A 44,391-nucleotide genomic window follows, 5' to 3' on the forward strand; every position below is an offset into this window, starting at 1 on the left:
TTCTGGTCGCCAAATTTTTCCCGATAGAAGCGCCGCCAGCATTGAATCGTCGCCAGCCAGGCGCGTCCGCGCTCGCCTCGCTCGCCCGTCGCCTGGGCGAACAGCGCCAGCAGCGCTTCATCGTCCTGCTGCCGGGCCTCAGCTTCTCGGGCCGAGGCTTCGGCCATCTGCCGGGCGATGGCTTGGCCGGCGCGGTATTCGGGGGAGCTCTCCAGCGCCGCCAGCTCGGCGGCGAGGCTGGCCTGGCGCTGAGCTTCCTTTTCGCGTGCCTGGATCAGCTTCATGACGGCGGCTGAGGGTTGGTATTCGCGGCGCATGCCGTTTTTGCCTCCCTTGGTGCTCGCCTCCCGGAAGGCCCAACCTTCGCGCTCAACCAGATCGCGGAACCCGCGCTCCGAGCCGGGATATCCCGGCAGCTTGAGCGCAGCCAGCTCGGCGCAGGAATAGTGGGTTTTGATAGCGCTCATGCCCGGCCCATCCCAAATTGGCGAGGGTTCCGGCCCGCTTTAAACTGGCGTTGCCAAACGACCATTACGGAAGAACCCTCAATGAAAAATTTTGACCTGTTCCGCGTTTTTACAGAGCGTGCGCTGGATTGCTCCCTAGAGTCGCTGGAGCCGCAATTCATAACGGGGTGGCAAGGCGTTGAAGCGCTGTGGCCATTGAGTGAACGATTTCGCGAAAGCCTGACGCGCATTCGTTCTCTACCGTACGACGCCTCTTTTGAACCCGAAGCGGATGCCGCTATCGAGCTTCTAATCGACGATCCAGACAGTAGCTGGGAGCACATTTCAGCGGGTGCTTGGCGTGTATTGCTGGAGCGCCAACAACAGGCCATCCTGGTGGCTCTAGCCAATGAAGCCGCTGGCAACTCCTTCATACCGATTCCTCCCGGTCTTTCTGAATCGCAGCGCACAGTGGCCGTAGTGTTGTTTCTGCTTCACGGAATGAAGCTCCCGTGGCCACCAGAAGATCGATCCGACTTTTCAATTCCAACAGGTGGGATTCCTTCATCGCTGCGGCCACACTGAAAGCTCGCGCATGAGTCACCTCAAGAAGCGACATCATGTCTAAACCTCTGCCAGCGCTTTGCCATTGCGCACAGCGCTGGCGCGGTGATGCTGGATGGCGCGAAAGCCTTGCGGCTTACGCTCGCCACTCATCGCCCCACCCCCACAGACCGGAGGGCTTCCCTTTCTCGCTGGCCCGCCAACTTTTTCACCATCACCGCCCGACCTACTTCAAAGGCGGCAATGTCGTCGCCGTAGATCACCTTGCCGCCAGCCGCTTCGGCATACAGCTCGAGTAGCGCCCATTTCCCAGTGACGGCATCGAATGCCATGGCCTGCAGCAGACTGGGGGTGTGGTCGGGCCGGCTCATGGCGGTCTGGGCGTTCAGCACGGACAGCGGCAAACGCTTGCCGGTCAACGCGGTGATCCGCGAGGCCAGATCGGGCCGATCGACCCCTGAGGCGTCGATGGCGCGGCTCATGGCGACCGCGACCCGGTCACCCAGAGCGAAACGCCCCGGCGCGATGGGGATGGGTTGCGGCAGGTGGACGGCGCCGCCGCCGAACAGGTCTTGCTGTGCTGCGTTCATGACTGCTCCTCTTATGTCGTGATGACCCCGGCGTATTGCCGTCAGCCGTTCCGCTAACGTTTGCCTTGTGGCCCGCTAACGCGCTCTGTATCGTTCTCCCTCAAGCGGCGTGCTGTTTCTGAGCGCGGTTCGGATCGGGTTTCAACCCCATCGCCACGGCGATGGAAAAGCTCCGGCCATAACGAGCCTTGATCTGCCCGTTCAGCACCAAAGAAACCTCGCGCGGCCTGAACCCGCGCTCCCTGGCCCAATCCGCCATGGTGATGCCCTGGAGCGCGAGCCAACTACGAAACTGGTCCGGTGTGATAGTGCCGCCCTGCGCTTCGATGAAGGCGCAGAACGGGTTTGCCTGAGCCCCTGCGGCTTGATTTGTATTCGACATGGCGCGTTTCCGTGGTTGTGTTGTGTCAGTGTTTGTTCTGCTGTTTGACATAGCGTATTGAAGCTCGGAGCTTCCGTCAACAAGATTTTTTTGCTTCCGAGCTGCTCCAAGATAGGCTGATAGGTGAAAATAAATGAAATACCCTAAAATCATAAACTTGGATAACTCGGAAGTGGCTAAATGACTTCCGAGATAAATTCCGAGATAGGTGCGGGGAGCTCGGAAGAGTGGTTTTCCGCTGCCGACCTCGCGAGGATGGTTTTGCCAGGCTGGCCTAAATCTGACCGCGGATGGCGTGACGTGCTGGAAAGACAGCACTGGCCGTTCAGGGAAGTGCCCAGCAAGGGCGGTAAGCGGGGGATGAAGCGCGAATACCAGCCGCCTCCAGAAGTTCTTGCGCTCATCAGGCAAAAGCTGCAAGGCGAGCCCCAGGCCGCACACGCCTATCCGACCAAGCCAGGCGGCCTGAACGGCGATAAGCATCTGCAGCGGCAGCCTGCAGTCTATTCACCGGATGACTACGTTGCGCTGCCGCTCTATGACGTGCGTGCTGCGGCCGGAGGTGGCGTAGTCCCAGACACGGAAAACGTCGTCGATTTCCTGCATTTCAAGAAAGCATGGTTGCGCACCGAGCTGCGCAGCTCACCCGATGATCTTTACTTGATCTATGTGGACGGCGAGAGCATGGAGCCCACACTGTGTAAAGGCGACGTGATCTTGGTGAATCATCGGGATAAGTTCCAGGGGCGCGATGGCGGCATCTACGTGCTGCGGCTGGACGGTGCGCTACTGGTCAAGCGCTTACAGCGCAAGATGGGCGGAATCATCAAGGTAACCAGCGATAACCCCGTCTACGAGCCGTTTGAGGTTGGGGCGCAGGACTTGGATAGAGCAGACTTTTCTATCATCGGCCGGGTGGTATGGGCCGGTCGCCGAATGTAGGGCATAAAAAAACCGCTCGAAAGCGGTCTTGTTTGTGCCAAATATTGCGCTAAATCCGTTCGTTTCCGCTCAGAGCGCGCGAATTTATGCCAAAACGAATTTTCGCGCGAAATTCTCTCAACGCTTTGATTTGTCCGGCGAAGTCCAAATTTGTCCAGGCTAGTCCAGAGTGCCAAATCGAGAACTAACCCACAACCGTCGCCGAGGGTTTCCGGGGGTCGTGTAGCCTCGTTGCATGTCTCATTCGTGGTTCTGTTCCAGCTGCCCGGGCCTGCTCGGCGGCGCGGCGCGGTCGTGCGCACCCCAGTTGCCGGCCACGCAGCCCCGTGCCCGTCGGATCGGGTGAACCGGTAATTCAAGGCGGATCGTCCGAATCAGCCGTGGGTGCCGGACTTCGACTCCATCTCGGCTGAAACCATCAGCGACCTGTACAAGGCCGAGTCGAGGCTGAGGCAAACTACGACCGTCGGCTCGCAGGCAACACCACGGAAGCCACTTGACTCAAACCCAACGGCCTCTCCAGAGGCTCGGGGCGGTTCAAGGAGCCTTTCCATAAGGCTTTGATTTCATGGAGCTGGTGACAGGATTCGAACCCGCGACCGGCTGATTACAAATCAGCTGCTCTACCGACTGAGCTACACCAGCATGGGAAGGGGGGCAATGCCCTGCAGGTGTCTCCGGGAGGGGACCTGCTATGGAAATTATAACGTCCGGTCGTGCGCCGGGAAACCGCGTGGTCATTTTCTCCCGGGCGCGGCTGTCTTGTCCGGATATTCGCACAGGTCGGCAATGGGGCACTGCGAACATTTGGGCTTGCGGGCGATGCAGGTGTAGCGGCCGTGCAGGATGAGGAGGTGGTGGGCGTCCTGCCGGAATTCGCGAGGGGTGTGTTTTTCCAGCGCTTTTTCCACCGCAAGCACGGTCTTGCCCGGCGCCAGCCCGGTGCGGTTGGCGACGCGGAAGATATGGGTGTCGACCGCGATGGCGGGCTGGCCGAAGGCGGTGTTGAGTATCACGTTGGCGGTCTTGCGGCCCACGCCGGGCAGGGCTTCCAGCGCGTCGCGGTCGCGCGGCACTTCGCCGCGGTGGCGCTCGATCAGCAGTTCGCAGAGGCGGATGATGTTCTTGGCCTTGCTGTTGAACAGCCCGATGGTCTTGATGTATTCGCGCAGGCCTTCTTCCCGTAAGGCGAGGATGGCCTCCGGCGTATTGGCGACGGGGAAGAGCTTCGCGGTGGCCTTGTTGACGCTCTTGTCGGTGGCCTGGGCCGAGAGGACGACGGCGATCAGGAGTTCGAAGGGGGTGCCGTAGCGCAGTTCGGTGGTCGGCTCGGGGATGGCGGCGGCGAGGCGTTCGAAGATCCGCCGCCGCTTGTTCGCGTTCATGCTTTCCGGACGGCGGGCGTGAACGCCACGGGTTGGCCTGCCGCGGCCTGGGCCCGAACTTTTGCGCGGGCGTCGATCACGTTCTTCAAGGCGATGATGAGTCCAAGTCCGATGAAGGCGCCGGGCGGCAGAATGGCCAGCAGGAAGCCGTCGTAGTTCTCGATGATCCGCACGCTCCAATTCCGGGCGGTTTCGCCGAACATCAGTTCGGCCCGGTTCAGCAGGGCCCCGGTGCCGACGATTTCGCGGAAGGCGCCGAGCGCGACCAGTGCCGCGGTGAATCCCAATCCCATGAACAAGCCGTCCAGGACGGCGCGGTCGACCGCGTTCTTGGCGGCGAAGGCTTCGGCGCGGCCGATGATGGCGCAGTTGGTGACGATCAGCGGGATGAATATGCCGAGGATCTTGTACAGGTCGTGGAAGAACGCGTTCATCAGCAACTCGATGACGGTGACGTTGGCGGCGATGACCAGCACGAAGACCGGCAGGCGCACGTCCGGGGTTATGCGATTGCGGATCAGTGAAACCACCCCGTTGGAGAACACCAGCGCGACGGTGGTGGCCAGCCCCAGCCCGAGACTGTTGACCACGGTGCTGCTGACGGCGAGCAGCGGGCACAGGCCGAGCAGGGCGACCAGCGCCTGATTGTTGTGCCAGAGGCCATCCAGGGCGATCTTGCGGTAGGGGCCGAGTTTCATGGGATCTCCTTCGGGGGTAGCGGGGCGAACACGAGGTCGCGGTTGTCGCGGAAGAATTGCAGCGTCTTGCGCACGGCTTGGACGACGGCGCGGGGCGTGATGGTGGCGCCGGTGAACTGGTCGAAGTCGCCGCCGTCCTTCTTCACGCCCCAGCGTGGTTCGGGCGGGTTCTGCAGCGACAGGCCGGCGAACCGTTGGATCCAGTCCGACTTGTGCTCTTCGATGGGATCGCCGAGGCCGGGGGTTTCCTTGTGGCTCAGCACCCGCACACCGGCCAGGCTGCCGTCGTAGTGGACTGCAACCAGCAGGCGGATGGCACCGTTGTAGCCGTCCGGAGCGATGGGCGAGAGCACAGCGGTGACGGGTTTGCCGGCTTTGCGGGCGCGGTAGACCGGCACCGGCTGGCGTGTGCCGAGCAGGGGGGCGGTGAGTTCGATGGTGTCGGTCAGCGGATCATTGTCGAAGGAGTCCGGTGGTACCAGGACTTCGATGGAATGGAGCAGGGTGGCACGCTCGTTGGCCTCGATCAGTGGTTCGGTGTGGTGAAAGACCGTGGACACCAGGCCGGTGCCGGCGATCGAAAACACGCCGAGGAGGAAAGCGGCGGCGATGACGGGATTGCTCGTTAGGGACATGACGGAACCGGATCAATCGTTGGGGCAGAGCCGTTGCCGCCGAGGTACCCCCTCACCCCGGCCCTCACCCAGGGGGAGAGGGAGAAAATGTACTGCGAGATTCTTATGGGCCTGGTTCATCCGGGATGCCCGTAAACCCGGGGGCGGGTGTAATGGTCAATGGTGGGGGCGGCGAGGTTGAGCAGCAGCACTCCGAAGGCCACCCCGTCCGGATAACCGCCCCAGGCACGGATCACGAAGACCAGGCTGCCGATCAGTGCACCGTAGATCAGCCGGCCTTTCGGGGTCGTGGAGGCGGTCACGGGGTCTGTCGCGATGAAGAAGGCGCCGAGCATGGTGGCACCACCGAGCAGATGGAACAGGGGGGTTGGATAGGTCTGGGGCTCGAGCAGGAAGAAGACCAGGCTCCAAGTGCCCAGCGCGGCCAGAAAGCCCGTGGGGATCTGCCAGGCGATCAGCCCGCGGCGCAGCAACCAGAGCCCGCCGGCGAGGTAGCCCAGGTTCACCCACTGCCAGCCTTTGCCGGCCAGCGCGCCGAACAGCGGACCCGACTGGATCTCGTCCATCATTCGGCCCAGGCCGAGCTGGGTCTTGAGTGTATCCAGGGGCGTCGCCATCGTCACGGCGTCGAAGCTCGATCCGTCCGGCCCCGTGTGATGGACGATGGCATTCCAGGCATCGCTCAGACCCCAATAGGTACCGGTTATATCCGCAGGGGGCAGCCAAGCCGTCATGGCCTTGGGGAAGGAGATGAGCAGCACGGCATAGCCGACCATGGCCGGATTGAACGGGTTGTAACCCAAGCCGCCGTAAAGCTGCTTGCCGATCACGATGGCGAACAGGGTGCCGAAAACGGTGACCCACCAAGGGGCGATGGGCGGTAACGATACCGCCAGGAGGGCTCCAGTGAGCGTCGCGCTCCAGTCGGACAGCCCGGCGCGGCTGTGCCGGGCACGCAGGCGCAGCATGGCGTATTCGGCGGTCAGGGCAGTGGTGACCGCCAGCGCGAGGTTGACCAGCACGCCCGGCCCGAACTGCCAGAGCTGGGCGGCGGTGCCGGGGATCATCGCCAAAAGCACCCATTGCATGATGCGGTGGGTACTGGCGGTGGGGGCGAGATGGGGCGCGGGAGCGGTAGGGAAGCGCATGGTTCAGTTCCGGGGCGGTTCCTGATGCGGGGCCGATTCATGGGATGTCCCGTCCGTCACGGGCGTGGCATCGGGCAGGCGCTTGCGGGCCTTGGCGCGGGCGATGGCATCCTGGATTTCGGATGCATCCGGTTTGGCCAGGGCCGCTTTCTTGCGCTGGGCGGCCTCTGCGCGTTCCTGCTTCTCGCGTTCCTTGCGGATCTGTCGTGCCTCGAAGCGCTCCCGGGCACGATCGGCCTTGACGCGGTCGCGCTGCTTGGCGACGAGTTCGCTCTTGGCTGCGCGGAAATACTGCACCAGTGGAATGTGGCTGGGACAGACGTAGTCGCAGCAGCCACACTCGATGCAATCGGTCACGTGGTATTCTTCGACCCGCCGCAGATTGTCCGCGCGGCTGTACCAGTAGAGCTGCTGAGGGAGCAGGTTGACCGGGCAGACCTCGGCGCAGGCGCCGCAGCGGATGCAGGGCAGTGCCTGTTTGGGGCCGGTGGTCTCGCCGCGGCCGGTCACCAGCACGCAGTTGGCGGCCTTGACCAGGGGCAGCGCATCGGAAGAAAGCGAGATTCCCATCATCGGCCCCCCCAGGATCAAGCGTTCGGCCGCGCCGGAATAGCCGCCGCTGTAGCGGACCAGGTCGGCGATGGGGGTGCCGATGCGGGTCAGCCAGTTGCCAGGATTCCTGATGCCTTCGCCGGTAACGGTGACGATGCGCTCGATCAGCGGTTCGCCCCGGACCACCGCCCGATATACCGCTGCCGCCGTGCCCACGTTCTGGCATACGACGCCGGCATCGGCCGGGATGCCGCGGGTCGGCACTTCGCGTCCGGTGAGGATGCGGATGAGTTGTTTCTCGCCGCCGCTGGGATAGAGGGCCGGCACGGTGATGACGTCGATGTCCTGATATTCGCCGGTTTCCTGGATTTCCCGCAGCGCCCGGATCGCCTCCGGCATGTCGTCCTCGATGCCGAGCAGGCAGCGTTCGACCCCCAATACCCGCATCAGGATGCGCGCGCCTTCCAGCACCTCGCGCGGGAAATGCCGGAGCAGGCTGTCGTCGCAGGTGATATAGGGTTCACATTCGGCGCCGTTGAGGATCAGGGTGTCGATCGCGCGGTGGCCGGGGTCGGTTTTCACTGCCGTCGGGAACGCCGCACCGCCCAGACCCACGATGCCGGCTTCGAAGATGATCCGGCGCAGCTCGTCCGGGGCGAGTCGCTGGTAATCGGGATGCGCCTCGGTTTCGAATGCCAGATCCTCGCCATCGGTATCGATCACGATGGCCAGGTCGGCGAGGCCGGAAGGGTGCGGGAGCGGGCGCGGCTCGATGGCGCTGACGACGCCTGAGCTGGAGGCATGGATCGGCGGATTCATCGGTCCGTCGCCGCGGGCGATGACCTGCCCCTTGTGGACGTGGTCGCCGATTCTCACCACGCTTTGCGCGTTCTGCCCGCCGCGCTGCTGCAGGGGGAAGATCAGCCGCGGCGGAACCGGGGCCGTCGCCAGTGGAGCGAAGCTCGAATCCTCTTTGTGGGCGTCCAGGTGCAGACCGCCGTGGAATCGGTGCAGCGTGAACATCAGCGGGTTCCGTCGGGTTTGGGCCAGCGCCAGGTGCCGAGATTCTCCCGGACCGGCTCCATCGCTATGCAATCGACCGGGCAGGGCGCTATGCACAATTCGCAGCCGGTGCATTCGGAGGCGATGACCGTGTGCATCAGCTTGGCCGCGCCGAGGATGGCATCCACCGGGCAGGCCTGGATGCAAAGGGTGCAGCCGATGCACTTGGTTTCGTCGATGACGGCGACGCTTTCCGGCTTCTCGGCGCCGTGTTCGTCGTTCAGCGGCTTGGGTTCGACCCCGAGCAGATCGGCCAGCGCCTGGACGCCATCCTCGCCGCCGGGCGGGCACTGGTTGATGTCCGCCTCGCCCCGTGCGATGGCCTCGGCATAAGGGCGGCAGCCGGGGAAGCCGCATTGGCCGCACTGGGTCTGCGGCAGCAGGGCGTCGATCTTGTCGGCCAGCGGATCACCCTCCACCTTGAAGCGCTGCGAGGAATAGCCCAGCAGGGCGCCGAACAGGGTGAACAATACGCAGACCGCGAGAAACGCCAGCATCCTTGTCCGCTCCCTTCAGCCTCTGACCAGGCCGGAGAAGCCCATGAAGGCGACGGAAATCAGGCCCGCGGTGACCAGTGCGATGGCACTGCCGCGGAACGGCGCCGGCACGTCCGCGGCATCGATCCGCTCGCGCAGGCCGGCGAACAGCACCAGCACCAGGGTGAAGCCGGCGGCGGCGCCGAAGCCGTAGAGGAAGGATTCGATGAAATCATGGCCCGCCTGGACATTGAGCAAGGCCACGCCGAGCACTGCACAGTTGGTGGTGATCAGCGGCAGAAAAATCCCCAGCACCTGGTATAGCAGCGGGCTGGTCTTTTTTACGACCATTTCGGTGAACTGGACCACCACCGCGATCACCACGATGAAGGCCAGGGTGCGCAGGTATTGCAGCCCCATCGGCTCCAGTAGGAAACGGTCGACCAGGTAACTGCTGACCGAAGACAGGGTCAGCACGAAGGTCGTCGCCAGTCCCATACCGATCGCCGTCTCCGATTTGCGGGACACGCCCATGAAGGGGCAAAGTCCCAGGAACTTCACCAGGACGAAGTTGTTCACCAGGGTCGTGCTGACGAGGATCAACAGATAGTCTTTCATCGGGAGGGATGAGGATACGACGGCAAGGGAACGCGAAATTATAAAGCCGACTGTAATACTCGGGAAATGGCCGTCAGCGCTTCTTCACGTGACGGATCATCCGCCGGCGCTTCCTGATTTGGCGCTCGGTCAGTTCGTTGCGGCGGCCCTGGAACGGGTTCTCGGCGCTCTTGAACACCAGCTTCAGCGGCACGCCTTGCAGCTTGAAGGCGTTGCGGAACTCGTTGCCGAGATAACGCCTGTAGGCGGCCGGCAAGTCCTCGGTCTGGTTGCCGTGGATCACGACGACCGGCGGGTTGTGGCCGCCCTGGTGAGCGTACTTGAGTTTGATGCGGCGTCCCCGGACCAGCGGAGGTGGGTGGGCGGTCAAACAGTCCTGCAGCACTTGGGTCAAGCGCGAGGCCGACAAGTCCAGCATGGCAGACTGGTAGATCGGCTTGACCGCATCCATCAGGACACCCACGCCGGTGCCGTGCAGGGCCGAGATGAAATATTTCTTGGCGAATTCGAGAAACGGCAGCTTGACGTCGATCTGCCGCTTGACCTTTTCGCGCTGCTCCGGGTCCAGCCCATCCCATTTGTTGAAGCCGATCAGGAGCCCTCGGCCGATTTCCAGCACCATGCCGAGCAGGTTGGCGTCCTGGTCGGTGAGGCCCTCGCTGGCATCCACCAGGTAGATCACCACATGGGCTTTCTCGATGGCCTGGAAGCTCTTGATGACGCTGAATTTCTCCACCCCCTCGTTGACCCGGGCCCGGCGCCGGATGCCGGCGGTGTCGATCAGGGTGTAGCGCTCGCCGCGCCGCTCGAACGGGATGTAGATGCTGTCTCGGGTGGTGCCGGGCTGGTCGTAGACGACCACGCGCTCCTCGCCGAGGATGCGGTTGACCAGGGTGGATTTGCCGACGTTGGGTCGGCCCACCACGGCGATGCGGATGCCGCCTTCGGCTTCCGTCTCCCCGGTTTCCCCGGATTCCGGCAGCAGCGCTTCGACCCGCTCCAGCAGCGCATGCACACCGGTGCCGTGCGCGGCTGAAATGAGCAGCGGCTCGCCCAGTCCGAAGGCGTGGAACTCCGCACCGGCGATCAGCGCCTGGGTGCCGTCGATCTTGTTGGCGACCAGCAGCACCGGCTTGTTGATACGGCGGAGGCGATCGGCAATGAGTTCATCGCCGGCGGTCATGCCGGCATGGACGTCGACCAGGAACAGGATGACGTCGGCCTCGTCGAGAACGTGGTCCACCTGTTTCATGGCCTGGTCGTCGATGCCCTCGGCCGCCTCGATGATGCCGCCGGTGTCGACCACGAAATAATCGCGCTCGCCGCGCTGCACCCGGCCGTACTGGCGATCGCGAGTCAGGCCGGGGAAGTCGGCCACCAGGGCGTCACGGGTCCGGGTCAGATAATTGAAGAGGGTGGATTTGCCGACATTGGTGCGGCCGATCAGGGCAACGACGGGCAGCATGCTCAATCCACCGTAATCGCGGCCAGGGTGCCGTCGGTGGCGTAGACATAGACGATGTCGCCGTACACCACCGGAGGATACTCGATGGGGGCATCGGTGACCTGGACGCGTCCGACGATGCGTCCGTCCTCCTTGTTCAGCACGTGCAGATAGCCTTCGAAATCGCCGACCACCAGGTAGTCCTTCACCAGCGCCGGGGCGGTCAGCCGGCGTTGGTGCAGTTCGGTCTGCTTCCATTGGTCTTCGCCGTTGCGGATGGCGAGCTGCCAGAGATCGGCGTTGGCGTCGGTGACATACAGTTCCCTACGGTCGGCCGTCATGCCGGCGGGCGAGGAAATGCTCTCGCGCTTCCATTGCACTTCCCCGGTATTGAGTCCCAGCGAGGCAGTGCCGCCCTGGTAGCCGGATACGAACACCACGTCGTTTCGCACCACGGGCGTAGCGCTGAGATCGACCAGTCGTTCGATTTCGGAGCGGCCGTGTGGCAGGGACACGTTGGCCTCCCAGTCCAGCCGGCCCTCCTTGAGCTGGATGGCGCTCACCTTGCCGCCCCCGAAACCATCGATCACCAGGTCGCCGGCGATGATCGGAGCCCCCCGGCTGCGTATGGCCAGCGGCGGAGCATGGCGCTCGAAATACCAGAGGGTGGCGCCGGATTTCCGGTCCAGCCCGGTCAGATGGCCGTTCGTGCCGCGGACCACCACCACGTCGTCCGCGACGGCAGGGACGGAAAGGATTTCGCTGGCGAGGGTCGATTTCCAGACCAGGGCGCCGTCGGCCGCGTTCAGCACGATGACCGCTCCTTCCGCGGTGGCCAGGAACAATTCACCGTCGTCGAAGACGGGGCCAGCGGACAGATCCATTTCATGGTCGACCGACCACAGTTTCTCGCCCGTCAGGCGGTTGAACGCCTGGACCGTGCCATGCCGTTCCGCGGCGAACACGCGGCTGTCGTCCACGGCGGGGCCGAGATTGATGCCTTGGTCGTCGTAGCCATCACCGATCTCCGCCATCCAGAGCTTGTCCGCCTTCACCTGCGGCGTGATTTCGGCCAGCGGCGCAGGCGGCTCGGCATTGTCCTTGCCTGTGAAGTAGTCCTGGATGCCCTGGTAGGCATTCTGGATGGCATCCAGGCCGGCGCAGCCGGCAAGGGCGGCCAGCGAGGCGATGAGCAGGGCGCGGCGGATCATCGGGTGGCGGGGGTACCGAGATCGGTCAGCTTGAGTTCCAGCTGGGGTGAAGGCTGGCCGTCCCGACGCGCCTTCAGATAGGCGGCGCGGGCTTCTTCGGGGCGATTCATGGCGAGGTAAACGTCGCCTTTCAACTCCTCACGGAGTGCAGCGGATTCCGGGGTGCTGCCCGTCAGGCTTTCCGCCAGTCTCAGCGCCTCCTCGGTTTCGCCGAGGCCGAGCTGGATTTCGGCCAGCCGCAGTCGCGCGATCTGCAGGATTTTCTCGTCCTTGGTGGTCGCGATCAACTGTTGCAGCTGAGTCTTGGCGCCGGCCAGATCGTCCGCCTCCACTTTGAGCCGTACCAGGAACAGCTTGCCGTAAGTGGCATAAGCGGAGCCCGGGAACTGCTGGCCGATCCGTTCGCCCAGTTGGACGGCGGCCTCGGTCTGCTTGTTCGCCACGGCATCAAGGAGCTGCTGGTACAGGGTTCCGCCAAGCAGAGCCTTTTCCTCCTGGGAACGTTTCCACGCGCCCCAGCCGACGATCACGGCGATGCCCAGCGCCACGCCCCAGACGATGGAATTGGCGTTGGCTTTCCACCAGCGCTTGAGCGCTTCGAGGCGCTCTTCTTCGGTCAGATAAACTTCCATGGCAACCTCTCGTTCAGATTGGGACACAGGATTGGATGAGCCGGACCAGGTCGGCCTGGGCGACCGTCTGCTGGGCATCGTCCGAGCGTAAGGGTTTCAGACTGATGCTGTCGTCGCGCATTTCGTCCTCGCCCAGGACGAGGGCGAAGGCCGCCGCGCTCTTGTCGGCGCGTTTGAACTGGTTCTTGAAGCTGCCGCCGCCGCAGTTGACCACCAGCCGCAGGCTGGGAAACGCATCCCTGAGCATTTCTGCCAGCACGGCGCCGCGCCGTTCCGCGGCCGTGCCCACCGTGATGAAATAGATGTGCGGGGCGTTTTCGGCGAAGGTCTCGCCGGTCAGCTCGATCAGGCGCTCCATCCCCAGGGCGAAGCCGATGGCACTGGAGTCACGGCCGCCGAGCTGGGCCACCAGGCCGTCGTAGCGGCCGCCGGCGCAGACGGTGCCCTGGGTGCCCAGTTCGTCGGTCACCCATTCGAACACGGTGTTGCAGTAATAATCCAGGCCGCGCACCAGGCGGGGGTTGATCACATAAGGGATTTCGGCGGCATCGAGCAGCTCGGTCAGGCCCTCGAAGTGGGCCCGCGAGGCGCCGCCCAGATGGTCAGCGAGCACCGGCGCGCCGGCCAGCAGATCCTTCATCGCCGGATTCTTGCTGTCGAGGATGCGCAGCGGGTTGGTCTCCAGGCGCCGAGCGCTGTCTGCGTCCAGCGCGTCGTAATTCTCGCGCAGATAATCCACCAGGATCTGGCGGTAGGCCAGCCGTTCGTCGGGCGTGCCCAGGGAGTTCAGCTCCAGCCGCAGTTTGTGGGCCACCCCTAAGCGCTGCCAGAGCCGGCGGCTCAGGAAGATCAGCTCCGCATCGATATCCGGGCCGGGCATGCCGAAGACCTCGACACCGACTTGGTGGAACTGCCGGTAACGCCCTTTCTGGGGGCGCTCGTGGCGGAACATGGGGCCGGCATACCACAGCCGATGAGTCTGATTGTGGAGCAGGCCATGTTCGAGGCAGGCGCGCAGACACCCTGCGGTGCCTTCGGGGCGCAGGGTCAGCGAGTCGCCGTTGCGGTCCTCGAAAACGTACATCTCCTTTTCGACGATGTCGGTGACTTCGCCGATGGAGCGCTTGAACAGCTCGGTCTTTTCGACGATGGGCAGACGGATCTCGCGGTAGCCGTAATTGGCCATGACGCTGCGGATCTGGTGTTCGACCTGTTGCCAGCGTGGTGTCATATCCGGCAGGATGTCGTGCATGCCGCGGATGGCTTGGATTTTTTCGCTCATGGAGTCGATCGGTCTAACGGTGGGCAAGCGCGGTCACGGTTGTGCGAACAGGCGCCGCGCCTGCACGGCTTCGCCCGAATCCGGGAAATCCAACCCGATCCGGTCGGCCAGCCGCCGGGCCTCGGCGGCATCGCCCAGGGCCAGTTCGGTCTGGACGCCGAGCCACAGGGTTTCCGGCGTATCTCCGGCGACGGCCTGGTAGCGCTGCAGGAAGGCGCGGGTGGACAGGTATTGTCGCGTTTCCAGGCTGACATGGGCCATTTCCAGTAGCGCTGGGGGGTAGCCGGGGTTCTTCTCCAGCGCCCGGCGCAGATACGGCTCGGCTTCCGCGGTCCGGCCCGCACGGCGCAGGCAGGTCCCGGCATTGGAGAGAGGAATCCAGGGCTGGGGGTACAGCGGCGTCGAATAGGCGACCTCGAATCGCGCCAGGGCATCCTCCGTGTGGCCGGTATGGCAGAGAAAACGGCCGTAGTTGTTGTAGGCGCTGTAATTCTCCGGGTTCAGCGTCAGGGCTTCGCGGAAGTGCAGGTCGGCCTCCCCGGTCCGGCCCAGCTTCTCGTACAGGATGGCCAGCGCATCGTGCGCGTCGCTGTTGGCGGGATCCAGCTCCACCGCATGCTTCAAGTCTTCCAGAGCCACCTCCAGTGCTCCCTGCGCCATGTAGCGGACGCCCTTCTGCACGTAGACGTCCGCGGTGCTGAGCTCGCCGTAGGGGTCGTTGGTCGCGTAGGGCCGCTGCTCCGGCGTGGCGCAGGCGGCAATGGCTCCCAGCAATGCAGTCAAGGCCGGCCATCCTCTCATCGTCAATGCGCAAGATGCAGACGGAACTGGCGCCGGCTGCGGTCGTTGACCTTGCCCACCAGTTGGCCGCAGGCGGCGTCGATGTCCCGACCCCGGGTCTTGCGGGTGGTGGTGATGAGCCCCGCATCCTGCAGCGTCTGGGCGAAGCGGGCGATGGTCTCCGGGTGCGAGCAGCGATAGGCCGAGTTCGGGAAGGGGTTGAACGGGATCAGGTTGACCTTGGACGGCACGTGGCTCAGTAGCCGGACCAGGGCGCGGGCATGTTCGGGACGGTCGTTCACGCCGTCCAGCATCACGTACTCGAAAGTGACTTTACGCCGGTTTTCCGTGCCGACATAACGTTTGCAGGCGGCCAGCAGCTCCCTGATCGGGTACTTGCGGTTGATCGGGACCAGTTCATTGCGCAGCGTGTCGTCGGGAGCGTGCAGCGACACCGCCAGGCTGATGTCGCTGACCTCGGCCAGCCGGTCCAGTGCCGGCACGATGCCGGAAGTGCTGAGCGTGACCCGCCTTTTCGACAGGCCGTAGGCGAAGTCGTCCATCATCAGCCGGGTCGCTGCGACCACGTTGCCGAAGTTGAGCAGCGGCTCACCCATGCCCATCAGCACCACGTTGCTGATGCGCTGTTCTTCGTCGAGCCGGTGCTGCGCCACCCAGAGTTGACCGATGATCTCGGCCGTGGTGAGGTTGCGGTTGAAGCCCTGGCGGGCGGTGGAGCAGAACGAGCATTCGAGCGAGCAGCCGACCTGCGAGGACACGCACAGGGTATTGCGACCCTCCTCGGGGATCAGCACGGTCTCGACCCGGTTGACGGCGTCCACCTGCAGCACCCATTTGCGGGTGCCATCGGCCGAGCGCTGCTCGAGGACGAGTTCGGGCGGGCGAATCTCGCTCACGGCTTCCAGCCGGCTGCGCAGCGCCTTGCTCAGATTGGTCATCAGGCCGAAGTCGGTGACGCCGCGCTGATGGATCCATTGCAGCAGTTGCGATGCGCGGAACGGCTTTTCGCCGAGGCGGACGAAGAAGGCTTCCATGCCTTCCCGGTCCAGATCGAGCAGATTGACGCGGGTTTCCGTGTCAGCGGGTACGGGGGCAGAGTTCATCGCTCTCGAAAAAATAGGCGATCTCCTGGGCCGCCGTTTCCGGGCCGTCGGAGCCGTGCACCGCATTCTCGTCGATGCTGACGGCGAAGTCGGCGCGGATGGTTCCGGGAGCGGCGTCCCTGGGGTTGGTGGCGCCCATCAGCTCGCGGTTCTTGGCGATGGCGTTCTCGCCTTCCAGCACCTGGATCATGACCGGGCCGCTGATCATGAACGACACCAGGTCGTTGAAGAACGGGCGTTCTCGGTGTACGGCGTAGAACCCTTCGGCCTGCTCACGGGAGAGCTGGGCCATCTTCGCGGCCACGATCCTGAGGCCGGCTTTTTCGAAGCGGGAATATATCTCGCCGATGACGTTCTTGGCGACCGCGTCCGGCTTGATGATGGAAAGGGTGCGTTCTACCGCCATGGAGTCTCCTTGCATTCTAGAGTGGACTGAAACAGCGCGGGGGCGGATCCCCTCCATCCGTGGCGATACCGCCAGGATGGAAAAATTTTTGGATTCTAACGGATTTCCGTAAGGTTTTGGAGTGTCGCGCCGGGGCCGGAGCGACTTCACACCGCAAAGCTTTCGCCGCAGCCGCAGCTCGCGGTGGCCTTGGGGTTGTGGAAGCGGAAGGTTTCGTTCAGTCCTTCCCGTGTGTAGTCGATCTCGACGCCATCGAGGTAGGTCAGGTCGGCGGTTTTGACCACGACCGTGACGCCGTGCTGTTCGAATACCGCGTCGTCAGCGGAGATTTCGTCGGCGTAATCCACGACGTAAGAATAACCCGAGCATCCGGCCTGTCGGACGCCCAATCGCAGTCCCAGCCCGTGTCCGCGGCGCCGGAGTTGCCTGGCTATCTGTGCGGCGGCATTTTCGGTCACTGTAACAGTCATGATGATGTCCTCAAAATTGTAAGTGAAATGTCAATAGGGCGGCCCTGTTTCGAGGATTCGACCGAGCGCGGTCAACAGTCGTTCCACCTCCGCTTCGGTGTTGTCCTTGCCGAGACTGATCCGTACCGCGCCGGTCGCCAGGGCCGGATCGACCCCCATGGCGAGCAGCACCGGGCTGGGTTCGCGTGCGCCGCCGGCGCAGGCTGAACCGCTGGAAACCGCGATGCCGTGCCGGTCCAGCAGCATGACGAGGGTCTCGCCGTCATAGCCCGCCACGGCGAACTGAAGGGTATTGGGCAGCCGTTCCGCGGTACGGGCGAAGACCGTTGCGCCGGGGAGTTTTTCGATGCCCTGCTCCAGGCGATCCCGTAGCCGGCGAAGCCACCGGCTGCGCTCTTGCAGTTCCGATGCGGCAAGCTCTGCGGCCTTGCCGAAACCGACGATGGCGGCCACGTTCTCGGTGCCGCCCCGCAGCCCCTTTTCCTGTCCGCCGCCATGGATGAGCGGCGTCAAGGGGACCGAAGCGTCGGCAATCAGGGCGCCGGCTCCTTTGGGGCCGCCGATCTTGTGTCCCGACAGGGACATCAGGTGGACGCCGGTCCGGGCAAAGTTCAGCGGGATCTTTCCTGCTGCCTGGACCGCATCGCAATGGAGCCAGGCGCCCGTGGCCAAAGCGGCGACGCGGCCGACATCCTGGATCACGCCGGTTTCGTTGTTGGCCAGCATCACCGAGACGATGTCGGGCGGGTTTTTCGCGATCGCGTCGAGGGCGGCATCTTCGATCAGCCCCCGCGCGTCCACCGTCAGGGTTCGACAGTCCCACCCATGCCTCGCGAGGAGCCGCGCGGATTCGACGACAGAGGGGTGTTCGGTGGCGCCGATGCGGATGTGACCGGGTTTCAGGCTCCAGGCCAGTCCTTTGAGGGCGAGGTTGTTGGCTTCGCTGCCGCCGCTGGTGAACACGACCTGGCTGGCTGTCGCGCCGACCAGCGCGGCAACCTGGGCGCGGGCGGTTTCCACGGCGTCGCGGGCGATACGACCGGGGCGGTGCAGGCTGGAGGGATTGCCGTGGCAGGATTTCAGATAAGGCAGCATCGCCTCCAGCACCCGCCCGTCCAGCGGGGTGGTGGCGTTGTGATCGAAATAGATCATCCGGTCTTGGCCGGCTCCTGTCCCATGAGGAGTTCGACGCGCCGCTGGCTCTGGCGGTCCTGCCGTTCGGCAACCTGCCGCACCGGCTGACGGGTCAGCACTTCGCCCAGACTGATGGAGGCGAGGTATTCACGAATCTGTTCGCTCAGACCCATCCACAGGTCGTGAGTGAGGCAGGGCTGGTTGTTCTGGCAGTTGGCCTTGCCGCCACAGCGTGTGGAGTCGATCGGTTCGTCGACGGCGGCGATGATTTCGGCGATATTGATCTCGCTCGCACAACGGCTGAGCTGGTAGCCGCCGCCGGGACCGCGGACGCCTTCCACCATGCCGGCCCGGCGCAAGCGGGCGAACAGTTGTTCGAGATAGGATAAGGATATATTCTGCCGCTTGGCGATATCGGTCAGCGTGACCGGATTCGTTTCGCTGTGATACGCGAGATCCAGCATGGCGGTGACCGCATAGCGGCCCTTCGTCGTCAGTCGCACGACATTTTTCCTCCCCAGTTGACGAAATTTCAGGATTCAGCCGATTAAGCGACGTTGGCCAGATATGCCCGAGCGATTTAGTAAATTATTCTGTGGTTTTTCCGCGCTCAATTCAACCGATCCGGGTGTCGGCTCGAAAGTTTTTTTCCCGGGGACGGTTCTGCGGTTCCGGCGCCCATCGATCGGGCGCCGGGGCTTTTCGGCATGGACAGCCTCGGTCGTTAATTGGACAATCAGCGGCGGGGTTACAGAGTGAGGGGCGCAGGGTAAACGCAGATGGCCGATCATCACCACGCATCCGAGCTGGAGCACGGCACCGCCGGCAGGAAGGCGGCCGCCGTCGTGTTCATCGTCGGGATCACCGCCCTGATCGTTGCTCTGGATCGGTTGGGTGTGTTCGGTCCGGGCCACGAGGGCGGTGAGGAGCGCACGGAACAGACCGCGGAGCGGGCAGGCCGCCCTCCTGTGACGGAGCCTTCGGTGCGGCAGGACGAACAGGCGCCGCTGGCTGGCGAGGGGAGTGAAGCGCCGCTGCCCGTTTTCGTGACCGGCAACTATTCCGGCAGCGAAATCCGTACCGCCGGTTACAGCGAAGGCATGAGTTTTTCACTGGAGATGTCCCTGGACCAGCGCGGCCAGGCGGTCTACGGGAACTATTCCAACAGCGCCGGTGACGCGGGAAATCTCAAGGGCTCGGTGGAGGGGCAGGTCTTTTCCGGACGCACGGAGTCGCTGATGCTGCCCGGCAATTTCTGCGATTTCGAAGCCGAAGCCCGGCAAGGTGGCGTGATCATCCAGGGCGAGTTCCATTGCTCCACGGGGGATCGCTCCAGGTTCACTCTCAAGCGCCGTTAACTGGCGCCCGACTGCCGGCGCGGTGGGAACAGGCGCGGGTTGCGTGCCACGAAGCGCCGGACCAGCCGGTCGGCGATGAGCGAGTCGCCGTTCTTGACGTAGTGGTAGCCCATCCAGGCGGCCAGGAAGGCGCCTGCGGCATCGACGATGAGGTCGGTCATGGTGTCGTGCGCCGATTTCTGCATGTTGAATCCGAAGCCCTGATCCATCAGGAATTCGAAGATCTCCCACAGGGCACCCACTGACATCGAGTAACAGAACGCCGTGATGGCGACATAGAACGGCGCCATTTTCACCCTATGGGTGCTGTGGAAGGCATAGATCAGCAGGAACCCCAGGAGTCCCATGATCAGCGCCGAAACACTGTGCAGCAGCAGATCCCACCACCAGAACCGTTCGTAGAACATCGCCACTTCACCCAACCCGAACGAGGCGTACAGGAACAGGCAGGTGACAAAGGTGAACTCCACGGGCAACTGGACCTGGAACTGGCGGGCGATCATGGCGGGCAAGAAGGTCAGGGCGAGCACCGCGAGCGAGGTGAAGGCAACCAGCCACTGGGTTTCGTAGAGGGCGCCGATGAAGACACCCAGGATCAGAGCCTGCAGGACCAGCGACAGCCAGATTTGCAGGCGCTCGGCCCAGTCTTCCGGCGCGAGCGCCACGCGCAGGCGCGACGGTTGACTACGGCGCCGGCGTAACGCTCCCATGGGTTCAGCGGGAAAGGATGTCCAAACCGGCGCCGTGTTCCGGCGTCGTCTCCGCTGTGTTACGGAGGGAGTCGAGGGCTGCAAAGTCGAACAGCCGGCTGTCGGCGAGCTGCGACGGAGCGACGTTCTGGAGTGCCGTGAACACGGTTTCGACCCGGCCGGGGTGGCGCTTCTCCCAGTCCTTGAGCATGGCTTTCATCGCCTGGCGCTGGAGGTTTTCCTGGGAGCCGCACAGATTGCAGGGGACGATGGGGAAGGCTCGGATCCTGGCGTATCTGGCGATGTCTTCCTCCTTGCAATAGGCCAGGGGGCGGATCACGATGTGGCGGCGGTCGTCGCTGAGCAGCTTGGGCGGCATGGCTTTCAAGGTGCCGCCGTAGAACAGGTTGAGGAAGAACGTTTCCAGTATGTCGTCGCGGTGGTGCCCCAGTGCGATCTTGGTGATGCCGTGGTCGGCGGCATAGCGGTACAGCAGGCCGCGCCGCAGGCGGGAACACAGCCCGCAGGTGGTCTTCCCCTCCGGGATGATGCTCTTGACGACGCTGTAGGTGTCCTGCTCGATGATATGGAAGGGAATGCCCTGCTCGGACAGGTAGTTCGGCAGGACGTCGGCGGGAAACCCCGGCTGTTTCTGGTCGAGGTTGACCGCGACGAGGTCGAAGTTCACCGGGGCGTTGATCCGTAGTTTCAGCAGGATGTCCAGCAGGGTGAAGGAGTCCTTGCCGCCGGACAGGCAAACCATTACCCGGTCCCCTTCCTGGATCATTCCATAGTCGGCGATGGCCTGCCCGGTGAGCCGCCGCAGCCGCTTCTGCAGTTTGTTGAACTCGTAGCGTTCCTTGGCGTAGAGAGGGGCTGCTGCGTTAGCCGGCATAGCGTTGGAAGATCAGGGTCGCATTGGTGCCCCCGAAACCGAAGCTGTTGGACATCACCGTGTCGAGGCGCGCGTCGTCGATTCGCTCGCGGGCGATGGGGACACCCGCCGCACCGGGGTCGAGGTTCCGTATGTTGGCCGAAGCGCAGATGAAGCCGTGTTCGAGCATCAGCAGGGAGTAAATCGCCTCGTGTACCCCGGCGGCGCCCAGGGCATGGCCGGTCAGGGACTTGGTGGAACTCACCGGCGGCACATCCTCGCCGAACACGGTCTTCATGGCCTCCAGTTCGCGGATGTCGCCGACCGGCGTGCTGGTGCCGTGGGCATTGACGTAGTCGACTTTCGCCCCGGACATGGTGGCCATCGCCTGCCGCATGCAGCGCACCGCGCCCTCGCCGGAGGGCTGGACCATGTCATAGCCATCGGAGGTGGCGCCATAACCCGTGAGTTCCGCATAGATCCGGGCGCCGCGCGCCTTGGCATGCTCCAGTTCCTCCATGACGAGGACCCCGCCGCCACCCGAGATGACGAAGCCGTCACGGTCGGCGTCGTAGGGGCGGGAGGCGCATTCCGGCGTGTCGTTGTACTTGGCCGACAGTGCCCCCATCGCGTCGAACAGCACGCTCATGGTCCAATGGACTTCTTCGCCCCCCCCGGCGAACACGATGTCCTGTTTGCCCAGCTGGATCTGTTCCGCGGCATTGCCGATGCAGTGGGCGCTGGTCGCGCAGGCCGAGCTGATTGAATAGTTGACGCCTTTGATCTGGAACGGCGTGGCGAGGCAGGCGGAGTTGGTGTTGGACATCGAGCGCGGCACCATGTACGGCCCGACTTTCTTCACGCCCTTTTCGCGGAAGGTGCTCCAGGCGGCCAGCATATTGGAGGTCGACGGGCCGCCGGAGCCCATGATCAGGCCGGTGCGCGGATTGGAAACCTCGCCGGGTTCGAGTCCCGCGTCGGCGATCGCTTCCTGCATGGCGAGATAGTTGAACGCGGCGCCGTCGCCCATGAAGCGGCGGATCTTGCGATCGATGAGCTCGTCGGGATTGAGCCGGATCGGGGCGTAGACCTGGCTGCGGAAACCGAGCTCGCCGTATTCCTCGGAACGGCAGACGCCGGAGCGTCCCAACCGCAGGGATTCGACCACCTCGCCTTTGTTGTTCCCGATGCTGGAAACGATGCCGATGCCGGTAACGACTACACGTCTCATAGCTGTGCTCCTTAGAAGTCGTCCGTGCTCGTGAAAAGACCGACGCGAAGGTCGTTGGCTTCATAAATGACCTTGCCGTCGCATTCCATTTCCGCGTCGGCGATGCCCATGACCAGTTTGCGCAGGATTACCCGTTTGAGGTTGATGCGGTAGGTCACGAGCCTGTTGTGAGGGAGGACCTGGCCGCGGAACTTGACCTCACCGACGCCGAGGGCGCGGCCACGCCCCTTGCCACCGATCCAGCCCAGGTAGAATCCGACCATCTGCCACATGGCGTCCAACCCCAGGCATCCTGGCATGACCGGGTCGGAGATGAAATGGCAATCGAAAAACCAAAGTTCGGGTTTGACGTCCAATTCGGCGACGATCATTCCCTTGTCGAAGGTGCCGCCCACCGAGTCGATGTGAGTGATCCGATCGAACATCAGCATGGGTGGGGCGGGCAGTTGGGCGTTGCCGGGTCCGAACATCTCGCCTCGGGCGCACTGCAGTAACTCGTCCCACGTATAGCTGTTGCGTCTTGACATCGACTTTTTCTTCTTATGGTTATGGTGGTCTGGGAGCGGCGAAATTTTTATATCATATCAAGAAAATACCGGTTTCAGGAATGGCAGTGGCGCTCGGACGTCCGGATCAGCGGTACAGGAGCACCGATTCCCGTTCCTCGATCCACGAGGTTTCGTCCGTGCGCGCCAGCGCGTCGAGATCGGCCGGCATCGCGGCAGGATCATCCACCCACAGCCGCAACAGTTCCGAGCCGTTGATCAGGTCGATGGCGAGGCGCTCGAATTCGTATTCGTAAGGGAACTCCCGCCAGATCGGATAATCCGGTCGCAGCTCGCGCAGGGCCTTGAGTGCCAGCGCCATCAGTCGCCAGGGGCGGAAGCGCTCATGATGGTAAGCGGCGGTTTCGGTATGGATCTGGAGGCCCGAGCACAGTCGGCCGGCATGTTTGTGGAAGGTCGGTTCGAACCAGCAGTCCCGCAGGACGCAGCCGTCGAGCCAGTGAGGCGCCAGGGAGCGCATGGTGCCCAGGAGCTTCCGCGCGTCGATGTCCGGCGCTCCGAACAGCTCCAGAGGGCGGGTGGTTCCCCGTCCTTCGGAGAGGGTGGTGCCTTCCAGCAGCACGGTTCCGGCGTAGCAGCGCGCCATCGAGAGATTGGGGGCGTTCGGGCTGGGGTTCACCCACGCATATTCGTCCGCCGGCCAGCCGTAGCCGGGAGGGGCGGCGGGCTTCCATCCTTCCATGGCGACCACTTCCAGGTCCAGGTCCAGGCGCAGCGTGCTCACGAACCACCGAGCGAGTTCGCCCATCGTCAGTCCGTGGCGCATGGGAAGCGGGCCCGCACCGACGAAGCTTTCCCATTCCTGCCGCAACCGCAGTCCCTCCACCGGCCGGCCGGCCGGATTGGGGCGGTCGAGTATCCAGACCGCCTTGCCATGGTCGGCGGCGGCCTCCAGGACGTAGCGCAGGGTGGTGATGAAGGTGTAGATGCGGCAGCCGAGATCTTGCAGGTCGACCAGTAGCACATCGAAGCTGTCCAGCATGATTCGAGTCGGCCGACGGGTTTCCCCGTAGAGGCTGAACACGGGGATGCCGTGGCAGGGGTCGAGAAAGTCCGGGGATTCGACCATGTTGTCCTGTTTGTCGCCGCGTAGGCCGTGTTGGGGGCCAAACGCCGCCGTCAGCTCGATGCCGCCGATCGCGGCGAGTGCATCCAGCGTATGGGTCAGGTCGCGGGTGACGGACGCGGGATGCGCCAACACGGCGATCCGGCGGCCTTTCAAAGGCGCGCGCAGCCCCGGGTCTTGCAGTAGGCGTTCGATGCCGAGCTTCATGCGATGTCCTGATTTTTCATTGGCTTTCCGGTGTCCATGCGGTGTGCAAGCGTGAGTGCGAAGCCGTCCGGATGGTGGAAGTCGGGCGTTTCCGCCGGATGGTGGAGGGCCCAATAGGAAATACCGCTCCGACGGTCTTCGACGACGGCACACAACGCGATCCGCAAGCCGGTGTATACGCCGAGGCCGGCGAGAAGTCCGGCGTCCAGGGTCGCGCCCAGCTCGAGCCGGTTTCCGGTCTGCCGCCGGGTCACTGCGGGCTGCAGCCCTTCCCCGAATGCTTCGCCGACGCGATAGCCGGAAAAAACGAATGCGGCCCATTCGCCAGAAGGCGAAAAATTGAGTTCGAGATACCGTGTGCCGTCTTCCGGTCTGAGGAATGCCTCGAAGCAGGTATGTTCCCACAGACCGCGGGTCCAGCGGCGGGGGGCGGGCGGAGGAAGGGAGAGTGCCGCCAGGTCGCCTTCGAGCACGAAGCGCAGTTCGAGGATTCCGTCGCGGGGCTGATTCACGCTGGCTCCGATGCGGTGGATCGGCGGACAGGAGCAAGCGCGATGGCAGATCAGTTCCGCCATGCCGTCGTAAGGAGCCTTCATCGGGCGGACGGCGTCAGTTTTCACCGGCAGGTCCCGTTGCGGTATCGTCTGGAACGAAACTCGGCGGCAGAGGCGGCCGGTCGCCGTGTTCCTGACGGCCTCGCATCAATAGCGTACGGATGCGTTCGGACAGCTCGTGCCGTGTTTTGGCCTTTTCGGCCTCGATTTTTTCCGCGGCCGCCCGGGCCGCCCGTTCCTGGTGAAGGCGCCAGACTTCGACGAGGGACTGGGAGGTCAAGGTCCCCAGAAACACGCCGATCGCGATTTGCAAAACCAGTTTCATCGCACTCGTTGGGAAGGGAATTCCGCGGGAATCGTTACCATCCCATTAATCCTACCGCGGGACAGCGCGTCGTGAATATTTTTTCGCACGCATCTGCGATGCTGGACGGTGTGGTGGTTTTCCCACAAAATAATCGTAGATGACGCATTTCACAGTCCGCCAGGCCTTGATGATCGATTTGCTGCCGCCGTGCTGGCCTCCGGACCGAGGCGATCGGGGCCGGAATCGGCAAGGGTTTTCATCCTGGCTCTCGAAATTTCCCGAGTTCGGCAAGCCGCGAATTTGAACGCTCAATACAAGGAAAGCATCGGAGAGGTGCCCGGCGGGGTTGCACGGCGCGCCCGTGCGGCCATGAAGCATCTGCTTTCGCTGCAGCGGTCTGCCGGGGACTGGGAAGGGGAGATGGTGTGGTGCACGATGATCCTCGCCCAGGCGGTCATCGTGCGCACGGTGGTCGGGCGCCCTTACGACGCTCGGGAGCGGGCTGCCATCATCAGACATTTCGAACTTTCCCAGCTTGCCGACGGTGCTTGGGGTATGCACCCGGAAAGCCGGGGCTATGTGTTTTTCACCGTCCTGGCCTATGTCGCCTTGCGTCTTTTGGGACTGGGGCCGGAGACCTCCATGCTCGCCAGGGCAAGAGCATGGCTCCATGCGCAGCCGGAAGGCGTCAAGGCGGTTCCCACCTGGGGCAAGTTCTGGCTGATGCTGCTCGGGCTGTATGGACGGGAGGGCGTCAATGCCGTGCCACCGGAGCTGTTCCTGCTGCCGCGCTGGCTGCCTTTTCATCCGAGCCGGTTCTACTGCCATACCCGCCTCATTTATCTGGGCATCGCCTATCTTTCCGGGGTCGGGTTCAGCGCCCCCCTCTCGGACCCGCTGCGGGATGCGCTGAGGTCGGAGCTTTATGCCGAACCCTACGAATCTGTGGACTTCGGCGCATTCCGCCATACCGTTGCCAGGACCGATCTCTATGTGCCGATCAGCCGCGTCCTGAGGCTGGTTTACGATCTTCTGGCGCGTTACGAGCGTCGGCCTTGGAAGGCGCTGCGGCAGAGGGCTCTGACCCTCTGCTTCGAGCAGATATTGCGGGAGCAGCGCTCCACGCGTTACCAGGGTATCTCCCCGGTCAGCGGTTTGTTGAACTGCCTGGCGATCTTCGCGCACGATCCGCGCCATCCCGATCTCGCACCCAGCCTCGAAGGTGTCGAAGCTTGGCGCTGGGAGGACGAAGCCGAAGGGTTGCGCTATGTGGGCGCGCGTTCCAACGCCTGGGACACGGCTTTCGCGGTGCAGGCACTGGCCGAACTGCCGGAATTGGACGAGGAGGCGAAGCATGCGCTGAGCCGGGCTCACGCTTTTCTCGACCAGGCACAGATGACCGCGGAATTGGCCGATTACCGCGAAGCTTGGCGCGACCCCGCGCTGGGGGGATGGTGCTTTTCCGATGGCCGGCATTGCTGGCCGGTGAGCGATTGTGCCGCGGAGGCGATGAGCGCCCTGTTCGCTCTTTACGAGCGCGGGGATGTCCGGATCAGCGAGGCTCTGGGCGCCGATCGCTTGCGTCTGGGCGTGGAATTCATCCTGTCCCGCCAGAACGCGGATGGCGGTTTCGGCACCTACGAGCGGCGGCGGGGCGGGCGGTTGCTGGAGCTGGTCAACCCTTCCGAGATGTTCGGACAGTGCATGACCGAGCTGTCCTATGTGGAGTGTACGGCTTCTTCTCTCGGGGCATTGGCGCATTATTTGCGTAATTATCCGGACCTTCCGGGAGGAAAGATCACCGCGGCGATCCGGAAAGCGGAGAGGTTTCTGAGGAGCCGGCAGCTCGATGACGGCTCGTTTCCGGGCTTCTGGGGCATCAACTACACCTATGCCGTGTTCCATGTGGCCAAGGGTCTGCGGATGGCTGGTGTCGAGCCGGCGGACCCGGTTCTGCAAGCCGCTGCCGGCTGGCTGCTCGAGAAGCAGCGGTCCGATGGCGGCTGGGGCGAACACTATTCGAGCTGTCTCGAAGGGCGCTACGTAGAGAGCGGGCACAGTCAGACCGTGATGACCGCCTGGGCGCTGCTCGCGCTCATGGAGGTTTATCCGGCCGCGCACGAGGCCGTCGAACGGGGCATCGCCTGGTTGTGCTCTCAACAGGGTGAGGACGGCGGCTGGCCCCGGCAAGGGGTGAATGGGGTGTTTTTCGGAGCAGCCATGCTGGACTACCGGCTCTACCCCGTTTATTTCCCGACCTGGGCGCTGGCGCGCTACGTCCGGCTGGAAGGCGCGAAAGCTTCGACGAGCGCTGGTTTGAACGACGCTGGTCCGGCCTGTGCCGGAGCCGAAGGACATCATGACACGGGTTATCGCAGATGAGTTCGATTGAATTGGGGGAGTGGGACGTTCTGATCGCCGGCGGCAGCGTTGCCGGTTCCGCGGCCGCAGCAGCTTTGTCGGGACTGGGCTTGCGGGTCCTGATCGTCGAGCCCGATCCAGATCCCGGCCGCAGACTGGCCGGCGAGCTGATCCACCCGCCCGGTATCGACGGGCTGCTCGAACTCGGACTGATCCATGACGATGTGCCGCAAGGAAGCGTGGTCAACGGCTTTGCGATCTTTCCCTTCAACGATGGCGAGGGCGCACCGGCGACACTGCTGCCATACGGCGAGATCCATGGGCGTCAGCGCTGTGGCCGGGTGATCGAACACACTCTGCTCAAGAGCCATCTGCTTGAAACGGTGCGTGGTTTCGAGCGGGTCTCCGTTTGGCTCGGCGCCAGGGTGACGGGGATGGAGCACGAAGACGGCAAGGGCTATGTCGCCACCGTAACTCACGAAGGAACCGAGACGCGGATGGAGGTCCGGTTGATCATTGGGGCCGACGGCCCGATGTCCCAGCTGCGGAAAATGGTTGGCATTTCGCACGAAACCCAGCGTTATTCCGGCATGATCGGTCTCGAGGTCGAGGATACCCATCTGCCGAACCCCGGCTACGGCAACATCTTTCTGAACCCGGCTGGCGTCTCCTATGCCTATGGCATCGGCGGCGGGCGGGCGCGGGTCATGTTCGAGGTGCTCAAGGGGGCGGATTCGAAGGAGTCCATCCGTGACCATCTGCGCCTCTTCCCCGCGCCCTTCCGGGGCGACATCGAGGCGGTGCTGGCACAGGGCAAGCCCTTGGCGGCGGCGAACTACTGCATCGTTCCGGAGGCAAGCGTCAAGGCCAACGTCGCGCTCGTCGGCGACGCGCGGGGATGCTGCCATCCGCTGACCGCTTCGGGCATTACGGCGGCGGTCAAGGACGCCTTCGTCATGCGGGATGCGCTCCAGGCGACCGGGCTGAATTTCGAGGCGGCGCTCAAACGCTATTCGGTCCAGTGCGGTCGTTTGCAGCTTACCCGCCGCACGCTGGCGGAAGAGCTGCGCGAGGCGTTTCTGGCCCAGACGCCGGAGGCCGAGCTGCTCAGCCAGTGCATCTTTTCCTATTGGCGTAACAGCCCGAAGGGGCGGCAAGCATCGATGGCCCTCTTGTCGACGCTCGACAGCAGCATTTTCTCGCTGGCTTCGCAGTATACCTTGGTGGGGCTCCAGGCGTTCCGTTTGCTGCCGCAGTGGCTAGGTGCCAAGATGGGGGGCGACTGGTTCCGTGGCGTGGCGCAACTGGTGTCCAAGAGCCTCAAATTCCAGCAGGATGCGCTGAATCAGGCGCTGCGGGCGAAATGATGCGGCGCGCGAGTCTACGCGGCGATCCGTGTAAACAGATCTGCCGGTGTTCGGAGTGCGGCCGCAAACTCCTGGTGGCGGTCGCAATGGCAGAGCCAGGCGCGGGTCGTTCCCGCCCGCAAAAAGCATCCGAAGGCTTGGTCGACCAGGCCTGATGCCTGTGCGGCGCCGACGCTCGCCTCGACGGGCGGCAGCGGCGCCGATTTGATCAGCACGAGGTCACGGGCGCCGATTCTCCCGGCGAGCCACACGGCCAGGCTGTCCGAGGTAACTGCCCATCCCGGTTTCACGGCGATGTCGTCGGGGTGGGGAAGCCATATCGCGGATTTCCCTTCCTCCAGGATCGTTCGCAGTGCCGCCGGGTTCCGGGTGGTTTCCAGGACCGGCTCCAGTCCTTTCAGCATCAATCCGTACTGCGCCATCGCCAGAATGGCCATGGCGTGGGCGGCCTCATCGCTGAAACCCAGGCGTGCCTGGGTCCGGCGTACCGTGTCGGCGAACTCCCCGCCGCCGGGGACGATCGCCACTCCGGAACTTTTCAGGGTTCGCAGCCAGTCGGTCAGTCTCGGAGACCGGCCCAGGCTGCCGCCGAGCTTAACGACCCACATGGTCGCCGGTGCGGGCGATACGGAAACGCTCCAGCAGGTTCAGCAGTGCAGCGGCCTTGTCGAAACATTCCTGGTACTCCGAGGCGGCCGAAGAGTCCGCCACGATGCCGCCGCCGGCCCAGAACCGGACGGTGCCTTCCGACTGTACCAGGGTACGGATGGCGATGTTGGTATCCATGTTGCCGTCAAAGCCGACATAGCCGATGGCGCCGCAGTAGACGCCACGGCGGTGAGGCTCGAGTTCCTCGATGATTTCCATGGCGCGGATTTTTGGTGCCCCCGTGATCGAGCCGCCGGGGAAGCTGTCGCGCAGCAGGCCGATGGCGTCGTGGCCGCGCGCCAGCGTACCGGTGACGGTGCTCACCAGATGGTGGACGGTGGCGTAGCTCTCGATTTCGAACAGTTTGGGCACCCGTACCGAGCCGGGCTGGCAGTGTTTGCCCAGGTCATTGCGCAGCAGGTCCACGATCATCAGATTCTCCGCCCGGTCCTTTTCACTGTGCCGCAGGGTTTCCTCTTGGCGGCGATCCTCCAGCGGATCGGTGGAACGGGGTCGGGTGCCCTTGATGGGCTTGGTTTCCACCCTGCCGTCGAGTACCCGCAGGAAGCGTTCCGGAGATGAGCTGAGAACGCGTGCCTGCGGGCCGTTGATGAAGGCGCTGAAAGGTGCGGGGTTGGTCTGGCGCAGGGTCTGATACAGCGTCCAAGCGCTGCCCCGGCAGGGTGCGGCGAAGCGCTGCGCCAGGTTGACCTGATAGCAGTCGCCTTCACGGATGTAATGCTGGATGCGCTCGAAGGCGGCGACGTAGTCGCGCCGGTTCATGTTGGCCCGCACCGGTGCCAGTACGTCGAAGCCGGTACGCTGCCACCCCAACGTCTGGATCTGGCTGAACGACCGCACCAGATGCGGCCAGCGGGCGGCGGTGGCGGGCGAGCGGCCCTGGCTTACCAGCCAGCTGCGGCCTTGCAGATGATCCACGATGACTGCCCAGTCATAGATGCCGACGGCCATGTCCGCCATGTTCTCGGCGTCGACCGCACGTTCCGGCAGTTTCTCCAGGCGCCTGCCCAGGTCGTAGCCGAAATAGCCCACGGCGCCCCCGCTGAACGGTAGTTCGCCGACAGGATCGGCGCGGGTGCCCAATTCCCGCCGCAGAAGGGAGAAGGGATCTTCCGGCGATAGTGCGACCTCGCCCCCCCGCCGGCGGATCTCGCTGATGTGGCCACGGGTCACCAGCGTGGCGAGCGGGTCGGCGGCGATGATGTCGTAACGGCCATGTCTGCAGTGCGGAAAGCCGCTGTCGAGGAATACCGCCCAGCGCCGGTCCGCCCACGGTCCGAACAAGGCGGCGCTGTCTCGGAAATAGGGGAGTTCGGTGATCCGGGGGGTCATGCTTTTTCCAGGAACGGGCGCGCCAGGAGGGCTACGGCCGCCGCCGGCAGGCAGTCGGAAACCGGGAGCGCCGTGGTAACGGTTGGGCGGGGAAGGAGGTCGATCGCATCCACATAGGGCCGGCCCGAGCGTACGGCGAGGACGCGGGCCAGGAACCGTCCTGCACCGGCTCCCACCAGCGGGCTCTCTGCCGGTAGCGTGTTTCGCGAAAACTGGCGCTCGATCGCCCGGGTGATGCGTGCCAGCTGGCGCTCTCTCAAACAAAGCGCCAGCTGTCGCCACTGCTCGGCGGTGCCGTCTTCGCGGTCGCGTCCCACGAGCCGCGCCAGGCGTCGTTCGCTGCCGGCGATGCTCTTTTCGCCGTCGTCCGCAGCGGGCATCTGGTCGGTGTGTTCTGCGAGTTCGCCGGTGAGGCGATAAATGTCGGCGGTGGTCGCAAAATGTTCCGCCATGAGGTTGACCCATTCTCCTTCGAAGGGAAGCTCGTCTGCCAGCGCCATGGCGGAGGTGCGCACGACGCCGGTGTAGATGAGTTCATCGTAGCGCAATCTGTCATAATCGGTATAGCCTCGCGCGCGGACCTCGCCGCCGCCCAGGACGACCAGGTCGGTCGTCGTGCTGCCGATGTCGACGAACAAGGCCGGCTCCCGCAGGCGATGAGCGATGAGCGATGCGCTCGCCAGCCAGTTGGCCGAGGCGACGTCGAGTGCATGGCGCGGTTGCACGGCGTCGGCGCGGAGGAAGCCGACGCGTCCGGCGAAGACCAGGATTCCTTCGGGGCCGAAACGCCGAAGCATCGTCGCGATCAGCGTCTGCACGCCGGTCATCCGGTCTTCGAAATGATCGGTCAGCTCACCGGTCATCGTGACGGCGTGACGGCAGGATGAGTCGATGCCGAGTTCGTTCACGGCTTCGGACAGCGCACTTTCCAGTCTTTCCAGGCCCAGCCAAAGGGGGCAGGGGTATTGCCGGACGTCGGCGATGGCTCCGGTGTCCGTGAGGGCTACGGCTTTGAGGTGGGCTCCGCCGATGTCCCAGCCGACCAATTCAATGCGCATAGGGATGCTCCAGTTTCAGGACGACCGGCGTTCCCTTTCGAGTCCGGGGCGCGGGCAGGCGGCCCGTCCGGAGGAGTTCGATCGTCATGGCGGCGGGATTTTCTCCGGTGGCGGCTTTCAGGCCGGCGTAAGACGTCGTGAGCCGGGGGTTGACTTCGAGGATGACCGGGCCGTCGGCCGTCCGGATCAGGTCTACTCCGGCATAACCCCAGAGTTCCGGCAGGGCGGCCGCCACGCCGCTGGCGAGTGTCTGCCAGAGACCGTCCGGATCGTCCAGGGCATCGACGGTGCAGCCGCGAAGGACGAAGCCGTCGCCGGTGTTGTCCACGTGCTGGCGGTTGCAGCTCAGCAATCGGGCGCGGCCGTGGGAAAACAGTGCGCTGAGACTCAAGGAATCGCCTTCGAGCATGGGCTGGATGACCCAGCGTCCCGGTCCCGGCGTGAATTCGCGGCCGGCCCGGACCAGCCGGGCGCCCTCGCAGCCGGCGCCGTCATCGGGTTTGATGACCATGGCGTCCGGAGCGGGCTCCGGTCGCGCCATACAGAGCCGGGTTGGTACGACTGCCAGGTGGTGGCGTTCCAGCGCTTGGGTCGTGGCGAGTTTGCTTGCTGCGACCGCGACGGCGTGTGCGGGACTGGTCAGCAGCGCGGTCGCCGTGTGCTCCACTTGCCGGCACAGCCGTTCGAGCACGCCACCGGTTTCCGGAGCGATGGGCCAGACGGCGTCGCAGCGTGCGATGGCGTCCCGCCAGATCCGGTCGAAATCGTCAGCGGCCGCGACGGGTGTGACCATGACGCCGCACGGCAGGTGTTCCCAATCGAGGCGGTCGTCCCGGAGAATGAGCGGCCGGACCCCCGGCACCTCGAGCAGGTCCTGGAGCAGGGCGCGCAGCATGAGTTCGCCTTCGGCGGCAAGCCCCGGAGGCAGAGATTCACGTCGCAGGCCGCCGCCGGTGATGAATTCGAAAACCAGTACGTTCATCTGTCCGATTTCTGGAAAGAGGCGGACAAGGTCATTGAATCAGTGAAGATCATACCCGTACTCGATCTCATGCAGGGGCGCGTCGTTCACGCCGTCAAAGGGCGGCGTGAGAATTACCGGCCGCTCAGCAGTCCCCTCTGTCCCGATGCCGATCCCCGCGCGGTGGTTGAAGCCTTCCGGAATCTGTACCGGTTCGATACCTTTTATATCGCCGATCTGGATGCTCTCATGGGTTTGGGTTGTCAGAACGAACTCATCGCAGCGTTGCGGACTGCGTTTCCGGATATCGTCTTTTGGCTGGATCAGGGGCTGCCCGAGGCGGGTGAGGCGGCGCTGGATGGCGTCGTCCCGGTCATCGGCAGCGAGTCGCTCCCGACGGTGGAGCGGCTGCAGCGAATGACGACACGTGATTGGATATTGTCGCTGGATTTTTTCGACGGGACGCTGAAAGGCTGCTCCCGCCTCCTGGCGCAACCGCAATGTTGGCCGGAGAGGGTGATCGTCATGACTCTGAACCGGGTCGGCAGTTTCGACGGTCCCGATTTGGACCTCCTCGACCGCGTCCGGCGACTGACGCCGCACAGGGCGCTGATAGCGGCGGGAGGCGTGCGCGATGCCGGCGATCTGGAGATTCTGGAGCGGAGGGGGATTCATGCTGTCCTGGTGGCCAGCGCCTTGCATTCCGGATCGCTCGAACTGAGTCGGCTCGGCAATGTAAGGTCCTGAAAAAGGAAAAGCGCTCGAAACAGCGCTTTTCCCTTCCCCGTTGCGGGAGTGCCGCCTCGGCGGCGCTCCCGGCAGCACGCAATCAGTTGTGAGCCGCGAACGGATGAGCTTCGCTGCCCTTGCGAGCGACCACGTCGGCAGCTTTGGGCTCGCCGGCAACGGCGCGCTTGATGGCCAGCTTGGTTGCTTCGTAATTGTAATCCTGGATCTTCGCGTCGTCTTCGGCCAGCCAGTGGATGAACACGCCCACGCAGATGAACAGGTCGTCGGCTTCGTCGGCCGGAATGGTGCCGTCTTCCACGCAATCGGCAACGGCCATGGCGACACCGCGCTGCGCGGGTCCGAACATCTGGGTGGCCTGCTTGCCGTTCTTGATGGTGACCTTGTTGAACATGACGGTGTTCGGCTTGCACAGCAGGTTGGGGGCAACCACGGCCAGCAGGGAGGTGAAGCCGTCTTTGTTGTTGGTCAGGGTATTGGCGAAAGCCGTCTCCGCTGCGCTGCCGCGGGGGCCCATGATCAGGTCGATGTGAGCGATTTCGTTGCCGCCGCCGCACAGTGCTTCGCCGACCAACAACTTGTTTACTTTACCCATCTGAATTTCCTCTTGTGAAAAAAACGAAAAAAACTTTTTTAATAAGGACATGGTTGTTCCCCCGGGAAAGGTTTTCGAGACCGAAGTTTCTCGCGGAGTGCCCGCATCGGCCCCACGTGTCCGAAGGTTTAACCCCGGCCCGTCCCGGTAAAAATCGCCTCCAGGCGCACGGCGAGCAGACCGGCGACCGTCAGGTCGGCAGTCGTTCCAGGGTTAATTCCGCGCGTCTTGAATTCGGCATCCACGTCCCGTAGAAGCCCCAAAACCGAATCAGGTCGCACGGCATAGGACAGCGTTTTCTCGAGGAGCACCATCTTCTCCGATACCCACGGGGAGTAGCGGGGCCCGAATTTGCGTTCGATGTGGCTGTCCGGTATGCGAGCAAGCATGCCGGAAAACGCAGCCACCGCCGCCCAGCCTTCATTGTCCCATCGGGACAGCGCACTATGATAGCGTGGAATCATGAAATCAAAAACATCCGTATAGTCGCAGGTGTATTGAAGGGCAATGCGGTCCCGGCCGGCGGCGAGCCGCATCGCGTCGAGCAGCGGGATGTTCGGGGGGGTGCGCACGTCATGCGCGGGGGCTTCGCCGAGGCCGCCGGGTTGGGCCAGGCAGATGGCCCGGTAGACCCATTCGGCGTCTTCGACGGTACTGGCATGCAGGATTCGGCTCAGGCTCTGCCGCAGCGTTTCTCCGCTCCGCCGTGTTTGGGCCGCCGCGATCAGCGGCGCGGCCAGCAGGACGATGCCCAGGTTGGTGTTGCACGCCACGACGTGGCGGGTGGCCGCGACCGCCCGGTAAATGCGTTCGCCCAGGCAGGTTTCCGTCCGGCACAGCTCCGGCGCGCTGGCCGAAGCGCTCCGCCGGAAATGTGCCGCGGTCATGCCGTGGCCTTCGGAGTGCACGCTGACGTTGCCGGGTTTGAATGCCTGCAGTTCGGTTTCGCAGGCCCAGCGGTAGGCGGCTTCGAGTGTTTCGGCGGAGACGCTCATGTGGCGGTGCAGCGCGCGGACTCCGGGCGTCGGCAGCGGCCGAGGAAATCGTCTGCCAGCAGCTCGGCGATGACGACGTCGCTGACGCCCTGCAGCCCCTTCCACGCCGGTACGCTGTTGACTTCCAGCACCGTGTAACGTCCGTGCTGGTCCCGGATGATGTCGACGCCGGCGTAGGCCATGTCCAGCGTTTTGACGGCGTCTTCGGCCAGCCGGCACAGGAGGATGTCGTCGAGCCGGGCGGGTTCGCAGCGTGCGCCTTGCGCCACGTTGTTCAGCCAGGTCACGCCGCAGCGGCGCATGGCAGCCACCGTACGCCCACGGATGACGAAGACGCGCCAGTCATGGGGGGCGTCATCGTCGCTGCAGACGTAACGCTGGAGGTAATAGATCCCGTTGGTCGGGGTCAGGTTGACCAGGTCTTCCGGGCAGTCGTGGCGTTGCAGGCCGGCGCCTTGGGAGCCGAACAGCGGCTTGGAGACGAGGCGGTGGCCGGCCGCCAGTTCGCGGCGGGCGATTTCCATGGCGGTTTCGCGATCGCCGAGGACCCAGGTCGGTGGCGTGGGAATTCCGGCCCGCTGCAGCAGGAAGCTGGTCATGCCTTTGTCCACGGTGCGCTCGATGGCCCGGGCATCGTTGTAGACGGGGATGCCGAGGAGGGCGAGGCCGTGCAGGATGTCGAGATAGAAGGTTACCTGTTCCAGCGAGCCGCCGGGGATGCCCCGTACGAACACGCCCTCGGGCAGCCGTCCGGAAAACCCCGGCAGGTGGAGAGGCAGCGCCGGGTCTTCCAGGTCGAGGCGGCAGCCGGTCAGTGAAACATACGTGCAGCCGAAACCGCGCACGGCGAACGCCTGTCTCAGCCGCGCCCCGTGCCAGCCGGGGTCGTCCGTGACGATAGCGATGTGCCCCGATTCAGCCACCGAACGATCGCTCCAGGAGTTCCACGTCCACTTCCCCGGCATGGAAGCTGCGGCCGGAGTCCACGGTCGTGACGATGACGCTGGCAGGGCTGAACAGCATGGCGTCGACCTTGAAGAAGTCGTATTTGTATTCCTTGAACACTTCGGCGAAAGGTTTGCCGTAGTCACGCGACACCGAACTCGGCAGCTCGTTGGCGAGGGTCTCGGCGGCTTCGTCGCTGCCCTTGACGAACAGATGGACACGACCGCCGAACAGGATGGCGTCGTTGGTTCTGCCCATGGCTTTGATGAAGTTCGGGTGCGGTGGTGGGACCGGGGCGCAGCCGGTGCCGTCGATGATGTTCTCCAGAGGGAAGTGCAGGGCATGTGCCTTGTGCAGGGCGACTTCGAGCACCCGCGCTACCACCTGCATGCCCCCGGCCAGACTGCTGGTGGGCGTCAGGATCACGGTCAGGTGGGAGGGGTCCAGCTTGCAGGCGCGGGCAATCTTGTCGGTCACTTCGACGGGTGGAACCTTGTCGACTTCCATGACGATCGCCGTTTCGGTGTGTTTGTCGCGGTAATTCAGTTCCTTGTACAGTTCTTCCACGGGCTCTTCGTTGCCGTCCTTGATCTTGGTGGCCATGGCGCGCGCCGGTCCCGAGCCGAGTGCATAAAAGCCGTCCTTCCCTTCTCCGTGCGAAAGGCTCCAGCCGGCGTACTGGCTGCCCAGGCAGGCGATCACCGGGTTGGAGGTGTGGACGTTGACCGTCAGCGGCCATTTGGTGAAGGTGTCGGTGTGGGTGAGGGTGATGCGTCCGAGTCCCCCCATGCAGATTTCGCCGATGAGGCGGCCGGCTTCCAGGCTGCCCGGAACCTTGATGCCGGCGTCGATGACGGTGCAACCGTTGGGCAGGCGGTCGATCTGGAGGCGCAGCTTGTCGGCATAAGTGATCAGATACTTGACGATGGGCTGGCTGTGAGCATTGACGCTGACGCGATTCTGCATGATGGTCCTCTTCAAAACAGGGGGGTTACGGGTCTTCATGTGGGTTGGGTTTCGGCCATGCGGTTGCCCGCCGTGCTCATCGTCCGGAGCACGGCGGTCTTCCGGGCAGAGAGGCTTGAAAGCACTTCGCTTTCGTCCATTCCTTCGGCCGTGATCGTACACAGCGGTGCGCCTTTTGGGATGCGGCATCCTGGGCCGGGCCGGTCCCTGCACCACGCCGGCCATTCTAGTGTCCCCGGTATCTCTACGTCATGAGGGGCATAGACGATTTGGAACGCACGGGTCGGGAAGGGGGGGAGGGCGAAGTCGGGCAGTCCTTCGAGGCAGGTGCGGATATGAAGTTCGATCAGACCGGACGGGAATTCATCGTCGTAAAGCGCCACGGTGGCGCTGGGGCGCGGATTGAGTTCGAGGACGCGGATTCCGTCGTCTTCGTCCGTCATGAAATCGAGGCTGTTCAGGCCGCGCAGCCGCAGGGCCGGGACGAGCCGGGCCACGATGCCGCGCACGGCCTCGCGTTGAGACTCGCTGAGCGATGTCCGGTTGATCGCTCCGGCGAACCGGAACGGCCGGCGCGGATCGGCCGCTGAGGTCCAAAGGGTGTTGAAGCCGACGATTCTCGATACCGTGCCGTCGGCCAGAAACAGGGCCGACCTGGGGGGTGTTTCGAGGCGACGCTGGAAGTACCGGTCCGGTCTTGAGATTCCCATCTCGCCGGGCAAATTGATGGCGCCTCCACCTTCGCTGCCGCCATGCTTGACCAGCCAGCCGCGAACGTCGCGGGGGGCTTCGAAGCGCGTTTCCGGAAAGGGTATGTCCAGGCCGGAAAGCAGCGCAAAGAACAGAGTGGGCGTCTTGGTGATGCGCATGGTTTCCGCGGCATTGCCGCAGAGGATGCGCCCGCGGGCGAGGTGTTCGATCACGCCGGGCAGCGAATCCAGACCGCCGCCATAAAGTGCGACGTCGGTGGGTTCCATCCGGTCGATGGCGGAGCGCAGGACGGCGGCGTCGAAGCCGTTCCTGTCGAGCGGCACGACCCGATAGTCCCGGCAGTGTTCCCGCGTGTCCAAGTCACCGAATCCGTCGATCACGAAAGTCGTCCATCCGGCCCGCTGCAGTGAACGGGCGAGCGAGGAGGCGGATGCCGCGACTACCAGGGCGGAGCCGGTTTCCCGCATGGATGCGCTAGGCTTGCAGGGAGGCCGGCTCGGGGGCCGCTATCGCAAGCGTCACATCGGCCCCCCTGTTGCGCGGCCGAGCGATTCTGAAATCCAGGTGCGCTGCGATGTTCCGATTGGCGGCCGCCGCTGCCAATCGCCGCGCCTCCGGTTCCGAAGCGACGAGACAGAATCCCGTGGGTCCCCAGGAACTTTGGCCTATGCCGACAGCGCCTTGCGTCGCCAGCCAGTCGAGGGCGGCGGCGACGCCGGGGCTGGTGAAGCGCCCCCCTTGCGCGGGGGCGAAATAATCGCCTACGGATCGCTGGATCTCGGCGATGCCTGCGCCGAAGGTTTCGAGTCGCTGTTCCGCCAGGGCAGGCAGGGTCTGCATCAGGATCAGATGACTCAGGCGGGCGGCATCTTGCTCCGGGAACGGTGGCAAGGTCTGGAAGGCGTCGATTTCCTGCTTGCCGTGAAGTCCCTGCCCGCGCGAGTCGAACACCAGGATGAAGCGCCAGTCCTCCGGCACCGGCAGTCGGGCGACCACCGGCGGACTGAGGGTCTCCGGGCCGCGCCCGCCGTCGACGATGAGTCCACCTTGTTCGAACGACGCCAGGCCGATGCCCGATCGCGCGCCCCTTTCGATGAGTGGAGCGAGATCCCGGGGCGTGAGCGGCAGCCCATAGGCACGGATGATCGCGCTGCCCAGGGCAAGAGCCATCTGCGTGCCAGAGCCCAGGCCCACATGCTCGGGAATCGCCGATTCGATTTCGACCGTGGCCGAGCCTGGCAGGCTCAAAGCGGCTTCGATCTTTTCCAGGATGGCCAGCGCCTTTTCCGCCGAGGGGCCGGCGGCGCGCGGTTCCCGACTCGGCCACAGACTCAGGCGCGTCGCTATATCGTCGATCGCGACGCCGATGCTGCCGAATCGGCGCCCGAACGTGCCGGAGATGTCGATGAACCCGAGATGCAGACGGGCGGGGGCGTGGACACGGACGCGTGGAGACGGTTTCGGCATGGCGTTGGGGTGGTGCAGAGCGGGGTCGGCCAGGGGCGGTCGGTGCCGCAAAAAGCCGTTAGCGTAGAGGAACAGGGCCGTTTTGTCGATCGTGCGCGCCGTGGGGCGCCAAGTTGAAAAACAGGGCCGGATTCCCTATTCTTGCCAGCCACGCGGATGGCTGGGTGGTTCCCGCGTGGCGTGGGCTCGGAACCGCTTCAGACGCTCCATTCGAAAACCATATCTCTATATAGGAAAGGCATGACCGACAAGACCTCGGCCAAGGTCTGGGAGAACGTTCCCAGCCCGTTCTGTGGTATCGCTTCCGACGACCTGAGAATCGAGGTTTGCGGTTCGAGCGTGCGGGTGCTGGCCAATGGGGATGCCGTCACGGTTCCCGGTTTCGAACGCCCCGTGACCGATACCGCTCCCCGTATCGCTGGCGAACCGGCCTCCCTGGAGGATGCGGTTCGGCGGGCGGCGGAGATCCTGAAGGAAGCCAGGCTGCCGGTATTCAGCGGTTTCGGTACCGATGTCAACGACACCCGCGCCGCACTCGCGCTGATCGACAAGGTTCGCGGCATCTTCGATCAGGCCCGCGCTGCCGGCGGCGTCCGCAATCTGCTGGCACTGGCCGATTCCGGCTGGATCGCGACGACGCTGGCTGAGGTGAAGAATCGCGTTGAAGTGCTCCTGGTTTTCGGCAGTGATGTCGAGGCCGCGTTTCCACGTTTTTTCGAACGTTTCGTCTGGAACCGGGAGACCTTGTTCGGGCAGGATCCTGCCCGGCGGGAAGTGATCTGCGTCGGTCGGGCGCCCAGCGGTGATGCGGCGGTGTCTCCGGACGGGCGGCGCCCGCAGGTGGTCGAATGCGATCCCCGGCATCTGCCAGAGCTCGCCGCTGCGCTGTCGGCCCTGGCGCGGGGAGCATCGCTCCAGGCCGAAACGGTGGGTGGCATACCGGTCGTGGTGTTGCGGGAGATCGTGGAGCGGTTGAGGCGGTCGAGCTACAGCGTGGTGACGTGGGTGGCCGGTCAGCTCGATTTTGCACATGCCGATCTGACGGTGCAACAGGTTTGCCAGATGGTGGCCCTTCTCAACAAGGAAACCCGCGCGGCGGTTCTGCCTTTGGGAGGGCAGGACGGTGACCGGACCGCCAGCCAGGTCTGCGCCTGGCTGACCGGTTATCCGACGCGGGTGAGCTTCGCCCGCGGCTTCCCCGAATACGACCCCTATCTCAATGACGCCGTGCGCCTGCTAAAGGACGGCGAAGCCGATGCGCTGGTTTGGGTGTCCAGCCTGTCGCCGGCGCCGCCGCCAGCGGCCGAGGTGCCGACGGTAGTGATCGGTCGCTCCGGCATGCAGTTCGACGAGGAGCCGGAGGTATACATTCCCGTCGGTGTTCCGGGTATCGACCATGCCGGTCACATGTACCGCTGTGACAACGTCGTGGCCATGCCGCTCTATGCGCTGCGCGATTGTGGGCTGACGACTGCCGCCGCCGTGCTGGCCGCGATCGAGCGGTCGCTCTGACGCCTGCTTCCTTGGGAGATTCGAAATCATGCTGATCAAGCTTACGGGCGGCACCGTTTACGATCCGGCGAACGGCATCGATGGTCAGGTGCGTAACCTTTTCATCCGCGACGGTAGGATCGTCCATTCGCTGAACGGCGCCACGCCGGATCAGGAGTACGATCTGCGCGGCAAGGTGGTGATGGCCGGTGCCATCGACATGCATACCCACATCGGCGGCGGCAAGGTGACCATCGCCCGCAACCTGCTGCCGGAAGATCATCGTGCCGATCCCGAGCCGCGCCGGGGGCTGATGCGGGCCGGCTGCGGCCATGCCGCACCTTCGACCCTGACCACCGGCTACCGCTATGCCGAGATGGGCTACACGGCGGGGTTCGAGCCCGCGGTGCTGCCCATCAATGCGCGTCAGGCCCACATGGAGATGGCGGACGTGCCGCTGTTGGACGTCGGCGGCTATGTCATGCTGGGCAGCGATGATTTCTTCCTGCGGCTCTTGTCCGCGGGCAGCGATCAGAAGCTCATCAACGACTATGTCGCCTGGACGATACGCTCCGCCAAGGCGATCGGGATCAAGGTGGTCAATCCCGGCGGTATCAGTGCCTTCAAGTTCAACCAGCGCATGCTCGATCTGGATGAAAAGCATGTGTACTACGGTGTGACGCCGCGGCAGATTCTGAAGTCGCTGGCGCGCGCCGTACATGAGTTGGGGGTGCCGCATCCGCTGCACGTCCACGGCTGCAACCTGGGAGTGCCGGGTAACGTCGAGACCACGCTGAACACCATCAGCGGCATCGAAGGTCTACCGATGCACCTGACCCACATCCAGTTCCACAGCTACGGCGTCGAGGGTGACCGCAAGTTCTCCTCCGGTGCAGCCCGCATCGCCGAGGCCATCAACGCCAACAAGAACATCACGATCGACGTCGGCCAGATCCTGTTCGGCCAGACCGTCACGGCTTCGGGCGATTCGATGCGGCAGCATGCGAACGCCGGCCACGCGCATCCCGACAAATGGGTGTGCATGGACATCGAATGCGATGCCGGCTGCGGGGTGGTGCCGTTCAAGTACCGCGACAAGAACTTCGTCAATGCGCTGCAGTGGTGTATCGGTCTGGAAACCTTCCTGCTGATCGACGATCCCTGGCGTGTCTTCCTGACAACCGACCATCCCAACGGCGCGCCGTTCACCACCTATCCGCACCTGATCCGGCTGCTGATGGACAAGAGCTTCCGCAATGACATGCTGGCCACGATCAATCCGGAAGCGGCAGCGCTGAGCACCCTGGGTTCGATCGACCGTGAATACTCTTTATATGAGATCGCCATCATGACCCGGGCCGGCGCGGCGCGGTTGCTCGGACTGACCGACCGAGGCCACCTGGGGGCAGGAGCCGCGGCGGACATCACCGTCTACACCGATCAGGCCGACAAGGAAAAGATGTTCACCCGGCCGGATTACGTGTTCAAGGACGGCGAACTGGTCGTGCGCAACGGCGAGGTCGTCAAGGTCGTCTGGGGCAATCTGCACACCGTCCAGCCGGAATTCGACAACGGCATCGAAGCGCGGTTGCGCGATTACTTCGACCGCTACCACACCATGAAGCTCGATAATTTCGTCATCAACGATTGGGAAATCGAGGGCGATGGCCGCAGCAAGATCCTCGTCCATCCCTGCCATCAGGGGACACGGTCATGATCATCAACGGCGTACACATCGACGAGACGTTCGCGGAGGCGTTCCCGATGCGCGCCACGCGCGTGATCGTCACGGCCCAGAACCTCAAATGGGCCCATCACGCTGCCCAGGCCATGACAGGCTTCGCGACATCGGTCATCGCCTGCGGCTGCGAAGCCGGTATCGAGCGGGAACTCGATCCCGCCGAAACGCCGGATGGACGTCCCGGCGTATCGGCGCTGCTGTTCGCCATGGGCGGCAAGGGGCTGGCGAAGCAACTGGAGACACGGGCCGGGCAATGCGTGCTGACCTCGCCTACCTCCGCGCTGTTCGCAGGGATCGTCGAAGGCGAGCAAATTCCCCTGGGGAAGAATCTGCGCTATTTCGGTGACGGCTTCCAGATTTCCAAGCGGATCGGCGGCAAGCGCTATTGGCGCATACCGGTCATGGACGGAGAGTTCCTCTGCCAGGAGACCACCGGGATGATCAAGGCGGTCGGCGGCGGCAATTTTCTCATCCTGGCCGAATCGCAGCCCCAGGCGCTGGCCGCGTGCGAGGCGGCGATCGAGGCGATGCGCAGGATTCCCAACGTCATCATGCCGTTCCCCGGCGGCGTCGTCCGTTCGGGTTCCAAGGTCGGCTCGAAGTACAAGACCCTGCCGGCGTCTACCAATGACGCATTCTGTCCGACCTTGAAAGGGCAAACGCGGACCGAGCTTTCGCCGGAAATCGAGTCGGTGATGGAAATCGTGATCGATGGCTTGAGCGATGCCGACATCGCCAAGGCGATGCGCGCAGGCATCGAGGCGGCTTGCGGACTGGGCGCGGCCAACGGCATTCGGCGCATCAGCGCCGGCAACTACGGAGGCAAGCTCGGCCCATTCCTCTTCCACCTCCGCGAAATCATGGCTTGAACGCCGTCAGGCCGCGGCCAACAAGGAATCGATTATGACTGCACTGAGTTTTACGCTGAAGTCGCCGCTACGGCAGCGGCTGGACGCATCTCCGCTCGTTCCGGATCGGCTGTTGGGCAAGTCACCCAAAGAGATCGCCACGCTGGACCTGCAGTACGGCAACCGCCGGATCGCCGCGGCAGATCTGTTCGACATTGCAGGGGACGATGCGGAGTCGGTCCGCATTTCCGGCTCACCGAAGCTCGATTTCGCTGGCAGGGGGATGACACGAGGTTCGCTCATCATAGACGGCGACGCCGGGGCTTACGTCGGTATGCATATGAAGGGGGGACGTCTGTGTGTGTCCGGTTCGGCTGGTCTGTACGCAGCGTGCGAACTCAAGGGGGGTATCGTCGAGATTTGCGGAAATGCCGGGGATCTGCTCGGGAGCGCTCTTCCCGGCAACAAAAAAGGTATGTCGGAAGGCGTCGTGATCGTTCGTGGCGATGCCGGAGACCGTGTTGGCGATCACATGCGCCGCGGTTCGATTTTGATCGAAGGTAATGCCGGGATGTATCTCGGCGCACGAATGACGGCCGGCACGATCGCGGTACGGGGGCGCATCGGTGCCTGTGCCGGTTATGCCATGAAGCGTGGGACCCTGCTGGTGTATGGTTCTCCTGTGTCCATCGGCGCCACCTTCAACGACTGTGGTTTACATACCCTAGGTTTCCTGCCTTTGCTCCTCAAAGGCTATCAGGGCTTGAATACCTGCTTCTCGGAGACTCGGGCGTGCCGGTCCCGGGTGCGTCGGCTGGTCGGAGACCTCTCGGTCCAAGGCAAGGGTGAAATCCTGCTGGTCGCTTGACCCTCGTGTCCGGCGTACGCCGGCTACGATCACGGTCTGTCGCAAGCCCGCTTGTTGATCTGGACTCCTTCCCAGAACGAGCGCAGCGGAGCCTCCCGTTCCGCGCCGTCCATTCTCTTTTTCATCCAAGTGCCCGGCTCATGAGGTTGGCTCACGAGGCTGAGCCTGCGTCAAAATGACGCAGATTTTTCTTGACAGCCTCGGGTTGGGTGATAGACTGCGACCCACCAAGGGGCCGGTCCAGCCCGTGGGCGCGGCTCTGAGGGGTGGCAAGGATGCATGAACCAAGCAGGGAGGTGAGAAGCGATTCACCGGTGCAATACGCCGGTGTTCACATCGATATAACAGTTGGAGGTAAAAATGGCAGCAACAACCATTGGTGGTGCAGCTGCGGCGGAAGCGCCGCTGCTGGACAAGAAGTGGCTCACGTTCGCAC

Annotated in this window: 47 protein-coding genes and 1 tRNA gene; 10 read left to right on the forward strand and 38 right to left on the reverse strand. The window is 63.9% G+C overall.

Annotation, left to right across the window (positions count from 1 at the left end):
• The coding region (locus tag ACSHWJ_RS14895; protein WP_432540000.1) for a hypothetical protein at positions 1-467 on the reverse strand (467 nt) is incomplete at its 3' end.
• A gap of 81 nt (positions 468-548) precedes the next feature.
• Here ACSHWJ_RS14895 and ACSHWJ_RS14900 point away from each other — a divergent pair.
• Positions 549-1,031 (forward strand): hypothetical protein, encoded by a 483-nt coding sequence (locus ACSHWJ_RS14900; protein ID WP_143708567.1) that lies wholly within the window; start codon positions 549-551, stop codon positions 1,029-1,031.
• Positions 1,032-1,159: 128 nt separating this feature from the next.
• Here ACSHWJ_RS14900 and ACSHWJ_RS14905 read toward each other — a convergent pair whose 3' ends face one another.
• Both ACSHWJ_RS14905 and ACSHWJ_RS14910 read right to left on the reverse strand, forming a co-directional pair.
• Complete coding sequence (locus ACSHWJ_RS14905; protein WP_010962150.1) at positions 1,160-1,600, reverse strand: hypothetical protein; 441 nt, start codon at positions 1,598-1,600, stop codon at positions 1,160-1,162.
• A gap of 100 nt (positions 1,601-1,700) precedes the next feature.
• The gene (locus tag ACSHWJ_RS14910; protein WP_432540001.1) at positions 1,701-2,135 is read right to left on the reverse strand and encodes a DNA-binding protein; all 435 of its coding nucleotides are present in this window, start codon (positions 2,133-2,135) and stop codon (positions 1,701-1,703) included.
• Between the two features lie 27 nt (positions 2,136-2,162).
• Between ACSHWJ_RS14910 and ACSHWJ_RS14915 the strand changes: the two genes are divergently transcribed.
• Positions 2,163-2,924, forward strand: coding sequence for a S24 family peptidase (locus ACSHWJ_RS14915; RefSeq protein ID WP_050738225.1), 762 nt, complete (start codon positions 2,163-2,165; stop codon positions 2,922-2,924).
• A 569-nt stretch (positions 2,925-3,493) separates the two neighbouring features.
• Here the strand turns inward: ACSHWJ_RS14915 and ACSHWJ_RS14920 are convergent.
• The 18 genes from ACSHWJ_RS14920 to iscR form a co-directional block, all read right to left on the reverse strand.
• Positions 3,494-3,569, reverse strand: a tRNA-Thr gene (locus tag ACSHWJ_RS14920).
• 92 nt (positions 3,570-3,661) lie between these two features.
• Entirely contained in the window at positions 3,662-4,309 is a 648-nt protein-coding gene (gene nth / locus ACSHWJ_RS14925) for an endonuclease III (RefSeq protein WP_218798404.1), read from the reverse strand.
• A complete protein-coding gene (locus ACSHWJ_RS14930) occupies positions 4,306-5,007 on the reverse strand; it encodes an electron transport complex subunit E (protein ID WP_218798403.1) in 702 nt (233 codons plus the stop codon). Before ACSHWJ_RS14930 ends, nth begins: the two co-directional genes overlap by 4 nt.
• Positions 5,004-5,642, reverse strand: a complete 639-nt coding sequence (gene rsxG, locus ACSHWJ_RS14935) for an electron transport complex subunit RsxG (RefSeq protein ID WP_218798402.1) — start codon at positions 5,640-5,642, stop codon at positions 5,004-5,006. Before rsxG ends, ACSHWJ_RS14930 begins: the two co-directional genes overlap by 4 nt.
• Before the next feature lie 116 nt (positions 5,643-5,758).
• Positions 5,759-6,790: an electron transport complex subunit RsxD gene (gene rsxD, locus ACSHWJ_RS14940; RefSeq protein ID WP_218798401.1), complete on the reverse strand. Its 1,032-nt coding sequence runs from the start codon at positions 6,788-6,790 to the stop codon at positions 5,759-5,761.
• A 3-nt stretch (positions 6,791-6,793) separates the two neighbouring features.
• Positions 6,794-8,365: an electron transport complex subunit RsxC gene (gene rsxC / locus ACSHWJ_RS14945; RefSeq protein WP_218798400.1), complete on the reverse strand. Its 1,572-nt coding sequence runs from the start codon at positions 8,363-8,365 to the stop codon at positions 6,794-6,796.
• The gene (gene rsxB, locus ACSHWJ_RS14950; RefSeq protein WP_218800655.1) at positions 8,365-8,901 is read right to left on the reverse strand and encodes an electron transport complex subunit RsxB; all 537 of its coding nucleotides are present in this window, start codon (positions 8,899-8,901) and stop codon (positions 8,365-8,367) included. The genes rsxC and rsxB overlap by 1 nt, the downstream gene beginning before the upstream one ends.
• Before the next feature lie 15 nt (positions 8,902-8,916).
• A complete protein-coding gene (rsxA, locus tag ACSHWJ_RS14955) occupies positions 8,917-9,498 on the reverse strand; it encodes an electron transport complex subunit RsxA (RefSeq protein WP_010962088.1) in 582 nt (193 codons plus the stop codon).
• Positions 9,499-9,571: 73 nt separating this feature from the next.
• Positions 9,572-10,963, reverse strand: a complete 1,392-nt coding sequence (gene der, locus ACSHWJ_RS14960; protein WP_017365730.1) for a ribosome biogenesis GTPase Der — start codon at positions 10,961-10,963, stop codon at positions 9,572-9,574.
• 2 nt (positions 10,964-10,965) lie between these two features.
• Complete coding sequence (gene bamB, locus ACSHWJ_RS14965) at positions 10,966-12,153, reverse strand: outer membrane protein assembly factor BamB (RefSeq protein ID WP_010962086.1); 1,188 nt, start codon at positions 12,151-12,153, stop codon at positions 10,966-10,968.
• On the reverse strand, positions 12,150-12,785 hold the full coding sequence (locus ACSHWJ_RS14970; RefSeq protein ID WP_432540002.1) for a YfgM family protein: 636 nt from the start codon (positions 12,783-12,785) through the stop codon (positions 12,150-12,152). The genes bamB and ACSHWJ_RS14970 overlap by 4 nt, the downstream gene beginning before the upstream one ends.
• Before the next feature lie 13 nt (positions 12,786-12,798).
• Entirely contained in the window at positions 12,799-14,067 is a 1,269-nt protein-coding gene (gene hisS, locus ACSHWJ_RS14975; RefSeq protein ID WP_010962084.1) for a histidine--tRNA ligase, read from the reverse strand.
• A gap of 33 nt (positions 14,068-14,100) precedes the next feature.
• Positions 14,101-14,850 carry a type IV pilus biogenesis/stability protein PilW gene (gene pilW, locus ACSHWJ_RS14980; protein ID WP_238536882.1) on the reverse strand — a complete coding sequence of 250 codons (750 nt, stop codon included), beginning with the start codon at positions 14,848-14,850 and terminating at the stop codon, positions 14,101-14,103.
• 20 nt (positions 14,851-14,870) lie between these two features.
• On the reverse strand, positions 14,871-15,971 hold the full coding sequence (gene rlmN, locus ACSHWJ_RS14985; protein ID WP_218798397.1) for a 23S rRNA (adenine(2503)-C(2))-methyltransferase RlmN: 1,101 nt from the start codon (positions 15,969-15,971) through the stop codon (positions 14,871-14,873).
• Positions 15,946-16,377 carry a nucleoside-diphosphate kinase gene (gene ndk / locus ACSHWJ_RS14990; RefSeq protein WP_010962081.1) on the reverse strand — a complete coding sequence of 144 codons (432 nt, stop codon included), beginning with the start codon at positions 16,375-16,377 and terminating at the stop codon, positions 15,946-15,948. The genes rlmN and ndk overlap by 26 nt, the downstream gene beginning before the upstream one ends.
• A gap of 146 nt (positions 16,378-16,523) precedes the next feature.
• Complete coding sequence (locus ACSHWJ_RS14995) at positions 16,524-16,847, reverse strand: HesB/IscA family protein (protein ID WP_218798396.1); 324 nt, start codon at positions 16,845-16,847, stop codon at positions 16,524-16,526.
• A gap of 30 nt (positions 16,848-16,877) precedes the next feature.
• On the reverse strand, positions 16,878-17,999 hold the full coding sequence (locus ACSHWJ_RS15000; RefSeq protein WP_218798395.1) for a cysteine desulfurase family protein: 1,122 nt from the start codon (positions 17,997-17,999) through the stop codon (positions 16,878-16,880).
• On the reverse strand, positions 17,996-18,484 hold the full coding sequence (gene iscR, locus ACSHWJ_RS15005; RefSeq protein ID WP_010962078.1) for a Fe-S cluster assembly transcriptional regulator IscR: 489 nt from the start codon (positions 18,482-18,484) through the stop codon (positions 17,996-17,998). Before iscR ends, ACSHWJ_RS15000 begins: the two co-directional genes overlap by 4 nt.
• Positions 18,485-18,760: 276 nt before the next feature.
• Here iscR and ACSHWJ_RS15010 point away from each other — a divergent pair, with 276 nt between their 5' ends.
• On the forward strand, positions 18,761-19,339 hold the full coding sequence (locus ACSHWJ_RS15010) for a hypothetical protein (protein ID WP_017365723.1): 579 nt from the start codon (positions 18,761-18,763) through the stop codon (positions 19,337-19,339).
• Here the strand turns inward: ACSHWJ_RS15010 and ACSHWJ_RS15015 are convergent.
• The 7 genes from ACSHWJ_RS15015 to ACSHWJ_RS15045 all read right to left on the reverse strand — a co-directional run bounded on the left by ACSHWJ_RS15015 (position 19,336) and on the right by ACSHWJ_RS15045 (position 24,851).
• On the reverse strand, positions 19,336-20,049 hold the full coding sequence (locus ACSHWJ_RS15015; protein WP_218798394.1) for a hypothetical protein: 714 nt from the start codon (positions 20,047-20,049) through the stop codon (positions 19,336-19,338). The two genes, ACSHWJ_RS15010 and ACSHWJ_RS15015, sit on opposite strands and share 4 nt — an antisense overlap.
• 4 nt (positions 20,050-20,053) lie before the next feature.
• On the reverse strand, positions 20,054-20,923 hold the full coding sequence (ttcA, locus tag ACSHWJ_RS15020; RefSeq protein WP_218798393.1) for a tRNA 2-thiocytidine(32) synthetase TtcA: 870 nt from the start codon (positions 20,921-20,923) through the stop codon (positions 20,054-20,056).
• Entirely contained in the window at positions 20,913-22,133 is a 1,221-nt protein-coding gene (fabB, locus tag ACSHWJ_RS15025) for a beta-ketoacyl-ACP synthase I (protein WP_218798392.1), read from the reverse strand. Before fabB ends, ttcA begins: the two co-directional genes overlap by 11 nt.
• 11 nt (positions 22,134-22,144) lie before the next feature.
• Positions 22,145-22,660 (reverse strand): 3-hydroxyacyl-[acyl-carrier-protein] dehydratase FabA, encoded by a 516-nt coding sequence (gene fabA / locus ACSHWJ_RS15030; protein WP_017365721.1) that lies wholly within the window; start codon positions 22,658-22,660, stop codon positions 22,145-22,147.
• 106 nt (positions 22,661-22,766) lie between these two features.
• Positions 22,767-23,972 carry an exo-beta-N-acetylmuramidase NamZ family protein gene (locus ACSHWJ_RS15035; RefSeq protein ID WP_010962072.1) on the reverse strand — a complete coding sequence of 402 codons (1,206 nt, stop codon included), beginning with the start codon at positions 23,970-23,972 and terminating at the stop codon, positions 22,767-22,769.
• Positions 23,969-24,592, reverse strand: coding sequence for a DOMON-like domain-containing protein (locus ACSHWJ_RS15040; protein ID WP_256993035.1), 624 nt, complete (start codon positions 24,590-24,592; stop codon positions 23,969-23,971). The genes ACSHWJ_RS15035 and ACSHWJ_RS15040 overlap by 4 nt, the downstream gene beginning before the upstream one ends.
• Positions 24,582-24,851 (reverse strand): hypothetical protein, encoded by a 270-nt coding sequence (locus ACSHWJ_RS15045; RefSeq protein WP_010962070.1) that lies wholly within the window; start codon positions 24,849-24,851, stop codon positions 24,582-24,584. The genes ACSHWJ_RS15040 and ACSHWJ_RS15045 overlap by 11 nt, the downstream gene beginning before the upstream one ends.
• A 351-nt stretch (positions 24,852-25,202) precedes the next feature.
• Between ACSHWJ_RS15045 and ACSHWJ_RS15050 the strand changes: the two genes are divergently transcribed.
• Positions 25,203-27,215 (forward strand): 2,3-oxidosqualene cyclase, encoded by a 2,013-nt coding sequence (locus tag ACSHWJ_RS15050; protein WP_218800654.1) that lies wholly within the window; start codon positions 25,203-25,205, stop codon positions 27,213-27,215.
• Positions 27,212-28,561 (forward strand): squalene monooxygenase, encoded by a 1,350-nt coding sequence (locus ACSHWJ_RS15055; RefSeq protein ID WP_010962067.1) that lies wholly within the window; start codon positions 27,212-27,214, stop codon positions 28,559-28,561. Before ACSHWJ_RS15050 ends, ACSHWJ_RS15055 begins: the two co-directional genes overlap by 4 nt.
• A gap of 14 nt (positions 28,562-28,575) precedes the next feature.
• Here ACSHWJ_RS15055 and ACSHWJ_RS15060 read toward each other — a convergent pair whose 3' ends face one another.
• From ACSHWJ_RS15060 to ACSHWJ_RS15075, 4 genes are read right to left on the reverse strand one after another with little or no spacing between them, the layout of a single operon-like run.
• Entirely contained in the window at positions 28,576-29,169 is a 594-nt protein-coding gene (locus ACSHWJ_RS15060; RefSeq protein ID WP_218800653.1) for an amino acid kinase family protein, read from the reverse strand.
• Positions 29,156-30,562, reverse strand: coding sequence for an aminodeoxychorismate synthase component I (gene pabB / locus ACSHWJ_RS15065; protein WP_218800652.1), 1,407 nt, complete (start codon positions 30,560-30,562; stop codon positions 29,156-29,158). Before pabB ends, ACSHWJ_RS15060 begins: the two co-directional genes overlap by 14 nt.
• Entirely contained in the window at positions 30,559-31,620 is a 1,062-nt protein-coding gene (locus ACSHWJ_RS15070) for a hydantoinase/oxoprolinase family protein (RefSeq protein ID WP_218800651.1), read from the reverse strand. The genes pabB and ACSHWJ_RS15070 overlap by 4 nt, the downstream gene beginning before the upstream one ends.
• Entirely contained in the window at positions 31,610-32,602 is a 993-nt protein-coding gene (locus ACSHWJ_RS15075; protein ID WP_218800650.1) for an ATP-grasp domain-containing protein, read from the reverse strand. The genes ACSHWJ_RS15070 and ACSHWJ_RS15075 overlap by 11 nt, the downstream gene beginning before the upstream one ends.
• Positions 32,603-32,644: 42 nt before the next feature.
• On the opposite strand from ACSHWJ_RS15075, the gene ACSHWJ_RS15080 reads away from it, so the two are divergent.
• The gene (locus ACSHWJ_RS15080) at positions 32,645-33,328 is read left to right on the forward strand and encodes a HisA/HisF-related TIM barrel protein (protein WP_218800649.1); all 684 of its coding nucleotides are present in this window, start codon (positions 32,645-32,647) and stop codon (positions 33,326-33,328) included.
• Positions 33,329-33,410: 82 nt separating this feature from the next.
• On the opposite strand, the gene fae is transcribed toward ACSHWJ_RS15080, so the two are convergent.
• From fae to ACSHWJ_RS15110, 6 genes are all read right to left on the reverse strand, one after another.
• Entirely contained in the window at positions 33,411-33,923 is a 513-nt protein-coding gene (fae, locus tag ACSHWJ_RS15085; protein ID WP_010962061.1) for a formaldehyde-activating enzyme, read from the reverse strand.
• A 128-nt stretch (positions 33,924-34,051) separates the two neighbouring features.
• A complete protein-coding gene (locus ACSHWJ_RS15090; protein WP_218798388.1) occupies positions 34,052-34,918 on the reverse strand; it encodes a triphosphoribosyl-dephospho-CoA synthase in 867 nt (288 codons plus the stop codon).
• A complete protein-coding gene (locus ACSHWJ_RS15095; RefSeq protein ID WP_017365711.1) occupies positions 34,915-35,841 on the reverse strand; it encodes an ATP-grasp domain-containing protein in 927 nt (308 codons plus the stop codon). The genes ACSHWJ_RS15090 and ACSHWJ_RS15095 overlap by 4 nt, the downstream gene beginning before the upstream one ends.
• Positions 35,834-36,829: a methenyltetrahydromethanopterin cyclohydrolase gene (gene mch / locus ACSHWJ_RS15100; RefSeq protein ID WP_010962058.1), complete on the reverse strand. Its 996-nt coding sequence runs from the start codon at positions 36,827-36,829 to the stop codon at positions 35,834-35,836. The genes ACSHWJ_RS15095 and mch overlap by 8 nt, the downstream gene beginning before the upstream one ends.
• Positions 36,830-36,864: 35 nt before the next feature.
• Entirely contained in the window at positions 36,865-38,007 is a 1,143-nt protein-coding gene (locus tag ACSHWJ_RS15105; protein ID WP_218798387.1) for an ATP-grasp domain-containing protein, read from the reverse strand.
• Positions 38,008-38,014: 7 nt separating this feature from the next.
• Complete coding sequence (locus tag ACSHWJ_RS15110; RefSeq protein WP_228370225.1) at positions 38,015-39,007, reverse strand: beta-ribofuranosylaminobenzene 5'-phosphate synthase family protein; 993 nt, start codon at positions 39,005-39,007, stop codon at positions 38,015-38,017.
• 240 nt (positions 39,008-39,247) lie between these two features.
• On the opposite strand from ACSHWJ_RS15110, the gene ACSHWJ_RS15115 reads away from it, so the two are divergent.
• The 4 genes from ACSHWJ_RS15115 to ACSHWJ_RS15130 are packed head-to-tail and all read left to right on the forward strand — an operon-like array spanning position 39,248 to position 43,955.
• Positions 39,248-40,519 carry a formylmethanofuran dehydrogenase subunit B gene (locus ACSHWJ_RS15115; RefSeq protein ID WP_218800645.1) on the forward strand — a complete coding sequence of 424 codons (1,272 nt, stop codon included), beginning with the start codon at positions 39,248-39,250 and terminating at the stop codon, positions 40,517-40,519.
• 28 nt (positions 40,520-40,547) lie between these two features.
• A complete protein-coding gene (locus ACSHWJ_RS15120; protein ID WP_010962054.1) occupies positions 40,548-42,215 on the forward strand; it encodes a formylmethanofuran dehydrogenase subunit A in 1,668 nt (555 codons plus the stop codon).
• Positions 42,212-43,108, forward strand: a complete 897-nt coding sequence (fhcD, locus tag ACSHWJ_RS15125; protein ID WP_010962053.1) for a formylmethanofuran--tetrahydromethanopterin N-formyltransferase — start codon at positions 42,212-42,214, stop codon at positions 43,106-43,108. Before ACSHWJ_RS15120 ends, fhcD begins: the two co-directional genes overlap by 4 nt.
• Positions 43,109-43,142: 34 nt before the next feature.
• Positions 43,143-43,955: a formylmethanofuran dehydrogenase subunit C gene (locus tag ACSHWJ_RS15130; protein ID WP_010962052.1), complete on the forward strand. Its 813-nt coding sequence runs from the start codon at positions 43,143-43,145 to the stop codon at positions 43,953-43,955.
• Positions 43,956-44,391 lie beyond the last annotated feature (436 nt).

The organism is Methylococcus sp. S1M (assembly GCF_051295855.1).
Taxonomy (GTDB): domain Bacteria; phylum Pseudomonadota; class Gammaproteobacteria; order Methylococcales; family Methylococcaceae; genus Methylococcus; species Methylococcus capsulatus.

What these genes read in the sequence shown, in the direction of transcription:
- ACSHWJ_RS14900 (WP_143708567.1), top strand. Translation starts at nt 549, where the DNA reads ATGAAAAATTTTGACCTGTTCCGCGTTTTTACAGAGCGTGCGCTGGAT.
- ACSHWJ_RS14905 (WP_010962150.1), bottom strand. Translation starts at nt 1,600, where the DNA reads ATGAACGCAGCACAGCAAGACCTGTTCGGCGGCGGCGCCGTCCACCTG.
- ACSHWJ_RS14910 (WP_432540001.1), bottom strand. Translation starts at nt 2,135, where the DNA reads ATGATTTTAGGGTATTTCATTTATTTTCACCTATCAGCCTATCTTGGA.
- ACSHWJ_RS14915 (WP_050738225.1), top strand. Translation starts at nt 2,163, where the DNA reads ATGACTTCCGAGATAAATTCCGAGATAGGTGCGGGGAGCTCGGAAGAG.
- nth (WP_218798404.1), bottom strand. Translation starts at nt 4,309, where the DNA reads ATGAACGCGAACAAGCGGCGGCGGATCTTCGAACGCCTCGCCGCCGCC.
- ACSHWJ_RS14930 (WP_218798403.1), bottom strand. Translation starts at nt 5,007, where the DNA reads ATGAAACTCGGCCCCTACCGCAAGATCGCCCTGGATGGCCTCTGGCAC.
- rsxG (WP_218798402.1), bottom strand. Translation starts at nt 5,642, where the DNA reads ATGTCCCTAACGAGCAATCCCGTCATCGCCGCCGCTTTCCTCCTCGGC.
- rsxD (WP_218798401.1), bottom strand. Translation starts at nt 6,790, where the DNA reads ATGCGCTTCCCTACCGCTCCCGCGCCCCATCTCGCCCCCACCGCCAGT.
- rsxC (WP_218798400.1), bottom strand. Translation starts at nt 8,365, where the DNA reads ATGTTCACGCTGCACCGATTCCACGGCGGTCTGCACCTGGACGCCCAC.
- rsxB (WP_218800655.1), bottom strand. Translation starts at nt 8,901, where the DNA reads ATGCTGGCGTTTCTCGCGGTCTGCGTATTGTTCACCCTGTTCGGCGCC.
- rsxA (WP_010962088.1), bottom strand. Translation starts at nt 9,498, where the DNA reads ATGAAAGACTATCTGTTGATCCTCGTCAGCACGACCCTGGTGAACAAC.
- der (WP_017365730.1), bottom strand. Translation starts at nt 10,963, where the DNA reads ATGCTGCCCGTCGTTGCCCTGATCGGCCGCACCAATGTCGGCAAATCC.
- bamB (WP_010962086.1), bottom strand. Translation starts at nt 12,153, where the DNA reads ATGATCCGCCGCGCCCTGCTCATCGCCTCGCTGGCCGCCCTTGCCGGC.
- ACSHWJ_RS14970 (WP_432540002.1), bottom strand. Translation starts at nt 12,785, where the DNA reads ATGGAAGTTTATCTGACCGAAGAAGAGCGCCTCGAAGCGCTCAAGCGC.
- hisS (WP_010962084.1), bottom strand. Translation starts at nt 14,067, where the DNA reads ATGAGCGAAAAAATCCAAGCCATCCGCGGCATGCACGACATCCTGCCG.
- rlmN (WP_218798397.1), bottom strand. Translation starts at nt 15,971, where the DNA reads ATGAACTCTGCCCCCGTACCCGCTGACACGGAAACCCGCGTCAATCTG.
- ndk (WP_010962081.1), bottom strand. Translation starts at nt 16,377, where the DNA reads ATGGCGGTAGAACGCACCCTTTCCATCATCAAGCCGGACGCGGTCGCC.
- ACSHWJ_RS14995 (WP_218798396.1), bottom strand. Translation starts at nt 16,847, where the DNA reads ATGACTGTTACAGTGACCGAAAATGCCGCCGCACAGATAGCCAGGCAA.
- ACSHWJ_RS15000 (WP_218798395.1), bottom strand. Translation starts at nt 17,999, where the DNA reads ATGATCTATTTCGATCACAACGCCACCACCCCGCTGGACGGGCGGGTG.
- ACSHWJ_RS15010 (WP_017365723.1), top strand. Translation starts at nt 18,761, where the DNA reads ATGGCCGATCATCACCACGCATCCGAGCTGGAGCACGGCACCGCCGGC.
- ACSHWJ_RS15015 (WP_218798394.1), bottom strand. Translation starts at nt 20,049, where the DNA reads ATGGGAGCGTTACGCCGGCGCCGTAGTCAACCGTCGCGCCTGCGCGTG.
- ttcA (WP_218798393.1), bottom strand. Translation starts at nt 20,923, where the DNA reads ATGCCGGCTAACGCAGCAGCCCCTCTCTACGCCAAGGAACGCTACGAG.
- fabB (WP_218798392.1), bottom strand. Translation starts at nt 22,133, where the DNA reads ATGAGACGTGTAGTCGTTACCGGCATCGGCATCGTTTCCAGCATCGGG.
- fabA (WP_017365721.1), bottom strand. Translation starts at nt 22,660, where the DNA reads ATGTCAAGACGCAACAGCTATACGTGGGACGAGTTACTGCAGTGCGCC.
- ACSHWJ_RS15035 (WP_010962072.1), bottom strand. Translation starts at nt 23,972, where the DNA reads ATGAAGCTCGGCATCGAACGCCTACTGCAAGACCCGGGGCTGCGCGCG.
- ACSHWJ_RS15045 (WP_010962070.1), bottom strand. Translation starts at nt 24,851, where the DNA reads ATGAAACTGGTTTTGCAAATCGCGATCGGCGTGTTTCTGGGGACCTTG.
- ACSHWJ_RS15050 (WP_218800654.1), top strand. Translation starts at nt 25,203, where the DNA reads ATGAAGCATCTGCTTTCGCTGCAGCGGTCTGCCGGGGACTGGGAAGGG.
- ACSHWJ_RS15055 (WP_010962067.1), top strand. Translation starts at nt 27,212, where the DNA reads ATGAGTTCGATTGAATTGGGGGAGTGGGACGTTCTGATCGCCGGCGGC.
- ACSHWJ_RS15060 (WP_218800653.1), bottom strand. Translation starts at nt 29,169, where the DNA reads ATGTGGGTCGTTAAGCTCGGCGGCAGCCTGGGCCGGTCTCCGAGACTG.
- pabB (WP_218800652.1), bottom strand. Translation starts at nt 30,562, where the DNA reads ATGACCCCCCGGATCACCGAACTCCCCTATTTCCGAGACAGCGCCGCC.
- ACSHWJ_RS15070 (WP_218800651.1), bottom strand. Translation starts at nt 31,620, where the DNA reads ATGCGCATTGAATTGGTCGGCTGGGACATCGGCGGAGCCCACCTCAAA.
- ACSHWJ_RS15075 (WP_218800650.1), bottom strand. Translation starts at nt 32,602, where the DNA reads ATGAACGTACTGGTTTTCGAATTCATCACCGGCGGCGGCCTGCGACGT.
- fae (WP_010962061.1), bottom strand. Translation starts at nt 33,923, where the DNA reads ATGGGTAAAGTAAACAAGTTGTTGGTCGGCGAAGCACTGTGCGGCGGC.
- ACSHWJ_RS15090 (WP_218798388.1), bottom strand. Translation starts at nt 34,918, where the DNA reads ATGAGCGTCTCCGCCGAAACACTCGAAGCCGCCTACCGCTGGGCCTGC.
- mch (WP_010962058.1), bottom strand. Translation starts at nt 36,829, where the DNA reads ATGCAGAATCGCGTCAGCGTCAATGCTCACAGCCAGCCCATCGTCAAG.
- ACSHWJ_RS15105 (WP_218798387.1), bottom strand. Translation starts at nt 38,007, where the DNA reads ATGCGGGAAACCGGCTCCGCCCTGGTAGTCGCGGCATCCGCCTCCTCG.
- ACSHWJ_RS15110 (WP_228370225.1), bottom strand. Translation starts at nt 39,007, where the DNA reads ATGCCGAAACCGTCTCCACGCGTCCGTGTCCACGCCCCCGCCCGTCTG.
- ACSHWJ_RS15115 (WP_218800645.1), top strand. Translation starts at nt 39,248, where the DNA reads ATGACCGACAAGACCTCGGCCAAGGTCTGGGAGAACGTTCCCAGCCCG.
- ACSHWJ_RS15120 (WP_010962054.1), top strand. Translation starts at nt 40,548, where the DNA reads ATGCTGATCAAGCTTACGGGCGGCACCGTTTACGATCCGGCGAACGGC.
- fhcD (WP_010962053.1), top strand. Translation starts at nt 42,212, where the DNA reads ATGATCATCAACGGCGTACACATCGACGAGACGTTCGCGGAGGCGTTC.
- ACSHWJ_RS15130 (WP_010962052.1), top strand. Translation starts at nt 43,143, where the DNA reads ATGACTGCACTGAGTTTTACGCTGAAGTCGCCGCTACGGCAGCGGCTG.